Genomic DNA, 45,775 nt, shown 5'->3' on the forward strand with positions numbered 1-45,775 from the left:
GGGTTTCGGCAAAGACGCCGCGCGCCACGACGTCGCGCGGGGCCAGGTCCGCGTCCGGGTGCAGCGCCGCCATGAAGCGGGTGCCGTCGGCATCGACCAGCCGGGCGCCTTCGCCCCGCAGCGCCTCGGTCGCCAGCGGCGCGGGATCGGCTCCGCAGGCGATGGCGGTGGGATGGAACTGCACGAACTCGGCATCCGCGATCACCGCCCCCGCGCGCGCCGCCATGCCCAGGGCCTCGCCCCGGATGCGGGCGGGATTGGTCGTGACGGCGTAAAGCCCGCCCGATCCGCCCCCGGCGATCAGCACCGCAGGCGCCGCGACCGGCACAGGGACCGAGCCCGAGGCCAGCGCCAGGTCGATCCCCGCGACGCGCCCGTCCTGCAGCCGCAGCCCCGTCGCCACCCAGCCCTCGGCCACCTGCACCGAGGGCGCGGCCCGCACGGCGGCCACAAGGGCGGCCATGATCGCGGCTCCGGCCCCGTCGCCGTTGACGCGCACCACGCGGGCAAGGCTGTGCGCCGCTTCGCGCGACAGGACAAAGCCGCCCGCCCCGTCACGGTCGAAGGGCGCCCCCAGCGCGGCAAGGTGCAGGATGTGGTCGCGCGCCTGGGATGTGACCAGCCGTGCCACGGCGGGATCGACAAGCCCCGCTCCCGCCCGCAGCGTATCGGCGGCGTGCTGCGCGGCGCTGTCGGCGGGGTCCATGGCCGCCGCCACGCCCCCCTGCGCCCAGGCGGAACTGGCGCCCTGGCCCAGCGGATCGGGAGAGATCATCAGCACCGGGCGCGGCGCCAGCGCAAGGGCCGCGTAAAGCGCGGCCAGTCCCGCGCCGACGATCACAACGCGGTCGGTCCGGATCATAGGGTCAGGCCGCCAGTTGCCGCGACAGGTCGATCATCCGCTGGACCGCCAGCCGGGCCGGCGCGGCGACGGCCGCATCGACCTCGACCTGGCCGGTCATGGAGTGCAGCGACCACAGCACCTTTTCCAGGGTGATCTTCTTCATGTGCGGGCACATGTTGCAGGGGCCCAGGAACTCGACCCCAGGGTGGGCATCGGCGATGTTCGAGGCCATCGAGCATTCCGTGACCAGCATCGCCTGCGCGGGCCGCGCCGTGCCCACCCAGTCGATGATATGCGCGGTCGAGCCCGCGAAATCCGCCTCGGCCACGACATCCGGGGGGCATTCGGGATGGGCGATGATCTTCAGGCCGGGATACCAGGCGCGGAAGTCGCGCAGGTCCTGCGGGGTGAAGCGTTCATGGACGATGCAGGCCCCGTCCCACCAGACAATGCGCTTCTGCGGCACCTGCTTCGCGACGTTCTGCGCCAGCCACTTGTCGGGCGTCATGATCACCGTGTCGCCCGGCATCGCCGCCACGATCTGCGCCGCGTTGGACGAGGTGCAGCAGATGTCGGACGCGGCCTTCACGGCGGCCGAGGTGTTGACATAGCTGACCACCGGCGCGCCGGGATAGCGGGCGCGCATCTGCGCGATCCCCTCGGGGTCGATGCTTTCGGCCAGCGAGCAGCCGGCCTCCATGTCGGGCATCAGCACGGTCTTGGCGGGGTTCAGGATCTTCGAGGTCTCGGCCATGAAGTGCACGCCGCACTGGACGATGATGCCTGCCTCCACCCGCGTCGCCTCGATGGCCAATTGCAGGCTGTCGCCCACCACGTCAGCGATGCCGTGGTAGATGTCGGGCGTCATGTAGTTGTGCGCCAGCACCACCGCGCCGCGTTCCGCCTTGAGCCGGTTGATCGCCGCCACATAGGGCGCGGCCATGGCCCAGTCGGGAAAGGGCATCACCCGGTCCATGCGGGCATGAATCCCGGCCATCTCCTGCGCCAACTCGACCGAGGGCTCCAGGTCGTAATGCGTCGCCAGTTCGGCGCGTATGGTCGTCACGTCCAGCAAGCTCGGTTTCCTCCCCCGGCATGCATCCGGGGCCCTCCGGCCCCGCATGATGATCGCTGGCGGTTGTCCTAGCGGTTGCGTGACGCAACGGCAACCATGTTCGCGCGGTCAGCCGCGCAGGGTTGCGCCCCCATCGACGTAAAGGTCGCTCATGGTGATGTGGCCTGCCTGGTCTGACAAGAGGAACATCGCGGCGCTTGCGATGTCCCCGGCCGTGGCCAGCTTGCCCAGGGGGATGCCGGTGCGGAAGCTGGCCGGATCGCCCGCGATGACCCTGGCGGCGCCCTTGTCGTCCGCCCACATGCCGGTCTGCATCGGCGTCAGCGTCGATCCGGGCGCAAGGATGTTGCAGCGGATGCCGTGCTGCGCAAGCTCCAGCCCCAGGCAGCGGGTGAACATGGTCGCCGCCGCCTTGGACGCGGCATAGGCCGCCATGTTCAGCCGGGGAATTCCCGCCGCGTTGGAACTGACCACCACGATGGCGCCCTGCTTGCGCGCGGCCATGGCCGCGCCAAGCGCGCGGGTGACGTGAAAGGTGCCGCCCGCATTGGTGTCGATCACCCGCTGCCATTCCTCGGCCGGGGTGTCCAGGACAGGCAGCGTGGACACGATTCCGGCGGCGTGAACCCCCAGCGACACCGGACCAAGGCTGGCCTGCGCCTCGGCCACGCAGCGTTCGACGGCTGTGGCGTCGCGCACGTCCAGGGCACGCCAGAGAAGATCGGCCCCCTCGTGCGGGGCCAGGGCGTCAAGCGCGGCCCCTGTGTCCGTGGCAAGGACGCGTGCCCCCGCCTCGCGCAGGGACGCGACAAGGGCCTGCCCAATCCCGCCCGCCGCCCCCGTGACAAGGGCCACGCGGTCCTGAAATCCCGTCAGCCGCATGCCCTAGCCCTCCATCGCCGCAAGCGCGGCCTGCGTGGAGATCACGCCCCCGCAGACCGAGGCGATCCACGCCATCGCCATGTCGTGCCGCGCCCGGTCGAAATCGGCCTGTGCATCGGCCACGGCAAAGGCCTCGATGTCGCGCTGGAACGCCTCGACCGCCGTCGCCATGCAGCCGATATGGGCGTAAACGCCCGTGATCATCAGTTGGTCGCGGCCGCGGGCGCGCATCAGGTGTTCCAGGTTGCTGCGCTGGAAGGCGCTGTAGCGGTGCTTGACCAGGACGATGTCCTCTGCGGTGGGCGCCAGGGCGGGCAGAATGTCCTGGTGATCCGGGCGCGAGGACATGCCCGGACCCCAGAGATCGGCCTGCAGCCCCCGGTCCGGGCGGAACTGGTCGCCGTTCTGGGCGGTGTAGAAGACCGGGATCCCTGCGGCGCGGGCGACCGCGACCAGCCTGCCTATGTTCCGGACAAGCGGCGCAAGCGGCGCGGCATCGGGCGGAAAGGGCGCGCAGAAATAGCGCTGCATGTCGTGGACCAGCAGGGCCAGGCGGGCAGGGTCTGGCGCCCAGGGGCCGCGCGCGGCGGGCAGGTCGCCGGGCCGGGGCAGGTCATAGGCTGCGATCGGCTTGATTGCCATCAATGGCTCCTTTGCGTCTCGGTCGGGCAACCGCCGCTAACCGCGTGATCAGGGCCGCCATCCGGGCGGGACGGGCGGGCACAGGGTTCATGGGCATGGCATCGCCGGATGCGGGGGCATCCTGGCCCCGTCCGCGATGCATGAAGCACCCGGGTCTGGATTGCGCGTCGCGGGGTGGCGTGTCTGCCTTCATCATCCGTCCGTCGCAGCGGTCCGGCCGAAAGGCCCGGTCCTTCGTGACTGCTGGCGAATGCTGGCAGGGCCGGGCGGGGTCATCCAACGCTCCGGCCCGGGCGATCTAGCAGGAAAGGGAACGGTTGTCATTCCCCAATGCACAGTCGTGAAAAAGGGCCGGAAACCCGGCCCCTTCATGCCCTAGCGGTGGACTGACCGCTCGGATCGCTTCCAGTCCTCCCATCCGGGCTGGCCCTGCATGAAGGCCTCGATCTCGGCCCGCGACGCGGTCAGCTTGGGATCATGGCGCAGGTAGTGGCGCGTCTCGCGCGCGATCAGCCCGGACAGGATCAGCAGCCCGATCAGGTTCGGGATCGCCATCAGCCCGTTCATCACGTCCGAAAAGTTCCACACGACGCCAAGCTGCACGGTGCAGCCGAAGAACACCACGACCGAAAACAGCACCCGGAACGGCATCACGCCGCCGCGCCCGACCAGCCGTTCCACGTTCCGTTCGCCGTAATAGGCCCAGCCGAGGATCGTGGAATAGGCGAACAGCACCAGGCCTATCGTGACGATCCAGTGGCCCCACTGGCCCGGCAGACCGTGGGTGAAGGCCTCGCCCGTCATGATCGCGGCCGAGATCTGCTCGCCCGTGGCGGGGTCGGTCTGCTTCCAGACGCCCGTGGTCACGATCACAAGGCCGGTGCAGGTGACGACGATGATCGTGTCGATGAAGGTCTGCGTCATCGACACAAGCCCCTGGCGCACCGGATGCGTGGTCTGCGCCGAGGCCGCCGCGATGGCCGCCGATCCCATGCCGGATTCGTTCGAGAAGATGCCCCGTGCCACGCCGAACTGCACCGCGACCATGATGGTGGACCCCAGGAATCCGCCCACGGCCGAGGTGCCGGTGAACGCCTCGGAAAACACCTCGGCGATGGCTGCCGGAACGGCGGCGATGTTGGCCCCCAGGATGTAGAGGGCGCCAAGCACATAGAACAGGATCATCGCCGGAACAAAGCCCGCCGTGACGCGGCCGATGGACTTGATGCCGCCCACCAGCACCAGCAGCGTCATCGCCGCCAGCACCGCCCCCGTGGCCCAGGTCGGCACGGCGAAGCTGCGTTCCAGGTTCGAGGCGATGGAATTGCCCTGCGTCATGTTGCCGATCCCGAAGGATGCGCAGACGGCGAAGATCGCGAAGGCCAGCGCCAGGGCCTTGCCGAAGCCGCCGGGTATGCCGCGTTCCAGGTAGTACTGCGGGCCGCCCGACTTCTCGCCCGCGGTGTCAGTGGTGCGGAACCGCACGCCCAGGAAGGCTTCCGAATATTTCGACGCCATGCCCAGCAGCGCCGTCACCCACATCCAGAACAGCGCGCCGGGGCCGCCGATGCCGATGGCGGTCGCCACCCCCACGATGTTGCCGGTCCCGACCGTGGCGGCCATGGCGGTGGTCAGCGCCTGGAATTGCGAGATGTCGCCTTCGGCATCCTCGTCCTTGCGCTTGATCAGGCCCAGGCGCAGCGCCGCCCCCAGGCGCAGGAACTGGATGCCGCCCAGGCGACCCGTCAGGTAGATGCCCGTCCCCAGCAGAAGCGGGATCAGCATGAAGGGGCCCCAGACGATCCCCCCGACCGTCCCGAGGAAAGTTTCAAGATTGTTCATGGTCGTTTCTTTTTGCCTCCTTTGTGCGCAGGGGCGGGCGTGACCTTGGACCGTCACCGCGACCACCGCCTGGCCCGCGTACCGCCCACGGCGGTTCACTGCCCCGCACCTGCCGCGCATCGGACAGGTCATCAACCCCAAAAGCATGATTTGCGCCCGTGGCACCGGCCATGACGTGGCGGTCGGGTGAGGGGTGCCGCCGGCGAACCGGCAGCTAGGGCTTTTGCCGTCCCGCCATCCGGTCGATCCGGTCGAACAGCGGGGCAAGCCTGCCGCGGTGATAGGTCAGCCCTTCGTAGACCGCGTAGGCGCGCCTGGCCCAGCCGAGATAAAGCTGCGGCCGCCCCGTCATGGACGCCAGCCGTGCCATCCGGTGGGACCCGCTGCTGATCGCGGCGCGGGTGCGGTAGACCAGCTTCCTGCGCCAGCCGATCCCGGCAGCCTGCGGCGCGACCCGCTTCACGGGCCGGATGCCGCGCCTTGCCCAAGTCAGGCGATAGGCGAGCCCCTCGCGCCGCTGGCGAAAGCCCGCGGCCTGGGTGTCGGCCACGAAACCGGCATCGACCTGCGTCAGGTCCAGCCGGCCCTGGGCCACGCCCTCGTCGATCAGGCGCTGGATCAGGGGCGCGCGGACCACCACGACATTGGTGCCGCGACCGTCCGACGAATAGGGCTCGACCCAGGCGTCGCCAAAACTGACATCGGCGGTTTCCGCCACCACGTCGTCGCAGAAGTTGCAGGCCGAGTTCTGGAAATACCCCGCGCCCCAGTCGCCGTCGGCCAGGTGGAACCATTCGTTCTGCAGCGTCGCGCCGTCATCCAGCGTCAGGTGCGCGGTGTACCAGTTCGCGGGCCGGTTCGCGTCCTTCAGCCGGTATTCGACCGCGCGCACCCGGTCATGGTCCGCGCCCAGTTGCCAGGCGAAGCTTTCGACAAAGCGCGCGCTTTTCATGTGGCCGCAGAACAGGCCCAGCATGTGGGTGATCCGTTCGGCCAGGACCGGGTCCTGCGCGCGCGCCAGATGCACGGCCTTGATGAAGCAGGGGATGCCCACCACGGCATAGCGGCCGGGCGCGGCGCGGACCTGATCCAGCACAGCGGCCATGTGGATCGGGTGATAGCGCGACCGGGCGCCCGCCAGCAGGTCATCTTCGGTGCGGCTGATGCGATAGCCGAAGAAGGGCTGGCCCGGCGTGCCCGGATGGACGTGCAGCACGCCGTCGATCTCGCCCCGCCGCATCAGTTCGGCGGCGACCCATGTCACCATGCCGCCAGAACTGCCGCGTTCGCGGAAGGGCGGCTCGGACACCGCGCCGACATGGCAGGAGGAGTGGCGGCCAAGGCGGACGTCCTGGTGCGGCGCGTCGGGAAAGCGGGCGGCGGCGATGGCGTCTTCATTCGCGGCGTGGGGCGAAAAGGGGCAGAGTTGGGCGAAAGCCTCGCTGCGGCGATGGGTGGCGGGGCCGGTGGGCTTCAACTGGCCGTAGCCGTCCCAGGCCATCGCCGGGCCGGAGGTGCAGACCCCGCAGCCGATGCAGAGGCCGGACCGCACGATCTGCGCAGGGCTGAGCGCGCGCGTCATGCGCGCCCCGCCAGCGCGGCGTCCAGCCAAGCCGCCGAATGCGCCCGCAGGTCCGCGATGCGCGCCCCGACCGCATCCGAGACGGGTTCGGCCAGCAGCGCGGCCACCTCGCGGGGGTCGCGGTCCTCGAAGGTCAGGTGGCGTTCCGCGCCCAGCAGCGCGGTCAGGTCGCGGACCTTGGTCCAGCGGTAGTTGGACGGCGCGCAGGCCAGCGGCTTGCCGCTCACCAGCGCGAAGCAGCAGCCATGGAAATAGGTCGTGGCGACCGCCTGCGCGCCCGCGACCAGGGCCGCGAATTCCTGCGGGCCGGCGTCAAGGCGCTGTTCGTCGGCCCAGTCGTTGCGATAACCGACGCTCAGGGTGCGAAGGCCCTGCGCGCGGGCGGCATCCTTGACGCGGTCGGCGAACCAGGGGGGAATGTGGTGGCCATAGACCAGCAGATAGGGCGCACCTTCGTCGGCGGCCCCGACCTGCGGCGGGTTCAGCAGCACCGGGTCCAGCACCATCGCGGGGTTCCGTCCGGTGGCCTGCGCCACGATCCCCCGGCTGTTGTCGTCCCGGATCGAGATCGCATCCAGCGCCCGCAGGCGCGCGGACCACTGCGGCTCCACATCGGGGGCGGCATAGTTGCCGAAGCTGGCGGCATAGGTCACGACGCGCGGCGCGGGAATGCCGTCGCCCCAGAAGACCGGCTTGCCGCCATACCAGGGGTGAGAGAGGTTCAGCACCTCGTCGCTGCCGATCACGGCCAGATCGACCGGGGGCATCGCGGCGGGGTCGTCCAGGTCGAAGGGCGCGGACAAGGGCAGCGCGTCGAAGGCCTGCACGAACTTGCGCAGCTTGCGCCCGTATTGCGCCACGTCGGCGCGGCTGGACCTATCCGGCGTCAGCGGCTGGAAGGCATAGCGCCATTCGCGCGAAGTCACGTCGCGCGACCGGTGATCCAGCAGCACGGCGTCGTGGCCGCGCGCGGCGATCGCCTCGACCAGGCAGCGGGCCTGCCAATAGCTGCCATAGTTGATGCAGCGGTGAAAGGTCAGAACGCCGACGCGCATCCTATCGCCCGTAGATCCGGTCGATCACCTGCGCCACCGTTTCCAGGTGCCGCGCGTCAGGATCGAAGCGCGCCCCCCGGGCCAGCCGCGCCAGCCAGTCCACGGCGGCGCGCCCGCCCCAGTCGTCGGGCGGCTCGGCCAGGGGTTCGGCGCGGATGTGGTGGTGCCGTTCGGCCCGCAGGTCGTAGAAAGAGCCGTTGACGTTGCGCAGCGACGCGCCGCCTTCGGTGCCATAGAACTCGGCCGCGATCACCGCCTCGCGGCCCGCCTGCAGGCCCCAGGAACAGGCCAGGCGCGCCACCGTTCCGCCCGCGAGTTCCAGCGTGGCGACCGCGTAATCCTCGACCTGCCGCGCGGGATCGGCCAAGGGCGCGCCTTTGGCGTAAAGGTGGCTTTCCACATGGACGACCTCGGGCCAGCCCAGGGACCACAGCGCCAAGTCGATCAGGTGGACGCCCAGATCCACCACGCAGCCGCCGCCTGACAAGGCGGGGTCGTAGAACCATGGCTTGTCCGGTCCCCAGGCGTTGTGAAAGGTCACGTCCACGCCGAAGACATGGCCCAGGGCGCCCCCCTCCAGCAGCGGGCGGATCGCGGCCACCCCGGCCGTGTGGCGATAGGACAGGTCCACGCCCAGCAGGCGGTCGGCCTTTTCCGCAGCCTTGATGACGGCGGCCACTTCCGGCCCGGTGCGTCCCAGGGGCTTCTGGCAGAACACCGCCTTCCCCGCCTCCAGCGCGGCGATGGATTGCTGGGCGTGGGCGGCGCTTGGCGTGGCGATCACCACCGCGTCGATGTCGGCGGCCAGCAGCGCGTCAAGGCCATCGACCCGCCGCGCGCCGGGCGCAAGCGCCAGCGCCTCGGCGGCGCCCGTGTCGTCAGGCTCGGCCACCGCCACGATCTCGGCCAAGCCCGTTCCGGCCAGGGCCGCCATCCGGTGCCGCCCGATCCAGCCGGTGCCGAGGAACCCGAGGCGCGGCGTCACAGCGACACCCAAGCCTTGACGAAGCTGCCCGGCTTGTCGCGGGTGGCGGCCAGGGCCGCGCCCAGATCCTCCAGCGCGTAGCTGCCGGTCAGCAGCGGCCCCAGGTCCAGCCGCCCCGAGGCCATGGCATCCACCGCCGCCCGCAGGCCCGCGATGCGGACGCCCGCGTCGCGTTCATGCGCGCTGGCGATGTCGATGCCCTTCCAGTTCCACATCTGCATGTTCACTTGCCGGGGTCCGTCCTGGTGATAGCCTGCGATCACCAGACGCCCGCCCTCGGCCACGAGTTCCCCGGCCAGATCCAGCGGCCACTGCTTGCCCACGCATTCGATCACCCGATCGGCCATGCGATCGCCGGTCAGGCGCTTCACGTCCTCGATGATGCGCCAATGGTCGTCCATCGGGATCGTCTCGGCAGCCCCCATCCGGCGGGCCAGATCCAGCGTCTCGGCCCGGCGCGACACGGCTATGACCCGCGCCCCCGCATCGACAGCCAGCCGCGTCAGGATCGTGCCCAGAAAGCCGATGCCGACTATCACCACGGTCTGGCCCGCGCGGATGTCCGACCGGACGAAGATGTTCACCGCGCAGGCCACGGGTTCGCCGGGAACCGGCAATCCGTCCAGCGAGGCGGGCAGGGGCACGACCATGCCGGCGGGCGCCACATCGTATTCGGCATAGGACCGTTCGGTCAGCGCCGTCACGCGATCGCCGACCGACAGCCCTTCGACACCCTCGCCCAATGCCGCGATCCGGCCCCAGGCTTCGTGCCCCATGCCGCCCGGCGCGCCCGGCCAGGTGGACCAGGGCTGGCCTTCCCAGGGTTCGACATTGGATGCGCAGACGCCGCAGCCTTCCAGCCGGATCAGCACGGCGCCAGGTCCGGGCCGGGGCACCGGAACCTCGGCCATGGAAAACCGCTGCGGTCCTTCAAGAACCGCCGCGCGCATAAAGGAAGGTATCGTCATTTGGGCCTTCTCGGAACCGGATGGGGGGTGCTGCGGCTTTCGCTGCGACGGCAGCAACGGGGACGGGGGAGCGCATGACCCGAAACGCAGTCGGCAACCAGATGAGCGAACGGCTGGCCGCCAACATCGAGGCTCTGGCCGAACGGCGCCGGCGCGAAGCCGCCGCCGCGCCGGTCAGCGCGCGCATCGCGGCGCGCATCACGGCCTTCACAGGCTCCATGACCTTCGTGGTCCTGCACCTGCTGGCCTATGGCTTCTGGATCACGGGCAACCTTGGCTGGATACCGGGCGTGGCGCCCTGGGACGAAAGCTTCGTCATGCTGGCCATGGAAGCCTCGGTCGAGGCGATCTTCCTGTCCACCTTCGTGCTGATCAACCAGAACCGGCAGGCCCTTGCCGCCGACCGGCGTGCCGACTTGGATCTGCATATCGGCCTGCTGGCCGAGGACGAGCTGACCAAGCTGGCCGCCGTCATCCACCGCATCGCCGAAAGGCTGAACGTGCCGCTGGATACCGCCGTGCTGAGCGAGGTCGAGAAGAATGTCGACCCCGACGAGGTCCTGGACGCCCTGAGTTCGCAGGAAGGCGATCACGACGCGGGTGCCGACAAGGGCAAACCTTCCGCGATAAAGGCCTCGACCGCCTCGTAGGCCTCGTCATCGGTCATCTGCTCGGGCGGGTGCTTGCAGAAATACGCGGCAGGCGCCAGCACCGGGCCGGAGAGGCCGCGGTCGCGCGCGATGGCGGCGCAGCGGATCATGTCGATGGCGACCCCGGCCGAGTTCGGGCTGTCCTCGACCGACAGGCGCAGTTCCAGGTTCATGGGAACGCCGCCGAACAGCTCGCCCTCCATGCGCAGGAAGCAGACCTTGTTGTCGTTCTGCCAGGCCACATAGTCGGACGGGCCGACATGGATGTTTTCCTCGGTCAGGCGTTCGGCCGCGACGGACTGCACGGCCTCGGTCTTGGAGATCTTCTTCTTCTCCAGCCGCTTTCGGTTCGCCATGTTCAGGAAGTCGGTGTTGCCGCCGGTGTTGAGCTGATAGGTCCGGCACAGCTTGACGCCGCGCTTGTGGAACAGGTCGGTCAGCACCCGGTGGACAATGGTGGCGCCAAGCTGCGCCTTGATGTCGTCGCCGATGATCGGCACGCCCGCCGCCTGGAACCGTGCGGCCCATTCGGGGTCCGAGGCGATGAACACGGGGATGTTGTTGACAAAGGCCACGCCCGCTTCCAGCGCGCATTCTGCATAGAACTCGGTCGCCTTCTGGCTGCCCACGGGCAGGTAGTTCATCAGCACGTCCACCCGCGCCTCGCGCAGCGCCGCCACCACTTCCTCGCGCGAGGGTTCGGGTTCGTCGGCGGGCAGGAAGGTCCGCTCGGCCGGGTAGTCGGCCATGTGGTCGGCTACGCCGTCAAGCATCCGGCCCATCCGCACCACGGCGCCCGTTTCCGGCACGTCCTGCGCGAAGACGGCGGTGCAGTTCGGCATGGCGAAGATCGCCTGCGCCACGTCGCGGCCCACCTTGCGGGCGTCGATGTCCCAGGCCGCCACCACACGGATGTCGTCGGGACGATAGCCCGCAAGGCTGTGGTGCATCAGCCCGGTGGCATCGTTCCTGCCCGTGTAGTGCGTCAGCCCCTGCACCAGAGAACTGGCGCAGTTGCCGACCCCGACAATGGCAATGTTGATCGGCATATGGACGTCTTTCATGGATGCGCCTTCAGGTCAGGACGTGTCAGGTCAGGGCCGGCTGGAATGTAGCTGGCTGGGTCTCAACACGGCGAGGCGCATATCGTTCAATCATCGCCGCGCAGAAATCGGCGAATTGTTGCGGATCGTGCGGCGGGCTGGTGTGGTGGGCGCCGGGCCCGAGATGTTCGGGCGTGAAGCAGAAGGTCACGGTGGTGTCGAAATCGGCCAGGGCCTCCATCTGCCGGTCGAACCAGCCGATGGCATCGGGGCGGAAGCTGTCGGCCCAGGACAGGCCGGTGCGCAGGTGTTGCACGCCAAGCCGCTTCATCCAGGCCACCGCGTCGTCCAGGCGCGGGTCGTGGTAATGGAACCACTGCATCAGACCCATGTCGGCGGCGTGCGGCGCGTAAGCCTCCAATGCCGGCTTGGGGGTGCCGTCGGCGCGGATCAGGCCCATGTAGAAGTGGCGGTAGTAGGACGACCCCTCGGCCTCGCGGTGGCGGGTGGTGGCGCCCCATTCCTGCGGCAGGTCGAACAGCGAATACCAGAAGATGCGCGGCACGCGGCCGACCAGAAGTTCGGCCGTTTTCTGGACGCCGAAGACCTGCACTTCCTCGGCGCCGAAGCTGCCCACCCCCACTTCCGTCACCCAGACGGGCTTGTCGGTCACGGCCTCGATCTCGGCCACCTTGGCGGGCCATTCCTGGATCTGCCACAGGTTCCAGTCCAGGGGAAAGCCGTGGACGGCGACCACGTCCACATGATCCAGCGCGCCGTGGCCCTGCATCCGCTGCACCCAGAGCGGATCGATGGGCGACATGCCGCCCAGGACGCGGGTGACAGCGGAGTTCACGTCATGGATCGCCTGCCCCGCCAGCGAGACGCACTGGCCGAAGCGCGACCAGTCCGGGTCCAGTTCGGGGTCCCAGTGGGACTTGTTGTTCGGCTCGTTCCAGATCATCGCGGCTTCGATCATCGCGCAGGCTCCTCGGGTCGGGCGGGATAGACCACGTGGGGTCCGTAATTGGCAAAGGGCACCGGGGCGGTCCGGCACAGGTAGACCTCGTCGGCGGGACCGGCTTCCACCGCAAAGCCCGAGGCGCGCAGCATCGCCTCGACCCCCGCGCGGTTGGGCACCCACCAGTTGGTCCAGTCATGCGCCCATTTGTGTTCGATGAACGCCATGCGCGGCCAGTCGGGCTGCTGGAAATGCACGTCCTCGGAGAAGTCGTAGTCCTCGGCGGGAATGGCCGCGCTGTCGGGGCCGCGCGTCAGCGTCTGAAACAGCATCAGGTCGCCCGCCACATGCTCTCGGATCAGGTCCAGCGCCAGAAGCGGATGGCGCAGGTGGTAGAGAACACCCATGAAGACCACCAGGTCGAAGCGTTCGCCCAGGGCCGCCACGTCATAGACGCCCATCTGCCGGAACTCGACCCCGTCCACATCCAGCACTTCGGCGGCAAAGCGGGCCTGCGCCAGATAGCGGGCGTCGGTGTCGATCCCCAGCACCCGCGCGGCGCCCCGGCGGCGCATCTCGAAACTGTAGAAGCCGGCGTTGCAGCCGATGTCCAGGACGGTCTTTCCGGTCAGATCCGCAGGCACCAGATGCGAGAAGCGGGAGAACTTGTCAGCGGGATAGTCGCCCAGGAAATGCGAGGGGGCGGTTCGGACACCGCACAGGTCGAGGTTCTGGAACCACGGGCCAAGCCCTTCCGCTTTTTCGGCAATCTGCGCTGCGTTCATTGTCCATCCGTCATTCGCTGCCGTTCATGGTTAGGACATGCGCCATGCCTTGTCCATGCGCGATGACCCAACTGATGGATGCGGGGGCGATCTCGAACCGCAGGATGTTGTCCAGCGTCAGGCCAAGCGCATGGGCAATCACCCCCCGGATCACGTCGCAATGACTGACGCACAGGACCGGCTCGCCGCCCTGCAGGGCCAGTCCGTCCAGATGGGCCACGGCGCGCGCCACGACGGCGGCCATCGTCTCGCCCCCCGGCGTAGGGGCGGTCGCGCGCACGGCGTTCCAGCGTTGCCATGCGGGGTCGGGGTCCAGATCCGAAAAGCGCGCGCCGGACCAGGCGCCGAAGTCGATCTCGTCCCAGGGGTCCGCGCGCACGGGCGCCAGCCCCAGACCCTGGCCCAGGATGGCGGCGGTTTCGACCGTGCGGCGGCGCGGGCTGGTGTGGATGGCCGCAATGCCCCGGCCCGCCAGGCGTTGCGCCAGGGCCGCCGTCTGATCCCGCCCTGCCGCGTTCAGGGCGATGTCGCGGGTCCGTCCGCTCAGCCAGGTGCCCAGGTCGTCATGCGAACCGTGGCGGACAAGGCCGATCAGCACGCTCATGCCCGTTGCCGATCTGCCGGTGCCGGGGGCAGGCAACAAAGATCAAGAAGAAGATGATGGAACAAAACCTGCATGGGCGCTTTTACATCACAACACTGAAACCGTTGCAATTTCTGAAACAGAGAACGGGGGACACGTTGGAAAAGGTTCTGATCACCGGAGGCGCAGGGTTCATAGGCCGCTTCGTCGCCGACGAATTGCTGCGTCGCGGCCACCAGGTTCGCGTCCTTGACGCGCTGATCCCGCAGGTCCACGGCGATGGCGCCGGCCGCCCCGATGCGCTGAACGCCGAGGCCGAGTTCATCCACGGCGACGTGCGCGATGCCGAGGCCGTGACCCGCGCGCTGCAGGGCGTGGACAGCGTGATCCACCTGGCGGCCGAGGTCGGCGTGGGCCAGTCCATGTACGAGGTGGAACGCTACACCTCGACAAACGACGTGGGCACCGCCGTCCTGTTCGAGAAGCTGATCGACAACCCCGTGCGCCGCGTCGTCACGGCGTCGTCGATGTCGATCTATGGCGAGGGGCTTTACAAGGATGCCGATGGCCGGATGGTCCAGGACGCCGAACGCACCGGACTTCGCGACGGGCTGAAGCAGTGGGACCCGGTCGATAGCCAGGGCCGCCCGCTGACCCCGGTGGCGACGCCCGAATGGAAGCAGCCGAACCTCGCGTCCATCTATGCGCTGAACAAGTACGTGCAGGAACGCACCACCCACATCATGACCGCCCCCTACGGGATCGAGGGCGTGTGCCTGCGCCTGTTCAACGTCTTCGGTCCCGGCCAGGCGCTGTCGAACCCCTATACCGGCGTCCTGGCGATCTTCGCCTCGCGTTACCTCAACGGCCAGGCTCCGATGATCTTCGAGGACGGCGAGCAGCGCCGCGATTTCGTTCATGTGTCCGACGTGGCCCGCGCCTTTGCCGAGGCGTTGAGCCTGCCGCAGGCGGCGGGCGGCACCTTCAACATCGGGTCCGGCCACGACCGTTCCGTGACCGAGGTCGCGCAGGAACTGGGTCGGGCCATGGGCCGCAACGCCCTTGAGCCGCAGATCGTCGGCAAGGCGCGCATCGGCGACATCCGCCATTGCTTCTGCGACACGACGCTGGCCGCAGAAAAGCTGGGCTTCACCGCGCAGACAGATTTCCGCGAAGGCCTGGCGGAGCTTGCCGAATGGGTTGCCAGCCAGACCGCCGTGGACCGCGTGGAACAGGCGCGGGCGGAACTGGACAAGCGCGGGCTGGTGGCATGAGCGGGCGGACCGATCCCGCGGCCGATCCGCGCCCCGTTCTGGTCACCGGGGGGGCAGGCTTCATCGGCGCGAACCTCGCCGACCGGCTGGCTGGCGACGGGCACCGCGTCATCGTCTATGACGCCATGACGCGGCCGGGAGTCGAGCGGAACCTGGCCTGGCTGCAAGCGCGCCATGGCGACAAGATCACCCACATCGCCGCCGACATCCGCGACGCCGCCCGCATGGCCGAGGCCGTGCGCGGGGCGAAGGTGGTCTTCCACCTCGCCGCCCAGGTCGCGGTGACCACCAGCATGGTGGAACCCGTCGAGGACATGACCATCAACCTGATCGGCACGATGAACCTGCTGGAGGCGTTGCGCGCCAAGGGCGATCGCACGCCGCTGGTCTTCGCCTCCACCAACAAGGTCTATGGCGACCTGGCCGACCTGGACTTCGCGCTGGAGGGCGAGGCCTACAGGCCCACCGACCCGCAGGTCCGCGCCCAAGGCATCGGAGAGGCCCGCCCGCTGGACTTCCACACGCCCTATGGCTGTTCCAAGGGCGCGGCGGACCAGTATGTGCTGGATTATGCCCGCAGCTTCGGGCTGCCCACCTGCGTGCTGCGGATGTCCTGCATCTATGGCCAGCGCCAGATGGGGACCGAGGACCAGGGCTGGGTCGCCCATTTCCTCATCCGCGCCCTGAAGGGCCAGCCCATCACGCTCTTCGGCGACGGCTGCCAGGTCCGAGACATCCTGGACGTGTCCAACGCGGTCGAGGCCTATCTGGCCGCCTGGGAACGGATCGAGGACGTCTCGGGCCGGGTCTTCAACCTGGGCGGCGGGCCGGGCAACGCGGTCAGCCTGCGGCAGCTTCTGGACTTCGTGGGACGGATCATCGACCGGCCCGTCGACATCGCCTATTCCGACTGGCGGGCGGGCGACCAGCGGTATTTCGTGGCCGACACACGCGCGGCGGACAGTGCCTTGGGCCTGTCGCCCAAGGTGGACTGGCAGGACGGCGTGACCCGGCTGGCCCGGTGGCTGGCGTCCGAGGGCGGGATCAACCTGCCCATCGGCCAGCGGCTTGCGAAATCCGCATGATGCGGGTTCTGATGACCACCGATGCGGTTGGCGGCGTCTGGCAATATTCGCTGGAACTTGCCGCCGCATCCGAGGCCCGGATGGTGCTTGCGGTCCTTGGTCCCGCGCCCGATCCTGAACAGCGCGCTGCGGCGGAAGCGGCAGGCGTGACGCTGGTGGACACGGGCCTGCCGCTCGACTGGCTCAGCCACGGTCCGCAGCCGGTGCTTGCGGCAGCCGACGCGATGGCGCGGCTGGCGCGCGACATGGCCGCGGATCTGGTTCATCTGAACGCGCCCGCGCTGGCGGTGGCTCGGTTCGACCAGCCGGTCGTCGCGGTGAATCACGGCTGCCTCGGCACCTGGTGGGAGGCCGCGCGCGGCGCGGCGCTGGACCCCGCGCTGGCCTGGCTGCCCGACCTGGTGGGCCAAGGCCTCCGCGCGGCGGATCGCGTGGTCGCGCCCACCCGCGCCTATGCCGAGGCCACGGGCCGCCGCTATGGCCTGCCGCTGGTGCCTGTGGCGGTCCACAACGGCCGCACGCCGATGCCGCTGCCCAAGGCGCGTCCCTTCCATGGCGCGCTGACGGTCGGGCGCTTGTGGGACGAGGCGAAGGACACCGCCACGCTGGACGCCGCCGCCGCCCTGCTGGATGCCCCCCTTGTCGCCATCGGCGCCACCCGCGCGCCCCATGGCGCGGCCGTCACGCCCGCGCATCTGCAAGCCACCGGCCCCCTTCCAGCCGAGATCATCGGCCACTGGCTTGCTCGCCGCCCGGTCTTCGTCAGCGCCGCCCGGTTCGAGCCTTTCGGCCTGGCCGTGCTGGAAGCCGCGCAGGCGGGCTGCCCGCTGGTTCTGTCGGACATCCCCACCTTCCGCGAGTTGTGGGACGGGGCCGCAACCTTTGTCGCCCCCGGCGACGCGGGGGGCTTTGCCGAAGCCGTCGGCAGCCTGCTGGCCGATCCTGCCTGCCGCGCCGCGCAGGGCCAGGCCGCGCGCCTGCGCGCCGCGCTCTATACCCCCGCCGCCACCGCAGCCGCGATGGCCGAGATTTATCGCGACGCGTTGTCGATACGGACCCAAGCCGCATGAAGATCGTCTATTTCACCCACTCGCTGCAAAGCTGCTGGAACCACGGCAATGCCCATTTCCTGCGCGGCGTGCTGCGGGAACTGGTCGCAGGGGGCCACCATGTCCGCGCGCTGGAACCGCAGGGCGCCTGGAGCCTGGAAAACCTGCTGCGCGACCACGGGCAGGCGGGGCTGGACCCCTTCCGCCGGAACTATCCCGACCTGTCGGTCGAGGCCTACGACCCCGCCGCCGATCCGGTCGATCTGGCGGGCGACGCCGATCTGGTGATCGTCCACGAATGGAACGATCCGTCCTTGGCCGCAAACCTGGGGCAGGCCCGCAAGGGCAGGGCGCGCTGGAGGCTGCTGTTCCACGACACCCACCACCGCGCCGTCAGCGACCCCGACGCGATCCGCGCCTTCGACCTGTCCGGCTTCGACGGCGTGCTGGCCTTCGGCGAGACCCTGTCGCAGGTCTATCGCCGCTGGGGCTGGGGCGACCGCGTCTGGACCTGGCACGAGGCTGCCGACACCCGCCTGTTCCACCCGCCCGCGCAGGACACCGCGCGCGAAGGGTTGGTCTGGATCGGCAACTGGGGCGACGGCGAACGGACCGAGGAGTTGGAAGCCTTCCTGTTCCGCCCCGCACGGGATGCAAACCTGCCGCTGGACATCTACGGCGTCCGCTACCCGGCCGAGGCGCTGGCGACGCTGGCGGCTTACGGCGTGCGCTATCACGGCTGGGCGCCGAACGCCGCCGCGCCGGGCATCTTCGCGCGCCACATGGCGACCGTGCATGTCCCGCGCCGCTTCTACACCACGATGCTGCCCGGCATCCCCACCATCCGCGTGTTCGAAGCGCTGGCCTGCGGCATCCCGCTGGTCTCGGCCCCGTGGCAGGACAGCGAGAACCTGTTCCGTCCCGGTCAGGATTTCCTGTTCGCCCGCGACGGCGCGGAAATGACCGCCCGCCTGCGCGAGTTGTCGAACGACCCCGCCCTGCGAGCCTCGCTGGTGGCGCACGGGCTGGAGACGGTCCGCGCCCGCCATACCTGCGCCCATCGCGCGCAGGAACTTCTGTCCATCGCCGCATCGCTCGGCCTCGATCAAGGAGCCTCTGCGGCATGAAGATCGCCTTTTACGGATCAAGCCTGCTGTCGTCCTACTGGAACGGTGCTGCCACCTATTACCGGGGCATCCTGGGGGAACTGGCCAAGCGCGGCTACGACATCACCTTCTACGAACCCGACGCCTTCGACCGGCAGAAGCACCGCGACATCGACCCGCCCGACTGGTGCCGGTCCGTCGTCTATCCCGCAACGGAAGACGCCATGCGCGGCGTCCTGGCCGAGGCGGCGGGCGCCGACATCGTGGTCAAGGCCAACGGCGTCGGCGTCTTCGACCGCGAGCTGCTGGAGGGTGTCGTCGCGGGCGCCAAGCCCGGCGCGCTGAAAATCTTCTGGGACGTGGACGCGGCGGCGACCCTGGACGAGATGCGCGCCGACCCCGGCCATCCCGTGCGCCAAGCTTTGCCTGCATTGGACATGGTGCTGACCTATGGCGGCGGTCCCCCGGTGGTGGACGCTTATCGCGGCTTCGGCGCGAAGCTCTGCGAGCCGGTCTACAACGCGCTGGACCCCGCGACGCATCACCCCGCGCCGGCGGACGCGAAGTTCGCCTCGGACCTCGCCTTCCTGGGCAACCGCCTGCCGGACCGAGAGGCGCGGGTCGAGGAGTTCTTCCTGCGTCCCGCCGCGATGCTGGGCGACCGCAGCTTCCTGATCGGCGGCAACGGCTGGGACAGCAAACCCATGCCGGGCAACGTCCGCCATCTGGGCCATGTCTATACGCATGAACACAACGCCTTCAACTGCACGCCGCTGGCGGTCCTGAACGTCGCTCGCGACAGCATGGCGAACGTGGGCTTCTCCCCCGCCACCCGCGTCTTCGAGGCGGCGGGCGCCGCCGCCTGCCTCATCACCGACGCCTGGGAAGGGATCGAACAGTTCCTGACCCCCGATCGAGAGGTTCTGGTGGCCCGCGACGGACAGGACGTGGCCGACCATCTGGCGGCCCTGACCCCGGAGCGGGCGAAGGAAATCGGCCAGGCCGCGCTGGCGCGGGTCAAGGCGGAACACACCTACGCCCTGCGCGGGGCGCAGGTGGACGCGCTGCTGCGCGCGCAGGCGAAGGGGATGGCGGCATGAAGCTGGTCGTCCTGGGCTTGTCGCTGTCGTCGTCCTGGGGCAATGGCCACGCGACGACCTTTCGCGCGCTGCTGAAATCCTTCGCCCGGCGCGGGCACGAGATCCTGTTCCTGGAACGCGACGTGCCCTGGTATGCCAGCCAGCGCGACCTGCTGGACCCCGACTGGTGCCGGCTGGAATTCTATCCCGACCTTGCGGGTCTTGGCCGTTGGCGCGAGGAGATCGCGGCGGCGGATGCGGTGATCGTCGGCAGCTACGTCCCCGAAGGGGTCGAGGTCGCGCGCCGCGTGCAGGATTGGGCGCAGGGCACCACCGCCTTCTACGACATCGATACGCCCGTGACGCTGGCCAAGCTGGAGCGGGGCGATTTCGAATACCTGTCGCCCGCCGTGATTCCCGGCTTCGACGTGTATCTGTCCTTCACGGGCGGCCCGACCCTGCGGCACATCGAAAGCCGCTACGGCTCGCCCATGGCGCGGGCGCTGTATTGCTCGGTCGATCTGGACCTTTACGGCCCGCGCGACGTGGCCACCCGCTGGGACCTGTCCTATCTGGGCACCTACAGCGACGACCGCCAGCCCACGCTGGAACGGCTGCTGCTGGAACCCGCCCGCCAGCGGCCCGACCTGCGCTTCGTCGTGGCCGGTCCGCAATATCCGGCCACCATCGACTGGCCCGCCAATGTCGAGCGGATCGAGCATTGCCCGCCCGCCGACCACGCCGCCTTCTATTCGGCCAGCCGCTTCACGCTGAACGTGACGCGGGCCGACATGATCCGCGCGGGCTTCTCGCCCTCGGTCCGGCTGTTCGAGGCGGGGGCCTGCGCCACGCCGATCATCTCGGACCGCTGGGACGGGATCGAGACGCTGTTCCGGCCGGGCGAGGAAATCGTCCTGGCCGACAGCGCCGCCGACGTGCTGGCGGCCCTGGAGACCGACGCGGCCGCCATGGGCCGGGCGGCGCGCGCGCGGATCGACGCCGCGCATTCGTCCGACCATCGCGCGGCCGAACTGGAAGCCCATCTGGCCCAGGCGGCAACCCACAAGGCTGGCACCCGTCCAGTCGAAACAGCGGAGGGATAAGCAGCATGAGAAAGCAGACCGACCTGGATCATGGCCGTCGCGGAACCGTGCAGCCGCTGGGGCTGAACGTCGTCGCCGGGGGCGCGGGCTTCATCGGATCGCATCTGTGCCGCGCGCTGCTGGACCGGGGGGAGTCGGTCCTCTGCCTTGACAACCTGCAGACGGCGCGCCCGTCGAACCTGCGGGCGCTGGAAGGCCAGCCGCGCTTCCGCTTCCTGCGCCACGACATCAGCCAGCCCGTGCCCGCCGACCTGCTGCGGATGGGCCCCCGCATCACCCGCGTCTGGAACCTGGCCTGCCCGGCCTCGCCGCCGCTGTATCAGCGCGATCCCGAACACACGATGATGACCAACGTGGTGGGCACCAACAACCTGTTGCGGCTGGCCGAGGCGGCCAAGGCGCGGTTTCTTCTGACCTCGACCAGCGAGGTGTATGGCGATCCCGAAATCCACCCCCAGGCCGAGGATTACCGGGGCCATGTCAGCTGCACCGGCCCCCGCGCCTGCTATGATGAGGGCAAGCGCGCCGCCGAGGCGCTGGCCTTCGACTATGCCCGCGCCCGCCGGGCGGAGGTGCGCGTGGCCCGCATCTTCAACACCTACGGTCCCAACATGGACCCGGGCGACGGGCGCGTGGTGTCGAACCTGATCTGCCAGGCGCTGCGCGGCGACGAGCTGACGGTCTATGGCGACGGCAGCCAGACCCGCAGCTTCTGCTATGTCTCGGACATGGTGGCGGGGCTGATGGCGCTGATGGAGGCCGATTTCGACGGAATGGAGCCGGTGAACCTCGGCAACCCCGTCGAGATGACGGTAAGCGAGTTGCTGGACCATGTCGTGGCCCTGACCGGTACGCGCGCGCCGGTGGTGCACCGATCCCTGCCGGTGGACGATCCTCGCCGCAGGCGGCCCGACATCAGCCGCGCGGCCGAACTGCTGGGCTGGACACCCCGCGTGCCGCTGTCGGAAGGGCTGAAGGCGACCTGCGCCTGGTTCGCCGCGGAACTTGCCGCCGAACCTGCCGCGGCGGGGATCGCCGGTTAGCAACGCGATGAGCGTCCCGCTGAATCTTGGACTCTGCCCGGCCGGTTCGGCGCCATGACGGGCGATCCCTGGACACAGGCCATGCGGCGGGGCGATTTTCCCGCCGCTTGGGACATCGCGGTAAGGGCGATGGGGCAGCGCGATCCCGCGACGCGGGACGATCCGCGCCTGCCGTATCACCTGCGCTGGGTCTGGGACGGGCGCCCTTTTGACGGCCGCGACGTTCTGGTGCGCTGCTATCACGGGCTTGGCGACACGTTGATGTTCGCGCGCTTCCTGCCGCTGCTGGCACGGCGCGCGGCCCGCGTCACGGTCGAGATGCAGCCGCATCTGCTGCCGCTGTTCCGGGGCTTTCCCGGCATCCGCCGGCTGGTTCCCTTTGACGTGGCCCGGCCCTTGCCGCCGCAGGATTGCGACATCGAGATCATGGAGCTTTCGCTGGCGCTGCGGGTCGGCCCCGCCAATGCGCCCATGCCTGCGCTGGCGATTGCGCCCGCGCCGCTGCCGCCCGGCACGGTCGCGCTGTGCTGGGGCGCGGGCGACTGGGACCCCGCGCGCGGGGTTCCCGAGGCGATGCTGCTGCCCTTCTGCCAAGGGCCGGCGCTGTCGCTGATGCCGGGGCCGACGACGCTGCCGGTCCTGAACCCAGAAGGCTGCCCCCTGGACATGGTGCGGACCGCGCAGCTTGTCGCCGGTTCGGCGCTTGTCGTCACGGTGGACACCATGATCGCCCATCTGGCCGGCGTGCTGGGGCGCCCGGTCTGGCTTCTGGCCAAGCACGACCCGGACTGGCGCTGGCCCGTCGAAGGCACGCGCACGCCCTGGTATCCGACGATGCGCGTCTGGCGACAGCCCGCGCCCGGCGACTGGGCCGGCGTCACAAGCCAAGCCTCCGCCGCGCTGGACCGCCCCCGCCGATGCCAGCCCGCAGAAGGTGAATGACCATGACAGCCGACCTCCGCGCCGCGCCGCTTGCCCCCATCTCCTGGGGAGAGCTTCTGGACAAGATCACCATCCTGGAGATCAAGTCCGCCCGCATCGGCGACCCCGCCGCCCGCGCAAACGTGGATCGCGAACTGGCCCTGCTGCGCGATGTGGCGGCGCCGGTCCTGACGCAGCCCGGCCTCGGCGCCTTGGTCGAGGACCTGCGCCGCGTGAACGGCGCGCTGTGGCGCATCGAGGACGACATCCGCGCCAAGGAGGCCGCCGCCCGGTTCGACGCGGAATTCATCGGACTGGCCCGCGCGGTCTATCTGACGAATGACGAAAGGGCGGCGCTGAAGCGCGAGATCAACGTCCTGCTGCGGTCCGAACTGGTCGAGGAAAAATGTCACGCAGCAGGGCCGGCGAACGCCACGGTCGCAGGCAAACAGCCGGGTCACGGGCAGGGCGGGCGTCCGGCCGAGGACCCCGGCAAGGGCACGCGATGAGGCCTTGCGCCCCGGCCATGCGGTCTGCCGATGCCCGCAAGATCCCGACCAAAACAGGGCACGGATCGGGCGGCCGTCGAGCATTCAACCGGGCTCGGGCAGGAACCTTCGAGGCCACAGCCTGTTGTCCTGAAACTTGGCTGCCGAGGAAGAAACCATGCTGGGAAACAACTCGACGGGTGAAGCGGGGCGCGACGACGCGCCCGTTGCCGCGGGAATGGACGCGCAGGCCGACCGCGGTTCGCCCGTGACGGGACTGTCGCAGGCGGAATCGGAAGCGCGGCTTCGGGCGCTTGCGGCGCATCGCGTCGCCATCGAGGGCGTCTCGATCGAAATCGACGGCGGCCGCTTTCCCGCCAAGGCGGTCGCGGGCCAGCCCACGCGGATCGAGGCCGACATCTTCTCGGACGGGCATGATTCCATCACCGCGGCGATCGCCTGGCGCCGGGCAGGCGACGATGCGGTCCACGAGGCGTCGATGAAGCTTGTCGAGAACGACCGCTGGGCCGCTTCGGTCGTCTTCCCGGAAAACGGCCATTACGAATGCACCATTCTTGCCTGGTGCGATCTTTTCGGGACCTGGCACAAGGAGGTGACCAAGAAACAGGCGGCGGGCCAGAGGATTGCCCTGGAGCTGGAGGAGGGCCGCCACCTGCTTCAGGCTGCCCTGGATGACGGGCGCCTGGACGCAGAGGGACAGGCGACCGTCGCGGGACTGCTTGCCGCGGATGCGGCCCATGCCGAGGCCGCGGGTGACGCCCCACCGGTCGAAGCCGCGCGCTTCGCACGCCTGGGGGACTCCTCGGTTGTCGCGCTGATGCTGAAATCCGGTCCTCGGACCAATCTGACCGAATACAGGCCGCTGACCGTGTTCGTCGATCGCAGGGCCGCCGCCTTCAGCGCCTGGTACGAGATCATGCCCCGGTCGCAATCGGGCGACATCCATCGCCACGGCACCTTCGACGACGTCATCGCCCGGCTGCCCTATGTGCGCGACCTGGGCTTCGACGTGCTGTATTTCCCGCCGATCCACCCCATCGGCAGGACCAACCGCAAGGGCCGCAACAACAGCCTGACCGCCCATGAGGGCGAGCCCGGCAGCCCTTATGCCATCGGCAGCGAGGACGGCGGCCATGACGCGATCCACCCCGAGCTTGGCAGCTTCGAGGATTTCCGCCGCCTGATCTCTGCGGCCAAGGACCACGGGCTGGAAATCGCGCTGGACTTCGCCATTCAGTGTTCGCCCGACCATCCCTGGATCAGGGAGCATCCCGAGTGGTTCGACTGGCGCCCGGACGGCACCATCAAGTTCGCCGAGAACCCGCCCAAGAAGTACGAGGACATCGTCAACGTCCATTTCTATCGCGGCGCGATCCCGTCGCTGTGGTATGCGCTGCGCGACGTGGTGCTGTTCTGGGTGGACCAGGGTGTGCGCATCTTCCGGGTGGACAATCCCCATACCAAGCCCTTCCCCTTCTGGGAATGGATGATCGAGGAAGTGCGTCGGAAGGACCCCGGCGTGATCTTCCTTGCCGAGGCATTCACCCGACCCAAGGTGATGAAGCGGTTGGCGAAGCTGGGCTATTCGCAGTCCTATTCCTATTTCACCTGGCGCAACGAAAAGCAGGAGATCATCGATTACCTGACAGAGCTGACGCAGGAGGAATGCCGCGAATACATGCGGCCGAATTTCTTCGTGAACACGCCCGACATCAATCCGCGCTTCCTGCAGACCAGCGGGCGCCCGGGCTTCCGCACCCGTCTGGTCCTGGCGGCGACCCTGGGCGGCAACTACGGCGTCTACAACGGCTTCGAGATCTGCGAGGCGGCGCCGGTGCCGGGCAAGGAGGAATACCTCAATTCCGAGAAATACGAGATCCGCGCCTGGGACATGAACCAGCCCGGCAACATCCAGGACGACATCCGCCTGATGAACCGGCTTCGCCAAAGCCATCCCGCGCTTCAGGACTTCACCAACGTGACGTTCTACAACGCGTGGAACGACAAGGTGCTGGCCTATGGCAAGCAGACGGGCGACGACTTCGTGCTGGTCCACGTCAACCTTGACCCCCACAACACCCAGGTCTTCGAATTCGAGGTCCCCTTGTGGGAGTTCGGCCTGCCCGACGAGGCTTCGGTCGAGGTGCGCGACCTGATCCACGGCAACAGCTTCACCTGGCACGGCAAGAACCAGTGGCTGGAGCTTGAGCCCCATACCCGACCCTATGCCATCTGGCAGCTTTTCGCCCCCGGAGTTCCCCGCTGATGACCATTGCCCCGCCCCAATCCGACGCCCAATTCGCCGTCCGCACCGACGGGATCGACCGCGGCCAGGCGGACTGGTACAAGGACGCGATCATCTATCAGTTGCACATCAAGGCGTTCCAGGATTCGAACGGCGACGGCATCGGCGATTTCGCGGGCCTGATGCAGCGGCTGGACTATGTGCAGGAACTGGGCGTCACGGCGATCTGGCTGTTGCCCTTCTATCCCTCGCCGCTGCGCGACGACGGCTACGACATCGCGGACTACCGCTCGATCAACCCGTCCTACGGGTCGATGAAGGACTTCAAGGCCTTCGTGAAAGAGGCGCACCGGCGCGGCATCCGGGTGATCACCGAACTGGTGATCAACCACACCTCGGACCAGCATCCCTGGTTCCAACGGGCGCGGCGTGCCAAGCCCGGATCGGCCGCGCGCGACTGGTATGTCTGGTCCGACACCGACGAGAAATGGCCCGAGACGCGGATCATCTTCCTGGACACGGAAAAGTCGAACTGGACCTGGGACCCGGTGGCGGGCGCCTATTACTGGCACCGCTTCTATTCGCACCAGCCGGATCTCAACTTCGACAATCCCAAGGTGCTGGAGGAAGTGCTGAAGGTCATGCGCATGTGGCTGGACATGGGCGTGGACGGGCTGCGGCTGGACGCGATCCCCTATCTGGTCGAACGCGACGGCACCAACAACGAGAACCTGCCCGAGACCCACGACGTGCTCAAGGCAATCCGCGCCGACCTGGACCAGCATTTCCCCGACCGGATGCTGCTGGCCGAGGCGAACCAGTGGCCCGAGGATACCCGCCCCTATTTCGGCGAGGGGGACGAATGCCACATGGGCTTCCACTTCCCGCTGATGCCGCGCATGTACATGGCGCTGGCCCAGGCCGACCGGCACCCCATCACCGACATCATCCGCCAGACACCCGAGATCCCCGAGGTCTGCCAATGGGGCATCTTCCTGCGCAACCATGATGAGCTGACGCTGGAGATGGTCACGTCCGAGGAACGCGACTACCTGTGGCAGACCTATGCCGCCGACACGCGGGCGCGCATCAACCTGGGGATCCGCCGCCGCCTGGCGCCCCTGATGCAGAACGACCGGCGCAAGATCCAGCTGATGAATTCCATGCTGCTGTCCATGCCCGGCACGCCGATCATCTATTACGGCGACGAGATCGGCATGGGCGACAACTACTACCTGGGCGACCGGGACGGGGTCAGGACGCCGATGCAGTGGTCGGGCGACCGCAACGCCGGTTTCTCGCGCGCGAAGCCCCAGCAGCTTTACCTGCCCGCGATCATCGACGCGGTTTACGGCCACCAGGTCATCAATGTCGAGGCGCAGGCCGACGACCCGTCGTCGCTGCTGAACTGGATGCGCCGCATGATCACCGTGCGCCGCCAGCATCCGGCCTTCGGGCGGGGCGAGATGATCCTGCTTTATCCCCGCAACCGCAAGATCCTGGCCTACCTGCGCGAACACGAGGGGCGGACCTATCTCTGCGTGGCGAACCTGGCCGACAGCGCGCAGGCGGTGGAACTGGATCTGGCCCGGTATCGCGGCACGGTCCCGGTGGAACTGACAGGGCGGTCGGTCTTTCCGCCGGTGGGCGATCTGCCCTACATGCTGACGCTGCCCGCCTATGGCTTCTTCTGGTTCATGCTCAGCGACGAGGAGGAGACGCCGTCCTGGCACGAGGCGATGCCCGACATCCTGCCGGAATTCATGACGCTGACCACCCGCGACGGGCGCGTGGCGACCGCGATCGGCGGGCGCGAGGGAAGGCTGTTCCAGAACGACGTCCTGCCGCAATGGCTGCCGCTGCAGCGCTGGTTCGCGGGCAAGGACAAGGCCATCGGCGCCGTGCGGATGACGCCCCTGGGCGATCTGGGCCGGGGCGAGCATGAACTGGTCAGCATCGACGTGACGGTGGGGGACGAGGAGCAGAGCTATCTTCTGCCGATCTCGGCCCGCTGGGGGGACGAGAACCTGCGCCCCGGCGGCCCGAAGCTGTCCTATACGCTGGCCAAGATCCGCCACACCGCCCGCGTCGGCGCCTTGATCGACGGTGCCTATGACGAACGCCTGCCGCAGCTTCTGCTGGACGGGCTGAAGGAGAACAGGACCGACGGCGCCCTGCGCTTCGAGGGCACCGACGCGCTGCGCGCCATCGAGGAGCCGGGCGATCCGCGCCAGCTTGGCGCCGAACAGTCGAACCTGTCCATCGCCTTCAGCGACAGGATCATCCTCAAGCTGTACCGCCGCATCCGCGAGGGCGAGCAGCCGGACGTGGAGGTCGCGAAGTTCCTGACCGAGGTCGCGGGCTTCGAGCACACGCCCCGCTTCCTGGGTCAGGTCGCGCACGGCCCCGTGACCCTGGCCGCCGCCTTTGCCTTCGTTCCGAACCGGGGCGATGCCTGGACCGGCATCATCGACGCGCTGGGCCTGGAACTGCACGAACACGAGACCTGGTCGTCGGCCGGAGAGGCGCAGCCGGAACCTGAGGGCTTCGACTTCCCGCTCGGCCTGGGTTCGCTTCTGGGGCAGCGGACCGCCGAACTGCACAAGGCCCTGGGGACGGAAACCGACGACCCGGCCTTCGCGACCGAGGATGCCACCCCCGGCCAGTTGGCCAGGTGGGCGGCCGATGCGGAAGCCGAGGCGCAGGCGCTGATGGCGCGGCTGGAACAGGCCCGACTGCCCGAGGATGTCGCGCCCTTGGGCCGGCAGCTTTTGTCCCGGCGCGAGGCGTTGCTGGCGCGCCTGCGGGCGGTGGGAGATCTTGCGCCGGACTTCAAGCTGTCGCGAATCCACGGCGATTACCATCTGGGCCAGGTGCTGCTGGCACAGAACGACGTGGCGATCATCGACTTCGAGGGCGAGCCCGCCCGCACCCTGGCCGAGCGGCGCGAGAAATCCTCGCCCCTGCGCGATGTCGCGGGAATGCTGCGGTCCTTCGACTATGCCGCGATGACCGTGATGTCGCGCCAGGGCGAGGGCTTCGGCAGCGCCGGGGAACGCGGCATGGCGCGGCTCGAAACCTGGCGGCAGACGGTCATGCGCGACTTTCTTGACGCCTATCGCCTGCACTCCCGGGGCGCGCCCAGCCTGCCGTCCGATGCCGGCGCTCGCGAGGCCCTGCTGGATTTCTTCCTGCTGCACAAGGCGATCTACGAGGCGGGCTACGAATTGAGCAACAGACCCACATGGATCGGCATTCCGTTGAAGGGAATTCTCGACCTTCTGGAAGGAAGCGGCCAATGACCGGCGTCTCGGCAAGCGAGATCGAGGCTATCCTGCGGGGCAGCCATTCCAACCCCTTCGCCATCCTTGGCCCCCATGACGGCGAGGTGCGGGTCTTCGCCCCGCAGGCATCTGAGGTCACGGCGATCTGCCAGGGCAACCGCACCCCGCTGGAGCGGGTGCACCCCGAGGGCTTCTTTGCCGGACCCGTTGCCGACAATCGTTACCAGCTTGAGATGAAATCCGGCGATCGCGTCTGGATGGCCGAGGACCCCTACCGCTTCGGCCTCGTGTTGGGCGAGATGGACGAGTACCTTTTGGCCGAAGGGCGGCACCGCCAGCTTTACCAGAAGATGGGCGCCCATCCGATCACCCATGAAGGCGTCGAGGGCGTGGCCTTCGCCGTCTGGGCGCCCAATGCCCGGCGCGTCAGCGTTGTCGGGGACTTCAACGCTTGGGACGGTCGCCGCCACCCGATGCGCAGGCGGCTGGGACCGGGCATCTGGGAACTGTTCATCCCCGGCCTCGCCCCCGGCGCGCTTTACAAGTACGAGATCATCAGCGCCCATGGCGAACGGATGCCGTTGAAGGCCGATCCCGTCGGCTTTTCGCACGAGCAGTCGCCCGGCACCGCCTCGGTGGTCAGCGGGCTGCCCGACTATCCGTGGCAGGACGGCCAGTGGATGGCGGACAGGGCGGCGCGGCAGGACGGCAAGGCCCCGATCTCGATCTACGAGGTCCATCTGGGATCGTGGCGGCGCGGGGCCGAGGGCGAGGTGCTGGACTATGACGCCATCGCCGACCTGCTGGTCCCCTATGTCACCGAGATGGGCTTCACCCATGTGGAATTCCTGCCGGTGTCGGAGCATCCCTTCACCGGATCCTGGGGCTATCAGCCCATCGGGTTGTTCGCGCCGACCAGCCGCTATGGCTCTGCCGAAGCCTTCGCGCGGCTGGTGGACCGGCTGCACGCGGCGGGCATCGGCGTCATCATCGACTGGGTTCCGGCGCATTTCCCGTCGGACGCGCACGGCCTGGGCCGGTTCGACGGGACAGCGCTTTACGAACATGCCGATCCCCGGCAGGGTTTCCACCAGGACTGGAACACGCTGATCTACAACTTCGGCCGGCGCGAGGTGGCGAATTTCCTGCAGGCCAGCGCGCTGTATTGGCTGGACAAGTTCCACATCGACGCGCTGCGCGTGGATGCGGTGGCGTCGATGCTGTACCTGGATTATTCGCGCAAGCCGGGCGAATGGATCCCCAACGAGTTCGGCGGAAACGAGAACCTTGAGGCCATCGACTTCCTGCGCGACGTGAACGAACGCGTCTGCGCGGACTACCCCGGCGCCATCACCATCGCCGAGGAATCGACCGCCTTTCCCAAGGTCAGCCGCCCGGTGGGCGACGGCGGCCTGGGCTTCGGCTTCAAGTGGAACATGGGCTGGATGCACGACACGCTGGGTTATTTCCGGCGCGACCCCATCTATCGCCGCCACCACCAGAACGACCTGACCTTCGGGCTGGTCTATGCGTTCTCCGAAAACTTCGTGCTGCCGCTGAGCCATGACGAGGTGGTGCATGGCAAGGGATCGCTGATCCGGCAGATGGCGGGCGACCGCTGGCAGAAATTCGCGAACCTGCGGGCCTATTTCGGCTTCATGTGGACCCATCCGGGCAAGAAGCTGCTGTTCATGGGCGGCGAGTTCGCGCAGGACCGCGAATGGAACCACGACCAGTCGCTGGACTGGCACCTTCTGGACGATCCTCTCAACGCCGGGATGCAGAGGCTGGTCCGGGACCTGAACGGGCTGTATCGCGACCGGCCTGCGCTTCATCGTCTGGACTGCGACCCCGAAGGGTTCGAGTGGATCGACGCCAGCGATGCCGAGCAAAGCGTCCTGGTCTACATGCGGAAATCCGACGATGGATCGCCCCCGGTGGTGATCCTGTGCAACCTGACCCCGCAGGTGCATCGCGAATACCGCATCGGCCTGCCGCAACCGGGCGGCTGGCGCGAGGTTCTCAACACGGACGCCGCCGAGTATGGCGGGTCGAACGTCGCGAACCCCGGCCTGCTGCGGGCGGACGAGACTGCCTGGCATGGTCGCCCGGCCTCTCTCGGCCTGACGCTGCCGCCGCTTGCGACCATCGTGCTGGTTCCCGAATGACCTGAGCCGCGGCCGAAGCAGGCTGCTGCTGCAGGCGGTGCAGCGGCGGAAGGCGATATCCCGCAGATTTACGGGACGGCGGATTGCCGTTATGCTGGTCCCGGCCAAGATCGGGCTGGGACGGCGCGGGAAGCCCCGTCATGTGTCTCGACGTTTCGGAGAGGTTAACCAGGGACAAGATCCGATGAAGCCGCAGGACACCGCGCAACCGATGCTGAAAAGCGAGACGCGGCAGGCGAACTGGCGCCGTGCCAACCTGCCCAAGTACAACGCCCATCTTGCCGTTCAGCGGGCGCTCAGTTCGGGGGCGCTGCAAAGGCAATCCTGCGAGGTCTGCGGGGCGGAGACGGTCGATGCCCATCACGACAGATACGACGAGCCGCTGAACGTCAGGTGGCTGTGCCGGCGCCATCACGTCAAGCTGCACCATTACGGCGAGGACATGTTTCCGCTGCGCACGCAGGACTGAAGCAGCCCTTGGACGTGCCAGCCGTGGCCGGTCTGGTCGGGCGAGACGGCCGTGTCCCGGATGTCGCGCCGTGGCAGCGGGTGTCCGGCGCTGAAGACCTGCCTCCTCTCGGGCTGCCCCGCCGGCAGATCCGGGGGTGCGGCGGCGCGGGTCGGGTCATTGCGGGGGGTTCCACGACCTGCGCAACATCGTGTATCGGTCGGTCGGGTGCGGCAGCCCGATGACAGGACAGGACGTGGAGCAGATGGCCATGACGCGTAACGGGAACCGTTGACATGCCGCTTCTGCTGGGAATCGACAACGGCCTGACCGTCACCAAGGCGGTTATCTTCGACGAGGGAGGTCGGGTGCTGGCCACGGCCCGCCGCAGGGTCGCCCAGTCCATGCCGAAGCCGCGCCATGTCGAACGCGACATGGACGAGCTGTGGTCCCAGACCGCCGCAGCCATTGCCGAGGCCGTTTCCGCCTGCGGACGGCCCGCGGCGGATATCGCGGCCATCGCGGCCACGGCCCACGGCGACGGGCTCTATCTGCTGGACGGCGACGCGCGGCCCCTGGGGCCGGGCATCCTGTCGCTGGACAGCCGCGCGGGCGATCTGGCCGAGCTCTGGCGGCGCGACGGAGTGGCGGACCAGGCCCTGGCCCGGACGGGGCAGGCGCCCCATGCCTCGGCCCCGTCGGCCATCCTGGCCTGGATGCGCGACCACCAGCCGGAAAGATACGGCAGGGCCCGCCATGTCCTGGCCTGCAAGGACTGGCTGACCTTCTGCCTGACCGGCCGCATCGGCACCGACCTGACCGAAGCCAGCACCTCGTTCACCGATGTCGCCACGCAGCGCTTCGATCCTGCCATCCTTTCGCTGTTCGGGCTTGGCGCGCTGTCGGGTGCCTTGCCGCCGGTCGCCCTGCCGGACGAGGTCGTCGGCGGCATCAGCGCGTCGGCCGCCGCGGCGACGGGGCTTGTGCAGGGCACGCCGGTCGTGGCCGGTCTGCATGATGTCACCGCCTCGGCCCTCGGCGCGGGCGGATATGCCGAGGGCACGGTCGCCCTCGTCGCCGGAACCTATTCCATCAACGAGACCGTCACGACGACGCCGCGCGTCGATGCCCGGTGGTTCTGCCGCAACGGTCTGCGCCCGGGCGAATGGAACGCGATGGCGATCTCGCCCGCGTCGGCCGCGAACTACGACTGGTTCCTGGACCGGCTCTGCGGAAGCGAACGGGCAGCGGCCGAGGCACAGGGCCGCGCCTTCCATGCCGAGATCATCCCCGAGATCGAGGCGGCGATGGCCCGGCCCTCGTCCGTGATCTTCCACCCATTCCTGTTCGGATCGCCCCACGGCCCCCATGCCAGCGCCGGCTTCCTGGGGCTGCATGGCTGGGACAATCGCGGCCAGATGCTGCGCGCGGTTGTCGAGGGGATCGCCTTCAACCATCGCCATCATGTCGATGCCCTGCGCGATGGTTTCGCCCCCCGTGCCGCGCGGCTGACGGGGGGCATCTCGCGCAGCCCGCTGTTTGCGCAACTGTTCGCGGATGTGCTGCAGATGCCGGTCAGCACCAGCGACACCGACGAAGCCGCCGCCTGGGGCGCCGCCCTGTGCGCGGGATCGGGGATTGGGCTTTACGCCAGCCCCCGCCACGATCCGCGCGACATGGCGCTGCTGACCACCACCTACCAGCCCGATCCGCAGCGATCCGCCGACCTGACGCGCCGCTATGCGGTCTTTGCCGAACTTGTCGATGCGCTGTCCCCGGTCTGGCCGCGGGTCGAGGCCCTATCAAGGACATGACATGAACGACATCCGGGACATCGACGTCCTCATCATCGGGGCAGGGATCAACGGCGCGGGCCTGTTCCGCGACCTGTGCGAACAGGGCCTGACCTGCGTGATCGCCGACAAGGGCGATTTCGGGGGTGGCACATCGGCCGCGCCATCGCGCTTGATCCACGGCGGCATCAAGTATCTGGAAACGGGCGAGCTGCGGCTGGTCGCGCAATCGACGCTGGAACGGAACCTGCTTCTGAAGAACGCGCCGCATCTTGTGCGCCCCTTGCCCACGGTGATCCCGATCTTCTCGTGGTTCAAGGGCGTGACGGCGGCCATGCGGACGCTGCTGGGGTCCACCACCGCGCCGCGCAGCCGGGGCGCCGTGCTGATGAAGACCGGGCTGGCGATGTACGACTTCTACGGCCGCCGCCACCGGGTCATGCCGCGCCACCAGCTTTGGTCGCGCAGGAAGGCGATACGGGAAATCCCGCCCATCACCCCCCGCATCGTCGCGGCGGGGCAGTATTACGACGCCAGCGTCACCCTGCCCGAGCGTCTGGTCTGGGAACTGCTGGCCGAGGGGATGCGCGCCAGCCCTGCCTCGCAGGCCTTGAACCATGCCACGCTTGAAGGCACTGACGGCGACACCTTGCGTCTTGCCGTCGCGGGGGAAACGCAGGTGCTGCGCCCCCGGATGGTCGTGAACGCCGCCGGTCCCTGGATCGACAAGGTGAACGCGGCGCTTGGCGTGCCGTCGCGGCTGATCGGCGGCACCAAGGGATCGCACATCCTGCTGGATCATCCCGACCTGATCGCGGCCCTGAATGGACGGATGATCTATTTCGAGGCCGACGACGGCCGGATCTGCCTGGTCTATGACTATCTTGGCCGGGCGCTTGTCGGCTCGACCGATACCCGCGACGACGATCCCGACAATGTCGCCTGCGACGATGCCGAGGTGGACTATTTCCTGGACGCCCTGCGAGGCCTGCTGCCGGGCCTGGCCTTCGGCCGCGACCAGATCGTCTATGCCTATGCGGGCATCCGTCCCTTGCCCGCGTCGGATGCGGCCAATCCCGGCCTGATCAGCCGCGACCATTCCGCCCCCATTGCCGAACCCGAGGGCGCAAGACGCTGGCCGATCATCTCGCTTGTCGGCGGCAAGTGGACCACCTTCCGGGGCTTTGCCGAGGAGGTCGCCGACACTGTCCTGTCCCGCCTGGGCCGGACCCGGCGCAGCGACACGAAGCTGATGCCCATCGGCGGCGGACGGGACTATCCCCGCGACCCCGCGGACTGGGTGCGGCGGACCGCCTCGGAAACCGGGGCGGGGCCGGACCGCGCGGCCACCCTGCTTGCGCGCTATGGCACCACGGCGGCGCCGATCCTGGCGGCCGAGGGCGCCGATCCCCTGATGCTGCGGGACGCCGACTATTCGCTGGCGGAACTCGACTGGCTGACCCGCAACGAGCGCGTGCGCCATCTGACCGACCTTGTCATGAGGCGCACCGCCTTGGCGATCACCGGCCACCTGTCGCGCCGCGACCTGGACAGCGTCGCGCAGGTCTGCGCCCGGGCGCTGGACTGGGACGACGCCCGGACGGCGCGCGAGGTGCAGGAGGCCGAGGCGATCCTGGTCGGCCGCCACCGGCTGAAGCTGTCCTAGTCTCGCCCGAGGGGGGTCAGGACACCAGACCGGCACGCCGCCGGATCGTCTCGTCCCGCAGCGAGACCTCCGCGCCCCGGAACTCGTCGCCGTCCGGGCCGCACAGCCACAGCAGCGCCCGCGCGGGCCATTCGGGCGGGATATGGACCGACCAGTCAAGCTGGCTGACGGGATTGATCCCGCTTTTGCGGATGGTGTCCTGCATGTCGGTCGCGACCGTGCCGGGCGACAGGCTGATGGCGCGGATGCCATCGGCCCGCGCCTCGTGATCCAGCGCCCGGGTCAGCATCCAGGCGCCTGCCTTGCTGGCGCAATAGGCGCTCCAGCCCTGCTGCGGGTTGTGGGCCGCGCCCGAGCCCACCGTCAGGACCGTGCCGCCGCCCTGGGCGCGCATCACCGGCAGGGCCGCGCGCATCCCGTGGAAGACGCCCTTCAGGTTGACGTCGATGGCTTGCCCCCATTCGCCCGGATCGGCCGCCCAGATCTCGGCAATGGGACCGATAAGGCCCGCGTTGTTCACAAGAACATCCAGCCGCCCGAACCTGTCGCACATCGTCGCGACCGCGCGTTCCATGTCGGCTGCCACGGCGACATCCCCGGACAGCGCAAGCCCGCCGATCCCGGCCGCCAGCCGGTCCACGGCGGCCCCGTCCCGCGCCATCACCCCGACATCCGCGCCCGCCTGGGCCAGAACGCGGGCGGTCGCCGCGCCGATGCCGCGGCTTGCGCCCGTCACGAGCACTGTCTTGCCTTCAAGGTTGACCATCATATCTTCTCCTGAGCGATGAAGCCTGGCACTGGCCTAGACCAGGTCGATCCTGATTCCGTCCAGCGGCAGCCCGTCGAAGCGGGCCTGCCAGCATTCGCCCGGCCGGACGGGCAGGGCCTGCGTCAGGGTGCCGGTCGTCACGATGTCCCCTTTCTGCAGGGGGGTGGCGCCCGGCGTGCTGGCGACAAGATCGGCCAGATGACCCAGCGCCACAAGGGGGCCGCCGCCCAGGACGTTGCGGGCATGGCCCGTGTCGGCCACCGCGCCGTTCCGGCAAAGCACCGTCTCGAAGTCGGCCAGCCGCCCGATCCAGCCGCTGCGATCCGCCGGGGGCAGGTCAAGGATCGGCCCGTGCAGGAAGGCGCCGTGCAGTCCGACGGCGGCCACGGTATCGGCCCCCTCGAATTCCCATCCTGCGTAGGGGGAATGCACCAGCTCGAACCCGGCGCAGAGGCCGGACACGCAGGCCATCAGGTCGTCGGCCGACATGCCCGGCGCCGGGGCGGCGGACAGCCGGAAGGCGATCTCCGGCTCGATGCGCGGCTCCATCAGGCCGGTCAGCGGGAAGGGCGTGCCCAGAGGGCGCAGTGTGCTGTCATACATCGGCGCGAAGATCGGCGCCGAGACGTTGAACCGATCCCACATCGTCCGGTTGGTGAAGCCGATCTTCCGCCCCGCCGGACGCTCTCCGCGGGCCGCGCGGGCCTGTTCGATCACGGCGCCGATCCGATAGGCGCGGGCCATCGACAATCCTCCCTCGCGCAGGGTTGGCCGGGGAATCCGGCGTCCCTCGGACAGCGAGCGGAGGATTTCTTCGGCAAGGGAGGCATCGTCTGGCACGGCGCGGGTCCTGTCTGGTTCCGCCGGGATCGGACCACAGGCGCGGCCTGCGTGCAAGCCGATGGGAAAGCCGGGCAGCTTGCCCCCGGGTGGACCGGACTGGCGGGACATGCCCCGGAACCCCGGGGCCGCATGATCGCTTTATGGGTGATGCCCTTGGGAGAGACAGAGCCATGCAAAGCAGTTCCACGCCCATCGACCTTCCCGAGGATCTTCGGCGCGGCCTGGAAACCGCAGCCGGCGAAGCCGGAAAGACGCCGACCGACATCGTCGTTGAGGCCCTGGAAAGCTTCGGCGTCAAGCGCCTCAGCGAAGACCAGTTCCAGAAGCGCCTGACCGGCTCTCAGTGATCCGGGCGGCCTGCGGGCATCGGGCGGCGCGATCCTGCACCGGCGGTCCCTGCCGCGCGCCGGGTCGCGGAGGACCCGGGGGATGGCGAGTTGCTGCGGATGCGCTCACCGGATAGTGTTCGCGCATTCTCGAAGGCAACCGGTTTCAAAGAGGGATGCAATGTCCAAGTCTGGCAAGGTTTGTGTCGGCATGGTCGCTTACGGTCGCAGGATGGTCCTGGGTCTTGCGGTCGGCGCAGTTTCAACATTCGCCTTTCTGGGGGCTTCGCTGTCCGTGGCACAGGCCCAGGACACGCCCACGCTCTACTTCTCGGCCATACCCGATGACGACGAAACCCGGCTGATGCAGCGCTTCGCCGCGGTCGCGGACTATCTTGAGGCGGAACTGGGCGTGCCGGTCGAGTATGTGCCGGTCAAGGATTACGCGGGTTCGGTCGTGGCGTTCCGCAACGACCAGATCCAGCTCGGCTGGTTCGGCGGCCTGTCCGGCGTGCAGGCCCGGCTGGCGGTTCCCGGCTCTCGCGCGCTGGCCCAGGGCGAGGAGGACATGACCTTCGTGTCCTACTTCATCGCCCACAAGGACACGGGACTGGAGGAAAGCGACAGCTTCCCCATGGCGGCCGAGGGGATGACCTTCACCTTCGGGGCCCAGACCTCGACCTCGGGGCGGCTGTTCCCGGACTTCCACATCCGCGAGCAAACGGGCAAGGCGCCGGACGAGTTCTTCTCGCGCGTCGGTTTCTCGGGCGATCATGGCCAGACGCTGCGGCTGGTCTCGACCGGGGCCTATCAGGTGGGTGCCCTGAACTATACCGTCTATGACACGGCGGTGCAGGAAAACGCGCCCGAGGTCGCGACCACGCGCGTGATCTGGAAGACGCCGCCCTATCCCGACTACAACTGGGCCATCCGCGGCGACGTCGATGCCCGCTTCGGCGAAGGCTTTGCCGACCGGGTGCAGGCGGCCCTGGTGGGCATGACCGATCCCGACCTTCTGGCGTCGTTCCCGCGCAAGGCCTTCGTGCCGGCCGCGAACGAGGATTACGAAGCGATCCTGGAAACCGGGCGGACCCTGGGCCTTCTCGACTGAGGATGCTTCATCTTCAGGGCGAGACGCTTGGCTATGGCGGCCATGTCGTTCTGCCGGATGTGGACTTCGCCCTGCATCCGGGGGAACGCGTCGTCCTGCTGGGCCGCAGCGGCAGCGGCAAGAGCACGCTTCTGAACGCGGTCCATGCAAGGCTTGCGGCGCAGGGCCGGCGCGATCTGGCGCTGGTGCCGCAGGAACACGGGCTGGTGCCGCAGTTGTCGGTGTTCCACAACGTCTACATGGGGCGGCTTGACCGTCATCGCGCGGCCTACAACCTCGTGAACCTTGTCTGGCCGCTGGCAGCCGAGCGCCGCCAGGTCGAGGACGCGCTGCGCGCCGTGGGCCTTGCCGGCATGGGAAGAAGACCCCTCGGTGCCTTGTCCGGCGGGCAGAAGCAGCGCACGGCGCTGGCGCGCGCCGTTCATCGCGGCGGCGCGGTGCTGATCGGGGACGAGCCCGTCTCGGCCGTGGACGAACGGCACGCGGCGGAACTGGTGGCGATGCTGGGGCAGCGGTTCCGGACCATGGTGCTGGCGCTGCACGACGTGGCCCTGGCCCGGCTGATCGCCACGCGGATCGTCGGCATCCGCAAGGGTCGGCTGGTCATCGACAAGCCTGCCTCTCGGGTCGGCAAGGACGAGATCGATGCGCTTTATCGCCTCTGACCGCCGCTGGCGCCCGCGGGGGCGGATCGCCACGACGCTGGTCTTCGTGGGCATCGCGGTCCTGCTGCTGCCGGTGGCGGATCTGCGCATCGCGGGACATGACCCCTGGGCCGAGCTTGGGCGGATGGGGCAGGGGCTGCTGGCGCCCGATTTCTCGGCGATCCCGTCGCTGTCGCGGGCCGCCGCGCTGACGGTGGCCTTTGCCCTTTGCGGGGTGGCGGCCGGCGCGCTGGCGGGGTTCCTGCTGGCGCCGCTCTACGGGCGCGGGGCGGTGCGCGCCTTGTGCGTGGCCGCGCGGTCCATTCATGAGCTGTTCTGGGCCATCCTGCTGATGCAGGTGACGGGCCTGTCGGCCACGACCGGCATCCTGGCGCTGGCGATCCCCTATGCGGGGATCTTCGCCAAGGTCTTTTCCGAATACCTGGACGAGGCCGATCCCCGCCCCGCCCATGCCATGCCGCCGGGAACGGGCGCCATCTCGATCTTCTTCTTCGCGCGCCTGCCGCTGGCGATCAGGGAGTTCGGCACCTATACGCTCTACCGGCTGGAATGCGGGCTGAGGTCCAGCGCGGTCCTGGGCTTCGTCGGCCTGCCGACGCTGGGCTTCGAGCTGGACACCTTCTTCAGGCAGGGCATGTATGGCGCGGTGGCGGCCGTCCTGATCGTCTATTACCTGCTGATCGCGACAATCCGGCTGTGGATGCGGTGGCCGCTGGCGCCGGCCTATGTCCTGGCGGCGGCCTGGGTGCTGTCCGGGCTTCGGACCCCGCCGATGGCTCCCGGCGCGCTGATGCGTTTCCTTGGCCACGACATCGTCCCCGCGCCCTTGCGGAACGGTTCCTGGGGCGATCCGGCGACGTGGGACAGCCTAGGCGCCTGGGTCGGCAACCTGGCCCTCGACCAAGCCCTGCCGGGACTGGCCGCCACCCTGATCGTGGCGCAATTGGCCGTGATCCTGGCGGGCGTGGTCGCGGTGATCGGGTTCCCGCTGCTTCTTCGCCCGGTCGTGGGTCGCCTGGGCGTGTGGTTCGGCCACCTGGGCCTGGTGATCGGGCGGTCCACGCCGGAATACATGCTTGCCTATGTCATGCTGCAGATCCTGGGACCGTCGATGCTGCCGGCGGTGATCGCGCTTGGCCTGCACAACGGCGCGATCATCGCCCATCTTCTGGGGCGGCAATCCCAGGGCATCCATGCCGGCCTGCGTCCCGACGCGTCGGCGGGCTTCGATCTTTATGCGTGGGAGATCCTGCCGCGCATCCATGGCAACTTCCTTGCCCTGTGCTTCTATCGCTGGGAGATCATCGTGCGGGAAGCCGCCATTGTCGGGCTTCTGGGCATAGGCACGCTGGGCTTCTATGTCGGCGCCGCGATCCAGGAGATCCGGGTCGACCGGGCGGTCTTCCTGCTGCTTGTCACCATGGCCGCGACCATCGTGATCGACATGATCTCGCGCCGCAGCCGGGCCTCGCTGGGGCTGACGGGCGCAAGCACGCGCCCCGCCCTGCCGACCGAGCGGGACGGGCGGCTGCCCGGATACGAGGGCCTGGACTGAGCCGCACGGAGATGCCGTGGCACGGCATGACGGCAACGCCTGACGGAAGAACCCGCCATGCCTGTCGCACCTTGGCCCCGCGGCGACATCTATTTGCCATAGTTCCGCGTGAAGATCCGCGAGACATGCTCCAGGGCCGAGGGAAGGGCGTCCTTCCGGAACATCCAGTCATGCGCGCCTTCCCGAACCTGGAACCTGTGCAAGATCCCCGCCAGGTCCAGCGCGACATGGGCCGCGGCACTGCCCTGGAAGAACGGGTTCTGCGATGCCAGGTCAAGATGGATCCTCGGGATGCGACGGAATGGCGCGGGATCGACCCAGGCCGCGATCTCGACCATGTCGGACAGGCGACAGGCCTCGTTCAGCCGGTCCCTGCCAGGCCGGCCCGGCCCGTAGACCCCGGCAAAGCGTTGCTCGAAGGCCTTCTGCTCCATCGTCGCCACCTGGCCGGGGTGCGCAGCACGGCGCTCAGCGCTTAGGGAAGCCGCCGTCGTCGGTCGAGAGATCCGCGACGGCATCCAGCAGCAGGTCGGTGTAGGGCGTTTCCCACAAGGCCCACATGCCGATAGCGGCCTTGGACGCGATGGCCGCGCGGTCGGGTTGATAGACGTCGCTCGGGTCCAGCGTGTGCCAGGCAAAGCCGTTGGCCCCGATTGCGTCGTAAACGACAAAGGGCTGCCCCTCGACCTGGTGTTCGGACTTGGCGGTCATGATGCCGGTCTGCTCGAACCGGCGCTGCTGGACCAGGTAGATGCGGTTGGCGAACTCGGCCCGCCAGCCTTGGGTCGCAAGGCCCGGACGGTCCCCCTGCCGGTCGCCGGGCAGCTTCCAGCCCAGTTCCAGCCCGTCCGGCACTGCAGGCTCCATTCTGAATGCAGCGGTCCTGCGGGGCAGGGTTCGTCATGGTGCCTCCAGCGGTATCAGTTCGTCTTGAAAGGCTCCGACGGGTGTTCGGTAGCCGAGGCATTTGCGCGGCGTGGCGTTCAGCCGCTGACACATCATCCTCATCGAGCGCGGTGTCAGCTGCAACACGGCAGCGTCCCGAGGCAGGTAGCGGCGCATCCGAGGCCGGACGGCCGGGGGCGATCTCCACGTTCAAGGTGACCCGGCCCGCCGCCGTGAACTTTACCGCATTGCTGACGAGGTGGGCCAGGATCTGGCGAATGCGCAGCGGGTCGGCGACGATCCAGGCAGGAAGGTCCTCCTAGACCTGGGCCGTCAGGGTCACGCCCTCGGCACGGGCGGATTCGGGATACAGGTACACCGCGCTGGCCACCAGGGGGCACAATTCAAAGGATTGCTCCTCCAGTTCCATGCGGCCGGCCTCGATCTTGGACATGTCCAGGACATCGTTGAGGATCGCCAGAAGCGCCTCGGCGCGGGTCCGCGCGATGCGGATCTGCTCGCGCTGCCGGCCGTCCAGCGGGGTCGCTTCCACCGCGCCCAGCATGCCCAGGAGGCCGTTCATGGGCGTGCGCAGCTCGTGGCTCATGACGGCAAGGAAGTCGGACTTGGCGGTATTGGCGCGCTCGGCCTCGCTCAGGGCCTCGCGAAGCGCCCGCTCCTGTTCGATGTCGCTGGTCACGTCCTGCAGCGACCCGGTCAGCATGTCGGGCGCGCCGGCATCGTCGTAGTTCATCTCGGCGGTGCCCCGGATGAAGCGTTCCCCGCCATCGGGAAGCAGCACGCGGCAGTCGAAATTGGCCTGCCGCTGCCCGCCTGCCGGTCCGCCCTTCAGAAGTTCGGTGAAGATGTCCTAAATGCCCTCGAAATCCTCGCGGTGGACGATCTGGCGCAGGGGACGCGGTCCTTCCGCCGGATCGCAGCCCAGCACGAGGTAAAGCTCGGACGACCAGGTGGTCCGGCCGGTGTTGTAGTTGTGCCGGAAGCTGCCCAGGTGCGCGATGCGCTGCGCCGCGGCCAGGCTGCGTTCGCTTTCGCGCAGGGCGCGGCGGGCCTGTGCCTCGACGGTGATGTCGCGGACCGTGGACATCATGCTGTGCGGGGTTCCGTCGGCATTGGCGGTCAGTTCCGACTGGACCGCCAGCTCGATGACCTCGCCGTTGCCCCGAACCGCGCGAAAGTTGAGGTCGCGGCGCACCGGCGCCCTTGTCTCGGCCGAGCGCGCAAAGGCCTTGCGCTCGCTTTCCAGAACCTTTTCCGCATCGACCGGCAGCAGGAGCGCCTCGAACTCGGCGCCGGTCATGTGCCCGTCAGGATCAAGGCCATAGATGCGGGCGAATTCGGGCGACCATGACACGGTGTCGCTTTCATAGTCGCGGTGCACATTGCCGATGTGGGCGATGCGCTGTGCCTCGGCGAGATCGCCCATGACCGTGTTCAACGATGTTTCGGCGCGACGCAGGACGCGGTGCTGCATCCACAGCACGATCAGCGTCAGCACGCCGACCGCCAGCAGGAACGAGGCCAGCCGCTGCGCAAACACGATAACGCGCGTCAACTGCCAGCGGTCGTTGGACGTGATCTGGCCCAGACGGCGAAATGCGTTCGTTAGGTAGCGGTCGATTTCCAGAAGATCGGGTCCCAGCAGCTCCGCCACCCGGTCGCGCGTGGCGACAATGTCCGTCCCTGCCTTGGAAAGCAGGGCCGCGTATGCCGATATCCGGTCCCGGCCGCGGTTCAGGGTTTGGGCATTTTCCGGAAGCACCGCCATTCCGCCGGGACAGGCCAGAACCACGCCGATCCTGTGGGCCAGAAGCTGCGTCCGTTCGTCGAACTGAAGCCCCAGGCTTTCGTCGGGTGTGCCGCCCGAGGCCCGGGCGCCCTGCCAGTCCGACAGGGCGCGGTCTAGGGCGTCGATGCCAAGATGCAACTCGAACAGTTCGTTGCGCATCGCGGTTGTATCCGCAGTTTCCATGTTCCGCGGCAGGACGAAAGGCGCCATGGCCAGCGCCAGGAAGACCGCCCCCACGACGGCCACCAGGCACACTTGAAGCAGGCGCTGCTGCCAGGCCGGCACGACGCGCCCGCCCTTCACTCCGCGCTCCGGTTACCAAAGCCAAGGGTCAGGCAGTTCAAGCCGGATGTGGTCCGGTAATCGAGCGCATCCGACATCGCAGCGATCAGGGGAATGCCCCGACCGCTTTCCGACAGGGGATCGATTTCGGCCAGGTCAGGGGCAGCCTGGAACAGATCTGCCGGGACGGGTGGACCGGGATCGCGGATTTCGACCGCTACGTCCTGATCCGCCCTGCGGACGACAACGGCGATTCCGGCTTCGGGGGGCAGAGCGCCATGCAGGACGATGTTGTTCAGCGCCTCGGTGACCGCGATCTCAAGCCGGATCAACCCTTCGGGGGAAAGCGCGTCGCCCACGAAGGCGCAAAGGGTTTCCATGGTCTTGTCGACCGCGTCTAGCCTGCATTCGACATGGAAGGCGCGGCTTTCCATCGCTATCCATCCAACGCGGCCAAGGCTGCGTCGGGATCGGGGAAGATCTGGAAGACCTTTTCCATCCGCGTGACGCGAAACATCTGCCGGACGGCATCCGTCAGGCCGCAGACGACCACCTCGCCCCGGTTCCCGACCTTCTTGAGAAGGCCGACAATCGCCCCGAGACCGGACGAGTCGACGAAGCGCACTTGGGACAGGTCGATGATGATCCTGTTGCTGCCGTTGTCGATCAGCTGCGACGCTTCCTGGCGGAACGCATTGGCGCCAAGGGCGGTCAGGCGATCGCCTTCCGGCCGGATGACGCATATTCCGTTCGATTGGACTTGCGAGTGGATCATGCGGAAGTGCTCCTTGCGAGGGCGAGAACAGTCAGGTCATCTTCGAGGGACAGACCGCCCCGCCATTGCGCAAGCGCGTTGACGATGGCACCGGGCAGGGCTTCGACATCCTTTTGCGCTTGCCCCGCGATAAGGCCTCGAAGGCGATCTTCCCCGAATGCGGTGCCGTCGGGCGCCTCAGCCTCGATCGCGCCGTCCGAGCACAGGATCAGGGTTTCCCCGCCGGCAAGGTCGATTTCGCCGTTCTGGAAATCCGCCGTCTTCAGCAGGCCCACGGGAAATCCTCCGTCGCCCACGACCTCCGTGGTTCCGTCGCGCCGCGCCAAGATCGGATTGGGGTAGCCGGCCTGGCAAAAAGAAAGTCGCTCGCTCCGCTGATCCAGGACACCGCAGAACATGGTGAAGTAGTCGGTTCCGTCGTCCCGATAGAAGCGATCGTAGAGATCGCGCACCATTGCCGCCGGATCGACCGTGGCCGGGTCTGGCACCGCCTGGCTCGCAAAATACTGCGAGGTGACAAGATGGCCGATTGCGACCGACAGCAGCGCGGCATGGATGCCGGGTCCGGCGACGTCGACGGCATAGAAGCCCAGTTTCTCGTCGGGCAGGGGAAAGTAGCCGAACATGTCCCCCGAGACATAGGCCGAGGGCTCGAAGGCCGATCCGAAGCGGCAACCCCGGATGTCCTGCGCCAGGCTGGGAAGAAGCCGGCGCTGCGCCTCGGCAGCGACATTTAGGTCACGTTCGATCCGCCCCCTTGCAAGCTGCAGGGCCCGGTTCTTCTCGGACAGTGCCTGTTCGTGATCGACAAGACGGGCAGCCGCCCGGATTCGCACGGTCAGGACGGCGGCATCCAGCGGCTTGGTCATGAAGTCGTCGACGCCCGCCTCCAGCGCCAGCCGCCGCTGCTCGGCCTGTCCCGCCGAGGTCAGCATGACGATATGGATATACCGGCCCGGATCGGCAGCCCGAATCTGGCGGGTGACCTCGTGCCCGTCGATGCCCGACATGTCCAGGTCGCAGACCAGGATCGACGCGCCGCTGCTCTCGATCATCTCCAGGGCTTCAAGGCCGTCCCTTGCGAGAACGGGCGTGAACCCGATGCGACTGATGACGGATGAGGCAAAGATGCGCTGCGTTGCGTCATCATTGGCGATGACAACCTTGTCCGACATGTGCCTCTTCTCGGCGAACTCCTGATGGAAAGGCATGATGAGCGTCTTCGAAAAAGGTTGTGGTTGCAGCTCTGGGTGTATTTTCATGATCGTCAACCAGTCAAAGTTGTTCTCGTCGAGAGGAGAGAAAGCGCAGGGCGTTATCGTCCAACCATTTCAACCGTGGGCAATCGCAAGGCGGGTTTTACAGCGGCGGCATTTCCGCCGCCCGTGCAAAGGGTGCCGGACTTGACGACGATGGCACGTTGCCTGCGGGTGGCCCGCGCCGGGCAGCAAGGGCCGGTCGGCACCCAGTGCGCCGCGGGACAGCGCCCGGCTTGCCGACGGAAAGCCGATGGGGAACCAGCGTGTCCCCGCGTCGCGCCGGGGCGTTCTCGGGGATTCATGCGCCGATCGGCAAACGCCTGCCGCGGCAAGGCGGGCGGTGACGCGGGCCGCGTGGACGTCGGACGCCGAGGTCGCCTTCTTTGAGCCGCCTCAAAGACGGAGGCAGGAAGTTGGGCGATCCTGGGATGCAAACAACCGGGTTCAGCCTTATGATCGGCAGGCAGCTTTCTCGATGGACGATGGCGTGGTTCGCCATGGCGCTGACGTTTCTGTTCGCCTCGCTTTCGCTTGCGGCGGCGGGACTGGCGGGTCCGGGCATCTGGGGCGCGGGCACGTCGCTGGCGGTCGTGCACCTGTTTGCGCTGGGCTGGCTTTGCTCCATGATGCTGGGGGCGCTGATCCAGTTCACGCCCGTCCTGTGCGCGCGGGCGTTGGCGCTGCCGACCCTGGCGCTGCCCGCGTTGCTGCTGATCGGTGCGGGCACGGCGATGCTGGCCGCCGGGTTCCTGTGGCTGGACGGCTGGACGGCGGGGCAGGGCGCGCTGGCCCTGGCGCCGGCGGTGCTGGCGGCGGGCTTCGCGC

Annotated in this window: 43 protein-coding genes and 1 pseudogene; 21 read left to right on the forward strand and 23 right to left on the reverse strand. The window is 68.4% G+C overall.

Translation table 11 applies throughout. The features are described 5' to 3' along the window. The 9 genes from J0F76_RS10915 to J0F76_RS10955 all read right to left on the reverse strand — a co-directional run. On the reverse strand, nt 1–862 hold an 862-nt coding region (locus J0F76_RS10915), incomplete at its 3' end, for an FAD-binding protein (RefSeq protein ID WP_207469235.1). A gap of 4 nt (nt 863–866) precedes the next feature. Next, on the reverse strand, nt 867–1,919 hold the full coding sequence (gene nadA, locus J0F76_RS10920; protein WP_207469237.1) for a quinolinate synthase NadA: 1,053 nt from the start codon (nt 1,917–1,919) through the stop codon (nt 867–869). A gap of 108 nt (nt 1,920–2,027) precedes the next feature. Further along, the gene (locus tag J0F76_RS10925; protein WP_207469239.1) at nt 2,028–2,801 is read right to left on the reverse strand and encodes an SDR family oxidoreductase; all 774 of its coding nucleotides are present in this window, start codon (nt 2,799–2,801) and stop codon (nt 2,028–2,030) included. 3 nt (nt 2,802–2,804) lie between these two features. Then, nucleotides 2,805–3,443 carry an isochorismatase family protein gene (locus tag J0F76_RS10930; protein WP_207469240.1) on the reverse strand — a complete coding sequence of 213 codons (639 nt, stop codon included), beginning with the start codon at nt 3,441–3,443 and terminating at the stop codon, nt 2,805–2,807. Nucleotides 3,444–3,818: 375 nt separating this feature from the next. After that, nucleotides 3,819–5,285, reverse strand: a complete 1,467-nt coding sequence (locus J0F76_RS10935) for an alanine/glycine:cation symporter family protein (RefSeq protein WP_207469242.1) — start codon at nt 5,283–5,285, stop codon at nt 3,819–3,821. A 214-nt stretch (nt 5,286–5,499) separates the two neighbouring features. Beyond that, the gene (locus tag J0F76_RS10940; protein WP_207469250.1) at nt 5,500–6,867 is read right to left on the reverse strand and encodes a Coenzyme F420 hydrogenase/dehydrogenase, beta subunit C-terminal domain; all 1,368 of its coding nucleotides are present in this window, start codon (nt 6,865–6,867) and stop codon (nt 5,500–5,502) included. Further along, complete coding sequence (locus tag J0F76_RS10945; protein ID WP_207469252.1) at nt 6,864–7,922, reverse strand: polysaccharide pyruvyl transferase family protein; 1,059 nt, start codon at nt 7,920–7,922, stop codon at nt 6,864–6,866. The genes J0F76_RS10940 and J0F76_RS10945 overlap by 4 nt, the downstream gene beginning before the upstream one ends. Nucleotide 7,923: 1 nt before the next feature. Further along, the gene (locus tag J0F76_RS10950; RefSeq protein ID WP_341351585.1) at nt 7,924–8,907 is read right to left on the reverse strand and encodes a Gfo/Idh/MocA family protein; all 984 of its coding nucleotides are present in this window, start codon (nt 8,905–8,907) and stop codon (nt 7,924–7,926) included. After that, complete coding sequence (locus tag J0F76_RS10955) at nt 8,904–9,875, reverse strand: MDR/zinc-dependent alcohol dehydrogenase-like family protein (protein WP_242690141.1); 972 nt, start codon at nt 9,873–9,875, stop codon at nt 8,904–8,906. The genes J0F76_RS10950 and J0F76_RS10955 overlap by 4 nt, the downstream gene beginning before the upstream one ends. A gap of 74 nt (nt 9,876–9,949) precedes the next feature. Between J0F76_RS10955 and J0F76_RS10960 the strand changes: the two genes are divergently transcribed. Next, the gene (locus J0F76_RS10960) at nt 9,950–10,525 is read left to right on the forward strand and encodes a DUF1003 domain-containing protein (protein WP_207469254.1); all 576 of its coding nucleotides are present in this window, start codon (nt 9,950–9,952) and stop codon (nt 10,523–10,525) included. Here the strand turns inward: J0F76_RS10960 and J0F76_RS10965 are convergent. Genes J0F76_RS10965 through J0F76_RS10980 form a run of 4 tightly spaced genes read right to left on the reverse strand, consistent with a single transcriptional unit; the run spans nt 10,465 to nt 13,918 of the window. After that, entirely contained in the window at nt 10,465–11,589 is a 1,125-nt protein-coding gene (locus J0F76_RS10965) for an inositol-3-phosphate synthase (protein WP_242690142.1), read from the reverse strand. The genes J0F76_RS10960 and J0F76_RS10965 overlap by 61 nt on opposite strands. Before the next feature lie 25 nt (nt 11,590–11,614). Then, nucleotides 11,615–12,547: a glycosyl hydrolase gene (locus J0F76_RS10970; protein WP_207469256.1), complete on the reverse strand. Its 933-nt coding sequence runs from the start codon at nt 12,545–12,547 to the stop codon at nt 11,615–11,617. After that, the gene (locus J0F76_RS10975; protein ID WP_207469258.1) at nt 12,544–13,314 is read right to left on the reverse strand and encodes a TIGR04290 family methyltransferase; all 771 of its coding nucleotides are present in this window, start codon (nt 13,312–13,314) and stop codon (nt 12,544–12,546) included. Before J0F76_RS10975 ends, J0F76_RS10970 begins: the two co-directional genes overlap by 4 nt. 10 nt (nt 13,315–13,324) lie before the next feature. Next, nucleotides 13,325–13,918: a histidine phosphatase family protein gene (locus J0F76_RS10980; protein ID WP_207469260.1), complete on the reverse strand. Its 594-nt coding sequence runs from the start codon at nt 13,916–13,918 to the stop codon at nt 13,325–13,327. A gap of 137 nt (nt 13,919–14,055) precedes the next feature. On the opposite strand from J0F76_RS10980, the gene J0F76_RS10985 reads away from it, so the two are divergent. The 15 genes from J0F76_RS10985 (at nt 14,056) to J0F76_RS11055 (ending at nt 34,670) form a co-directional block, all read left to right on the forward strand. Continuing rightward, nucleotides 14,056–15,171 (forward strand): NAD-dependent epimerase/dehydratase family protein, encoded by a 1,116-nt coding sequence (locus J0F76_RS10985; protein WP_207469263.1) that lies wholly within the window; start codon nt 14,056–14,058, stop codon nt 15,169–15,171. Next, nucleotides 15,168–16,256: an SDR family NAD(P)-dependent oxidoreductase gene (locus J0F76_RS10990; RefSeq protein ID WP_242690143.1), complete on the forward strand. Its 1,089-nt coding sequence runs from the start codon at nt 15,168–15,170 to the stop codon at nt 16,254–16,256. Before J0F76_RS10985 ends, J0F76_RS10990 begins: the two co-directional genes overlap by 4 nt. Further along, nucleotides 16,253–17,326 carry a glycosyltransferase family 4 protein gene (locus J0F76_RS10995; protein WP_207469273.1) on the forward strand — a complete coding sequence of 358 codons (1,074 nt, stop codon included), beginning with the start codon at nt 16,253–16,255 and terminating at the stop codon, nt 17,324–17,326. Before J0F76_RS10990 ends, J0F76_RS10995 begins: the two co-directional genes overlap by 4 nt. Then, nucleotides 17,323–18,432 (forward strand): CgeB family protein, encoded by a 1,110-nt coding sequence (locus J0F76_RS11000; RefSeq protein WP_207469275.1) that lies wholly within the window; start codon nt 17,323–17,325, stop codon nt 18,430–18,432. The genes J0F76_RS10995 and J0F76_RS11000 overlap by 4 nt, the downstream gene beginning before the upstream one ends. Beyond that, nucleotides 18,429–19,511 (forward strand): CgeB family protein, encoded by a 1,083-nt coding sequence (locus J0F76_RS11005; protein WP_207469277.1) that lies wholly within the window; start codon nt 18,429–18,431, stop codon nt 19,509–19,511. The genes J0F76_RS11000 and J0F76_RS11005 overlap by 4 nt, the downstream gene beginning before the upstream one ends. Further along, nucleotides 19,508–20,593 (forward strand): CgeB family protein, encoded by a 1,086-nt coding sequence (locus J0F76_RS11010; protein ID WP_207469279.1) that lies wholly within the window; start codon nt 19,508–19,510, stop codon nt 20,591–20,593. Before J0F76_RS11005 ends, J0F76_RS11010 begins: the two co-directional genes overlap by 4 nt. 5 nt (nt 20,594–20,598) lie before the next feature. Next, nucleotides 20,599–21,636: a UDP-glucuronic acid decarboxylase family protein gene (locus tag J0F76_RS11015; RefSeq protein WP_207469282.1), complete on the forward strand. Its 1,038-nt coding sequence runs from the start codon at nt 20,599–20,601 to the stop codon at nt 21,634–21,636. Nucleotides 21,637–21,690: 54 nt separating this feature from the next. Further along, entirely contained in the window at nt 21,691–22,578 is an 888-nt protein-coding gene (locus J0F76_RS11020; RefSeq protein WP_207469284.1) for a glycosyltransferase family protein, read from the forward strand. A gap of 2 nt (nt 22,579–22,580) precedes the next feature. Then, the gene (locus J0F76_RS11025) at nt 22,581–23,066 is read left to right on the forward strand and encodes a DUF6165 family protein (RefSeq protein ID WP_242690144.1); all 486 of its coding nucleotides are present in this window, start codon (nt 22,581–22,583) and stop codon (nt 23,064–23,066) included. Nucleotides 23,067–23,223: 157 nt separating this feature from the next. Next, nucleotides 23,224–25,332 (forward strand): alpha-1,4-glucan--maltose-1-phosphate maltosyltransferase, encoded by a 2,109-nt coding sequence (locus tag J0F76_RS11030; RefSeq protein ID WP_242690145.1) that lies wholly within the window; start codon nt 23,224–23,226, stop codon nt 25,330–25,332. Further along, on the forward strand, nt 25,332–28,613 hold the full coding sequence (treS, locus tag J0F76_RS11035; RefSeq protein ID WP_207469286.1) for a maltose alpha-D-glucosyltransferase: 3,282 nt from the start codon (nt 25,332–25,334) through the stop codon (nt 28,611–28,613). The genes J0F76_RS11030 and treS overlap by 1 nt, the downstream gene beginning before the upstream one ends. Then, the gene (gene glgB, locus J0F76_RS11040) at nt 28,610–30,763 is read left to right on the forward strand and encodes a 1,4-alpha-glucan branching protein GlgB (RefSeq protein WP_207469288.1); all 2,154 of its coding nucleotides are present in this window, start codon (nt 28,610–28,612) and stop codon (nt 30,761–30,763) included. The genes treS and glgB overlap by 4 nt, the downstream gene beginning before the upstream one ends. Nucleotides 30,764–30,947: 184 nt before the next feature. Beyond that, entirely contained in the window at nt 30,948–31,232 is a 285-nt protein-coding gene (locus tag J0F76_RS11045) for a hypothetical protein (RefSeq protein WP_207469289.1), read from the forward strand. 275 nt (nt 31,233–31,507) lie between these two features. Next, nucleotides 31,508–33,025: an FGGY-family carbohydrate kinase gene (locus tag J0F76_RS11050; protein WP_207469291.1), complete on the forward strand. Its 1,518-nt coding sequence runs from the start codon at nt 31,508–31,510 to the stop codon at nt 33,023–33,025. 1 nt (nt 33,026) lies between these two features. Beyond that, entirely contained in the window at nt 33,027–34,670 is a 1,644-nt protein-coding gene (locus tag J0F76_RS11055; RefSeq protein WP_207469294.1) for a glycerol-3-phosphate dehydrogenase/oxidase, read from the forward strand. 16 nt (nt 34,671–34,686) lie between these two features. On the opposite strand, the gene J0F76_RS11060 is transcribed toward J0F76_RS11055, so the two are convergent. Together J0F76_RS11060 and J0F76_RS20895 are read right to left on the reverse strand one after the other, a co-directional pair. Then, nucleotides 34,687–35,436, reverse strand: coding sequence for an SDR family oxidoreductase (locus J0F76_RS11060; RefSeq protein ID WP_207469350.1), 750 nt, complete (start codon nt 35,434–35,436; stop codon nt 34,687–34,689). A 36-nt stretch (nt 35,437–35,472) separates the two neighbouring features. After that, a complete protein-coding gene (locus tag J0F76_RS20895) occupies nt 35,473–36,279 on the reverse strand; it encodes a fumarylacetoacetate hydrolase family protein (RefSeq protein WP_207469301.1) in 807 nt (268 codons plus the stop codon). 173 nt (nt 36,280–36,452) lie between these two features. On the opposite strand from J0F76_RS20895, the gene J0F76_RS11070 reads away from it, so the two are divergent. The 4 genes from J0F76_RS11070 (at nt 36,453) to J0F76_RS11085 (ending at nt 39,939) form a co-directional block, all read left to right on the forward strand. Continuing rightward, a complete protein-coding gene (locus J0F76_RS11070) occupies nt 36,453–36,629 on the forward strand; it encodes a hypothetical protein (protein ID WP_207469303.1) in 177 nt (58 codons plus the stop codon). A 211-nt stretch (nt 36,630–36,840) separates the two neighbouring features. Then, nucleotides 36,841–37,719, forward strand: a complete 879-nt coding sequence (locus tag J0F76_RS11075; protein WP_207469352.1) for a putative selenate ABC transporter substrate-binding protein — start codon at nt 36,841–36,843, stop codon at nt 37,717–37,719. Between the two features lie 2 nt (nt 37,720–37,721). Further along, nucleotides 37,722–38,384 (forward strand): ATP-binding cassette domain-containing protein, encoded by a 663-nt coding sequence (locus J0F76_RS11080; protein WP_207469313.1) that lies wholly within the window; start codon nt 37,722–37,724, stop codon nt 38,382–38,384. After that, on the forward strand, nt 38,365–39,939 hold the full coding sequence (locus J0F76_RS11085; RefSeq protein WP_207469315.1) for a PhnE/PtxC family ABC transporter permease: 1,575 nt from the start codon (nt 38,365–38,367) through the stop codon (nt 39,937–39,939). The genes J0F76_RS11080 and J0F76_RS11085 overlap by 20 nt, the downstream gene beginning before the upstream one ends. 89 nt (nt 39,940–40,028) lie before the next feature. Here J0F76_RS11085 and J0F76_RS11090 read toward each other — a convergent pair whose 3' ends face one another. The 8 genes and pseudogenes from J0F76_RS11090 to J0F76_RS11120 all read right to left on the reverse strand — a co-directional run bounded on the left by J0F76_RS11090 (nt 40,029) and on the right by J0F76_RS11120 (nt 44,866). Beyond that, nucleotides 40,029–40,373 (reverse strand): alpha/beta hydrolase, encoded by a 345-nt coding sequence (locus J0F76_RS11090; protein ID WP_207469317.1) that lies wholly within the window; start codon nt 40,371–40,373, stop codon nt 40,029–40,031. 34 nt (nt 40,374–40,407) lie between these two features. Then, nucleotides 40,408–40,806 carry a DUF3131 domain-containing protein gene (locus tag J0F76_RS11095; RefSeq protein ID WP_207469320.1) on the reverse strand — a complete coding sequence of 133 codons (399 nt, stop codon included), beginning with the start codon at nt 40,804–40,806 and terminating at the stop codon, nt 40,408–40,410. A 33-nt stretch (nt 40,807–40,839) separates the two neighbouring features. Continuing rightward, nucleotides 40,840–41,004: pseudogene (locus tag J0F76_RS21360) on the reverse strand (IS30 family transposase); the annotation flags it as partial. Between the two features lie 139 nt (nt 41,005–41,143). Further along, nucleotides 41,144–41,626 (reverse strand): histidine kinase dimerization/phospho-acceptor domain-containing protein, encoded by a 483-nt coding sequence (locus J0F76_RS11100; protein ID WP_207469322.1) that lies wholly within the window; start codon nt 41,624–41,626, stop codon nt 41,144–41,146. A gap of 69 nt (nt 41,627–41,695) precedes the next feature. Then, entirely contained in the window at nt 41,696–42,937 is a 1,242-nt protein-coding gene (locus tag J0F76_RS21240) for a PAS domain-containing protein (RefSeq protein WP_207469324.1), read from the reverse strand. Continuing rightward, entirely contained in the window at nt 42,934–43,350 is a 417-nt protein-coding gene (locus J0F76_RS11110) for an ATP-binding protein (RefSeq protein WP_207469325.1), read from the reverse strand. Before J0F76_RS11110 ends, J0F76_RS21240 begins: the two co-directional genes overlap by 4 nt. 2 nt (nt 43,351–43,352) lie before the next feature. Then, nucleotides 43,353–43,691 (reverse strand): STAS domain-containing protein, encoded by a 339-nt coding sequence (locus J0F76_RS11115; RefSeq protein ID WP_207469328.1) that lies wholly within the window; start codon nt 43,689–43,691, stop codon nt 43,353–43,355. Beyond that, nucleotides 43,688–44,866 carry a PP2C family protein-serine/threonine phosphatase gene (locus J0F76_RS11120; RefSeq protein WP_207469330.1) on the reverse strand — a complete coding sequence of 393 codons (1,179 nt, stop codon included), beginning with the start codon at nt 44,864–44,866 and terminating at the stop codon, nt 43,688–43,690. Before J0F76_RS11120 ends, J0F76_RS11115 begins: the two co-directional genes overlap by 4 nt. A 581-nt stretch (nt 44,867–45,447) precedes the next feature. Between J0F76_RS11120 and J0F76_RS11125 the strand changes: the two genes are divergently transcribed. Continuing rightward, the coding region (locus J0F76_RS11125) for a hypothetical protein (RefSeq protein ID WP_207469332.1) at nt 45,448–45,775 on the forward strand (328 nt) is incomplete at its 3' end.

The organism is Paracoccus fontiphilus, from assembly GCF_017356265.1.
Taxonomy (GTDB): Bacteria; Pseudomonadota; Alphaproteobacteria; order Rhodobacterales; family Rhodobacteraceae; genus Paracoccus; species Paracoccus fontiphilus.

Coding starts and splice junctions, on each gene's coding strand:
- J0F76_RS11005 (WP_207469277.1), top strand. CDS start 18,429: ATGAAGATCGCCTTTTACGGATCAAGCCTGCTGTCGTCCTACTGGAAC.
- glgB (WP_207469288.1), top strand. CDS start 28,610: ATGACCGGCGTCTCGGCAAGCGAGATCGAGGCTATCCTGCGGGGCAGC.
- J0F76_RS11090 (WP_207469317.1), bottom strand. CDS start 40,373: ATGGAGCAGAAGGCCTTCGAGCAACGCTTTGCCGGGGTCTACGGGCCG.
- J0F76_RS11030 (WP_242690145.1), top strand. CDS start 23,224: ATGCTGGGAAACAACTCGACGGGTGAAGCGGGGCGCGACGACGCGCCC.
- J0F76_RS10965 (WP_242690142.1), bottom strand. CDS start 11,589: ATGAAAGACGTCCATATGCCGATCAACATTGCCATTGTCGGGGTCGGC.
- J0F76_RS10980 (WP_207469260.1), bottom strand. CDS start 13,918: ATGAGCGTGCTGATCGGCCTTGTCCGCCACGGTTCGCATGACGACCTG.
- J0F76_RS10955 (WP_242690141.1), bottom strand. CDS start 9,875: ATGACGATACCTTCCTTTATGCGCGCGGCGGTTCTTGAAGGACCGCAG.
- treS (WP_207469286.1), top strand. CDS start 25,332: ATGACCATTGCCCCGCCCCAATCCGACGCCCAATTCGCCGTCCGCACC.
- J0F76_RS11060 (WP_207469350.1), bottom strand. CDS start 35,436: ATGGTCAACCTTGAAGGCAAGACAGTGCTCGTGACGGGCGCAAGCCGC.
- J0F76_RS11010 (WP_207469279.1), top strand. CDS start 19,508: ATGAAGCTGGTCGTCCTGGGCTTGTCGCTGTCGTCGTCCTGGGGCAAT.
- J0F76_RS11120 (WP_207469330.1), bottom strand. CDS start 44,866: ATGTCGGACAAGGTTGTCATCGCCAATGATGACGCAACGCAGCGCATC.
- J0F76_RS11020 (WP_207469284.1), top strand. CDS start 21,691: ATGACGGGCGATCCCTGGACACAGGCCATGCGGCGGGGCGATTTTCCC.
- J0F76_RS10975 (WP_207469258.1), bottom strand. CDS start 13,314: ATGAACGCAGCGCAGATTGCCGAAAAAGCGGAAGGGCTTGGCCCGTGG.
- J0F76_RS11050 (WP_207469291.1), top strand. CDS start 31,508: ATGCCGCTTCTGCTGGGAATCGACAACGGCCTGACCGTCACCAAGGCG.
- J0F76_RS11070 (WP_207469303.1), top strand. CDS start 36,453: ATGCAAAGCAGTTCCACGCCCATCGACCTTCCCGAGGATCTTCGGCGC.
- J0F76_RS11080 (WP_207469313.1), top strand. CDS start 37,722: ATGCTTCATCTTCAGGGCGAGACGCTTGGCTATGGCGGCCATGTCGTT.
- J0F76_RS11025 (WP_242690144.1), top strand. CDS start 22,581: ATGACAGCCGACCTCCGCGCCGCGCCGCTTGCCCCCATCTCCTGGGGA.
- J0F76_RS11110 (WP_207469325.1), bottom strand. CDS start 43,350: ATGGAAAGCCGCGCCTTCCATGTCGAATGCAGGCTAGACGCGGTCGAC.
- J0F76_RS10990 (WP_242690143.1), top strand. CDS start 15,168: ATGAGCGGGCGGACCGATCCCGCGGCCGATCCGCGCCCCGTTCTGGTC.
- J0F76_RS11015 (WP_207469282.1), top strand. CDS start 20,599: ATGAGAAAGCAGACCGACCTGGATCATGGCCGTCGCGGAACCGTGCAG.
- J0F76_RS10970 (WP_207469256.1), bottom strand. CDS start 12,547: ATGATCGAAGCCGCGATGATCTGGAACGAGCCGAACAACAAGTCCCAC.
- J0F76_RS10940 (WP_207469250.1), bottom strand. CDS start 6,867: ATGACGCGCGCGCTCAGCCCTGCGCAGATCGTGCGGTCCGGCCTCTGC.
- J0F76_RS10930 (WP_207469240.1), bottom strand. CDS start 3,443: ATGGCAATCAAGCCGATCGCAGCCTATGACCTGCCCCGGCCCGGCGAC.
- J0F76_RS10925 (WP_207469239.1), bottom strand. CDS start 2,801: ATGCGGCTGACGGGATTTCAGGACCGCGTGGCCCTTGTCACGGGGGCG.
- J0F76_RS10935 (WP_207469242.1), bottom strand. CDS start 5,285: ATGAACAATCTTGAAACTTTCCTCGGGACGGTCGGGGGGATCGTCTGG.
- J0F76_RS10960 (WP_207469254.1), top strand. CDS start 9,950: ATGACCCGAAACGCAGTCGGCAACCAGATGAGCGAACGGCTGGCCGCC.
- J0F76_RS11045 (WP_207469289.1), top strand. CDS start 30,948: ATGAAGCCGCAGGACACCGCGCAACCGATGCTGAAAAGCGAGACGCGG.
- J0F76_RS11000 (WP_207469275.1), top strand. CDS start 17,323: ATGAAGATCGTCTATTTCACCCACTCGCTGCAAAGCTGCTGGAACCAC.
- J0F76_RS11095 (WP_207469320.1), bottom strand. CDS start 40,806: ATGGAGCCTGCAGTGCCGGACGGGCTGGAACTGGGCTGGAAGCTGCCC.
- J0F76_RS10945 (WP_207469252.1), bottom strand. CDS start 7,922: ATGCGCGTCGGCGTTCTGACCTTTCACCGCTGCATCAACTATGGCAGC.
- J0F76_RS11055 (WP_207469294.1), top strand. CDS start 33,027: ATGAACGACATCCGGGACATCGACGTCCTCATCATCGGGGCAGGGATC.
- J0F76_RS11115 (WP_207469328.1), bottom strand. CDS start 43,691: ATGATCCACTCGCAAGTCCAATCGAACGGAATATGCGTCATCCGGCCG.
- J0F76_RS11085 (WP_207469315.1), top strand. CDS start 38,365: ATGCGCTTTATCGCCTCTGACCGCCGCTGGCGCCCGCGGGGGCGGATC.
- J0F76_RS11075 (WP_207469352.1), top strand. CDS start 36,841: ATGGTCCTGGGTCTTGCGGTCGGCGCAGTTTCAACATTCGCCTTTCTG.
- J0F76_RS10995 (WP_207469273.1), top strand. CDS start 16,253: ATGATGCGGGTTCTGATGACCACCGATGCGGTTGGCGGCGTCTGGCAA.